The following is a 55,507-nucleotide window of genomic DNA, read 5'->3' as shown; positions in this document are numbered from 1 at the left end:
ACGAGCAGGCCATCGCGGGCCGGGTCGCCGAGGAATTCCCTGACCTGCGGGTCTGCCTCTCGCACGAGGTCGGCGGGCTCGGCCTGGTGGAACGCGAGGCCACCAACGTGGTCAACGCGGCCCTGCTGGACTTCTGCGAGGACCTGGTCGACCGCTGTGAGCGGATCACCGCCACCCTGGACGGCCCGCCGAGCTGCTGGTTCGCCACCGGCGACGGCGGCAGGGTCTCCGCGCGGCGGCTGCGCTCGGTCCCGGCCCGCGGCCTGGCCGCCACCGCCGCGGCCGCACTGCGTGGCGCGGCCCTGCTCTCCGGCCGCACCGACGGCCCCATTGTGTTGACCGGCCCCAGGGAACTGCTCGTCGGCGAGGTCCGCGCCGGGCTGCCGCGGGTCGAGGGCGATCTGCTCGGCGGGCTCGGCGTCCGGCTGGTCGCCCCGCAGGCGGTGCTCAGCACGCGTCCGGCCGCCACCGCCGACGCGGTGGCCGCGCAACTGCGTGAGCAGGAGGGCGCGGGCGCGGTCGGCGTGCTCGACGAGGGCGGCGAGGACCTGGCCGAACACCTGCACCGCAAGACCCGTCCGGTGCTGGCCATGGTGCGCACCCCGGCCGACCTGTGCGCGGTCGGCGCGGCGGTGAGCGAGCCCAGCGCCTGGCTGGACCTGGTGGTCACCGCGGACACCGCCGAGGACCTGCAACGCAGGCAGAGCATGCTGGAACGGCAGGCGTTGTCCCTGGTCGCGGCCAGCGGCGCGCGGCCGGGCCGGGAACGGGTGATCCGCTCGGTGGCCACCTCGCTGGCCTTCCTCGGCCGCGACGCCTACCGGCTCTGGGTCTACGTGGGCAGCCGCCCGGAGCCGGAGCAGCGCACATGACCATCACCCAGATCACCGCCGAGGACATCCCGGTGCTGCTGGCCGGGGCCCAGTTGCTGTGCTCCTCTGCCGGCTCGATCGCACTGGACGGCTACCGCACCGCGATCGAGGAAGTGTTGCGCCGCAACGGTCCGGTGCCGCTGGTGGCGTTGGACGACCTGCCACCGGACGCGCTGTGCGTGTCCATCGGCGCACTCGGCGGCTTCGCCCCGATGATCGAGCTGCCGCCCAACGGCGACGAGGGCGTGCTCGCCGTCCGCGCGCTGGAGGAACGCCTGGGCCGCAAGGTGGACGCGATCGTCTCGCTCAACTCCGCCGGTCCCAACGCGGTCTTCCCGGTCGCCTCGGCCGCCGCGCTCGGCCTGCCGCTGGTGGACTGCGACGGCATGGGCCGGGTGCTGCCGCTGATGATCCAGACCACCTACGCGCTGGCCGGCCTGCCGATCGGTCCGCTGGCCGGGGTCGGGCTGGCCGGGGACGTGCTGGTGCTGGACAGCAGTGAGCACCGCTCGGAGTTGTTGCTGCGCGCGGCGATGAAGGCGGCAGGCGGCTGGCTGCTGTGCGCCAGCTACCCGGCCACGGTCGCCGCACTGCGCCCGGCCGCGCTGCGCGGGGCGACCAGCCGCGCGCTGACCGTGGGCCGGATGCTCACCACCGCCGACGATCGCGAGGCGCTGCTGGCCGGGCTGACCAGGATCATGGGCTCGCGGGTGCTGGGCAGCGGCCGGGTGATCGAACTCGGGCACGCCACCCGCACCGTCGGCCCGCGGATCTACCCGTCCGTGCCGACCAGCATCGTGGTCGGCGAGTACGGCAGCGCGGGCAGGCTGATCCGGCTGGAGGGCCACAGCGAACTGCTGCTCGCGGTGATCGACGGCGCGGTCGCCGCGGCCGTGCCCGATGTGCTGTGCCTGCTGGACCGGCACGAGTTGAAGGTGGTCGGCATGGAGTCGGTTGGCCTCGGCCACCACGTTGACGTGCTGGTGCTGCCGGTATCGCCGATGTGGCACACCCCGGCCGGGCTGGCCATGGCCGGTCCGCGCGCGTTCGGTTTCCCGGTCCGGCACCCGCGTGAGGAGGAGGCATGAGCCGCAGCCGCGTGCCAGAGCCGTTGAGCGTGGCCGAGTTGCTGCACTTCGGCCCGCTGGCCAAGGCCCAGGTCTTCGCCGCGGACGATCTGGACCGTCAGGTCGCCGCGGTCGCGCTGGTCGCCGAACTGGACCAGATCCACCAGTGCGAACCGCATTCCGCGGTGGTCCTGCACGGCGCCGCTGCACTGGGCGCGTGGGCGCTGGAATCCGCGCTGCGGCTGGCCTGGGAACGCAACGCGGCCTGCCTGCTCGCCCCCGCCGAGATCACCGTGACCACCCCGACCGCGCAACTCGCCGAACGCCTGCGGGTGCCGCTGTTCGTGGTCGCCGACCCGGCCAGGAGCGCACTGGAACTGGCCGCCGCGATCTCCGACACCGAGGCGGCCAGGGCCCGGCTGACCGCCCGCTGCGCGGTCCTCTTCGGCGAACGCGCCACCGCCCGCGACATCGTCGGCGTGATCAACACCGAGGTCCCCGGCGTGATCACCGCCCTGGTCACCGACGACGGCCACGTGCTGGCAGGCCGCTCCGCCGCGGACAGATCCCAGGGCAGCCACCGGGTCGAGGTCGCCGTGCCCGGCCCCGACGGCAGGCCATGGGCCACCCTGGTCGCCCAGCTCGCCGCCTGGTCCCCGTCCTGGGTGGAGACCGTCCGCACCATCCTCCGCCTGGCCAGGGCACCCCTGGCCGCCACCGTCGGCCGGGCCTGGCTGACCCCGGTTTTCCAAGCGGCCAAAGAAAAACTCCTGCTGCACACGCTGCTCACCGCCCCCGACGCCACTGTCGAACGCCAGGCCCGCGACGTCGGCTGGCGCCTGGACGGCGAGCACATCGCGGTCTTCCTCAAACCGTCGGAACGCGTGCCAGGCCCCGCCGAGGTCGCCACCCCCGGCGTCGTGGTCGCCTGGCGCGAGTCCTTCGGCGACCTGCCGCTGATCCCGCGCGAGGACGGCTGGCTGAGCTGGTGGACCGCGGTCCCCGGCGGCCCCGCCGAGATCGCCACCAGGGTGCACGACCACCTGGCCGCCGCCGCCCTGCCCATCCCGCTGGTCGCGGGCATCGGCGTGCCCGGCAAGGACCTGCCCGGCCTGACCCGCTCGATCAGCGAGGCCATCCTGGCCGCCGCCGTGGCCAGCCGCCCCGGCGGCAACCCGGTGGAACAGTTCGGCGACCTGGGCCCCCGCGCCGTCCTGGCCTGCCTGCCGGTGGACGACATCGCCGCCGCGGCCCGCGTCGCCCTGGTCGACCTGATCAACGCCCCGGACGCCGAGGTCCTGCTCACCGCCCTCACCGCCCTGCTGGACTGCGCCGGCTCCACCGGCCAGGCGGCCACCCGCCTTGGCGTGCACCGCAACACAGTGCTCGGCCGCCTGGAACGCATCCGTGCCCGCGGCATCGACCTGGACTCCCCCGACCAGCGCCTGGCCCTGCACCTGGCCTGCTACGCCCTGCTCAGCGCCGACACCCCGACATGACGAAGCGCCCCCTGGCGGGAGGCCAAGGGGCGCTGCGGTGGCAACCGAGGGAGTCGAACCCTGTGCGGCTTATGAAGGCGGCACCCATAACCGGCCCAGACCCTTCGGTGGGCGACGGTTGCCTTGCTGTGCTGTCCTGCGGTTCTGCCCTGTACAACGGTGGAGACGCCCCAGGTATTCATCGCTTACGCGGTTTTCCCCGGTGACCTCAGCCACTTCGCGCGAAGAAGCCTACCAACCAGTACGCCCCGCCCCGACACCGGGTCGAACTTCTCGATGGGACCCCCGCATGATCCTCAACCTGGGCCACCGGAACCTCACCGAACTGCCCCCGCTCCCCCCGGCCCTCACCGAGCTGTACCTGCACGACAACGCCCTGCGGACGCTCCCGGACACCCTCGGCGACCACCCCGCCCTGCGCATCCTCGACCTGGGCCACAACCAGCTGGACAGCCTGCCCACCACCCTGGGCAACCTGACAAACCTGGAGTTCCTCTACGCCAGCGACGGCCACCTGACCGAGGCCCCCGACACCCTGGGCAACCTCACCAACCTCCGCTACCTGAACCTGACGCACCAGCAGCTCACCGAGTTCCCACCCACCCTCGGCAACCTGCGAAACCTGGTCGAACTCCGCCTCTACGACAACAAGGCGCGCACCCTGCCCGCCACCTTCACCAACCTGCACGCCCTGCGCGAACTCCACCTGGACGACAACACCCTCACCGAACTCCCACCCCTGCCCGGCCTGACCGCCCTGCACACCCTGTCCCTGCGCAACAACGCCCTGACCACCTTCCCCACCGCCCTGCTGACCCTGCCCCGCCTCCGCCACCTGGACCTGCGCGCCAACGGCATCAAGACCCTCCCCGACACCCTGCACACCCACCCAGCCCTGGAAAAACTCGACCTCCGCTGGAACCCCCTGCAGACCGAACCACCCTGGATCGCCGAGCTGGAGTCCCGCGGCTGCCTGGTCTACCGCTCCGGCGCCGCCGACTGACCCACACGATTGGGTGTCGATTGCCCACAGAAGCGAGCCAGCGCACGGATCCCCTGGCCAGCGAGGGGCTAGAGTGCCGCTTTGGCCCACATCCACCCAGGAGGCAACACCGTGGTTCAGCACACCGGTGGCGAGAACGGCGACGAGTAACCCGCCACCACCAAGACTTCAGCGAGGCCCGCTCCCACCCGAGCGGGCCTTCGCTATTTCTTCAGCTCCAGCCGCACGCCGACCTTGCGGCTGACCGGCATCCGCTGCACCTCCACGGTGACCTGCGTGCGTTCCCCGCTCTCGTCCACCGCCAGCGTCGCCACCCCGTCCCCGGTCCGGAACCCGATCGGCTCCCAGTACACGGTCGCCCCCAGCGGCAGGATCACCTTGTACACCGCCCGCTCCACCGGGTTGCCGAACTTGAAGGTGAAGTCGTCCGGGTTGCGCCGCGAGGTCAGCGGCACGCTCTTGCCCGGCCAGAACCACTCCATCCGCAACCGCACATCGGTGCCCACCGCGGCCGGCGTGGTGAAGTGCGACATCACACTGATCCGCCCATCCGGCATCCAGTCCTTGGTAACCCGGAACCGCGTCCCCGCCCGCCCATCCACCGCCACACTACGAACGTTCACCGACACCTTCCGCTGATACCGCTTCGGCTGCGGCCACCCCGCCCCAAACCGCAACCGCACAAACGGCGCATCCTGCCCCTCAATCACCGCATGAATAACAATAAACTCCCGAGTATCCCCATTAGCCTCGATATAAGCCGTCTGCTCCCAACTCAACACCCGAAAATTCCGCGGATGCTGCTCCCACAAAGCATCCCCATAACTACGAACCAGATGCTTCTGCTCCTCCAACTCCCCCAGCAACCGCCGCCGATCCCCCGTCAACGCCACCATGATCGCCAACACCACCAGCAACGTCCCCACCATCACCCCCGCCCGCACAGCCGCGTCCCCGAACAACACCCCCAACACAGCCCCGAACGACATCAACCCCAACGCACCCCGAACGATCCCCCGAGCCCCCTCCTCAGCAAGGAAGCCGTCCAACCAGTCCACAAACCGAGGAAACAAGACCGCCCCCTCTCCCACCCCACACCCCGAGCGCCCCAGTGTGACGGAAAACCCCCAAAACCCCCACAAAAAACACCTGACCGGCGCAGCTCCCCAACCAAAAACAACCACAAAAAAGCACAACAAAGTAAGCCCAAAAAAACAGAACAGAACCCACAAACAAACCCAAAAGAAAAACTTCCAGCGAACCCAGCCCCGCTGGTTCGGCCACCCACCGCACCGTGGGGGTCCGGGGGCTCGGGCCCCCGGGTCAAAGAACCCAACAAACAGCGAAAGCGCCCCGCCGCTAAGCAGGGCGCTCCCGTTGTTGGGTGGAGCTGAGGGGAATCGAACCCCTGACCTTCTCGATGCGAACGAGACGCGCTACCAACTGCGCTACAGCCCCGTGTTCGTGCTCGCAGAGCATAGCAGTTGATCCGAGGGGGGCTGCGCAGCGGGGGGTCTATTCGCCCGCGGCGCGTCGGTAGGACACCTGACCGGGCGGGTCCAGCTCGTCGAAGGCGGGGTCGCCGTCGTCGATCTCGACCATGACCGTGCCAGGACGGGAGGTGCAGCTGGGCTTCGGGGTGGGCTTCACGCCCGCCGTGGGCTTGGGCGCCACGTACTCGCCCTCGACCTCGGCCTCCTCGGCCTCGTCCGCGTCCTCGGCGACCGCGCGCCTGCCACCGAGCCGGGCCAGGCGGCGTTCGCGCACCTCGGCCTCGATCCGGACCTGCCTGCGCAGGTAGGTGAGATAGCCCACAAGCAGCAGGTCGACGGCTCCGTGACCCCACCACAGCATCGGCCAGAGGAACCCGGCGGCCAGGCCGGTGCCCAGGGCGAGCAGCAGCATGGCGAGCACGACGCGCTGGCGGAAGGCGTATTTGGCCTCGGCGACCAGGGCGGCCTGTTCGGGGTCGAAACCGCCTCTACCTGGGCGGTAGCGGCGTGGCGTGGCCTCTTCGCCGTCGAGTGGGGCGAACTTGGCCCGGCGTGGGCGCTCCGGCGCTGCCTCGACTGGATCGTCGTGGTGGCCGTCTTCGGGTTCTGGCATGGCGAGCACCTCTTCCACCGTGCCCGTCGAACCGCCGCGGCGCACGACTCTGGCGGCGAGCGCCGAGTCCGCGGTGCGGGCCACCGGGCCCCTGCGACGGGCGACCATGGGCACGAGGACGATCAGCCAAGCGGCTGCGAGCGCCGCGAAAATCAGTGAACTTGGCATCCCGCGCCACCTCCCCCGCGGTCCGAGCGGCCATTACCACCCGCCACGCTAGTCACAGCAGTCACATCCGTGTCGGAGGCACGCCGCAATAGTGGCCGTAGTCAAGCTATGTCTGTCCCCCGTTGGGGCTAACGACCGCCGCCGGACAGGCGTGCTCCGGGGTACCAGGCCAGCCGTTCGTGGATGAGCTGGGCGACCAGTCCGCCGGGCGTGTCCTCGGTGGTCAGGGCCAGGCAGAGGTGGTCCCGCCAGGAACCGGCCACGTCCAGGTAGCGGCGGTAGACGCCCTCCTGCCGGAAGCCGAGTTTGCCCAGCACCCGCAGGCTGGCCGCGTTCTCCGGCCGCACGGTGGCCTCGATCCGGTGCAGCCCGGCCGGGCCGAAGGCGTGGTCCACGACCAGCGCGGCGGCCGCGGTGGCGATCCCGCCCCTGGTCAGCGCGCTGTTCACCCAGTACCCGAGCCAGGCCGAGCGCAGTGCGCCGCGGACCACGTTGCCGATGGTGATCTGCCCGGCGAACTGGTCGTTCACCGTGATCACGAACGGCAGCGCCTGCCCACGCCGCCCCAGTGCGCGCAGCGCGTACCACTGGGCCGGCCAGGCGAAGGTGGCGTTGCGGTCGGACCAGTCGCCGAAGCCGCTGGGTTCCCAGTCCTCAAGGTGCGGCCGGTCGCGCAGCCGGATCGAACTCCACGCGCCCGCGTCCCGGAGCCGTGGCGGGCGCAGCGCGACGTGTCCGGCCGGGGTCACGATCGGGCCCAGCCGGGCTGGCCAGCCCGGATGCCTGCCGTACTCGGCCTCCTCGGGCCGGGTCATCGCCGGCTACCCGCGCTGCGCGAGGAAGCTCACCCGCACCGGCTCGCCGATCGGCACGTCCGCGGTGTCCTCGTCGATGACGATCAGGCAGTTCGCCTCGGCCAGCGAGGACAGCAGGTGCGCACCGGCGGTGCCCAGCGGCTGCACCAGGTAGTCGTCGGTGTCGGTGTCGCGCAGCAGGGTGCCGCGCAGGTAGCCGCGGCGGCCCTTGGTGGAGCTGACCGGGGAGACCAGCCGGGCGGTGACGGTGCGCCGGTACGGGTTGTTCTTGCCGAGGGAGGCCCTGATCAGCGGCCGGACCAGCACCTCGAAGACGACCAGCGCGCTGATCGGGTTGCCGGGCAGCAGGAAGGTGGGCACCGCGTCCGGGCCGAGCCTGCCGAAGCCCTGCACCGAGCCGGGGTGCATGGCCACCCTGGAGGTGTCCAGGTCGCCGAGATCGGCCAGGGTCGCGCAGATCTCCGTGCCTGCCGAACCGCCGACCGCGCCCGCGACCACCACGATCTCCGAGAGCAGCAACCTGCCCTCGATCACCTCGCGCAGCCTGCGCAGGTCGCTGGAGACGATGCCGACCCGGCTGACCTCGGCGCCTGCGTCCCTGGCCGCCGCGGCCAGCGCGTAGGAGTTGACGTCGTAGACCTGGCCTGGTCCCGGCGAGCGGTCCACGTCCACCAGCTCGTCGCCGATGGACACGATCGAGACCCGCGGCCGGGGGTGCACCAGCACCTTGTCCTTGCCGACCGCGGCCAGCAGCCCGACCTGGGCGGCGCCGATGGCCGCGCCACGCCGGACCGCGACATCGCCGGTCTGCACGTCCTCGCCGGTGCGCCGCACGTAGGCGGCCGAGGGCACCGGCTGCTGCACGGAGACCCTGGCCTGGTGGCCGTCGGTGTAACCCAGCGGCACCACCGCGTCGGCCAGGGTGGGCAGCGGGGCGCCGGTGGCCACCCGCACCGCCTGACCCGGTTGGAGCCTGCTGGGCTGCCGGGAGCCGGCGGCGATCTCGCCGACCACCGGCAGCACCACCGGTTCGGTGGCCGCGCCCTGGACGTCCACGCTGCGTACCGCGTAGCCGTCCACGGCGGCCTGGTCAAAGCCGGGCAGCGCCCGCTCGGCGACGACCTCCTCGGCGCACAGCAGACCCTGCGCCTCGGAGATGGCCACCCGCACCGGTGAAGGTTGCACCGCGGCGGCGAGGACGCGGGCTAGCTGCTCGTCTACTGACCTCATGGCATTCAGGATGCGCCAACCCGCCCCTGAAGCCACTGCAACAGGCCGGGGCCGTACTCAGGGTGTTCCAGCGCGAAGTCGACCGCGGCGCGCAGGTAGCCGCCGGGGTTGCCCAGGTCGTGCCGACCGCCGCGATGCACCACGACGTGCACCGGGTGGCCTTCGGCGATGAGCAGCGCGATCGCGTCGGTGAGCTGCAACTCGCCGCCGGCGCCCGGGGTGATCCGCTTCAGCGCGTCGAAGATCGCCCGATCGAGGAGGTAGCGACCGGCCGCGGCGAAGGTGGACGGGGCGTCCTCGGCCTTCGGCTTCTCGACCATGCCGCGGACCTGCTTGACGTCGGCGTCGTCGGTGTCGGCCACGTCGAAGACGCCGTAGGCGGAGATCTCCGCGCGTGGGATGTCGAAGGCGCAGAGCACGCTGCCGCCGAAGCGGGCGCGCACGTCGGCCATGGTCTTCAGCACGCCGGTGGGCAGCACCAGGTCGTCCGGCAGCAGCACGGCGACCGCCTCGTCCTGGCCGTCGAGGTTGCCCTCGGCGCAGCCGACCGCGTGCCCGAGGCCCTTGGCCTCCTCCTGGATGGCGGTCTCGACCTTGATCAGCTCATTGGCCCGGCGGACCTTGGCGAGCAGGGCGTCCTTGCCCCGCTTCTCCAGGGTCGCCTCCAGCTCTGGCTGCGGCTCGAAGTGCTTGACCACGGCGTCCTTGCCGGGCGAGGTGACGATCACCAGCCTGGTGGCGCCGGCCTCGGCGGCCTCGGCGGCCACCAGTTCGATGCCAGGGGTGTCCACGACCGGCAACAGTTCCTTGGGAACCGTCTTGGTGGTCGGCAGGAATCGGGTGCCCAGCCCCGCGGCAGGCACGATGGCGGTACGGAAGGCGCTCGACGAGCTCATGGGAAGCGAGCCTAACGGGGGCTGTAAATCACGTTTCGTGACGCCTCGAATACGGGCGTATCCGACGCTAGGGTCAGCGACTGTGAGCGCGTTGACCTCGAAGAACGAGTGGCGGACCCGGCTGACGGCCGCCCGGCGGGCGCTGTCGCCGGAGGTCAGGGCTGCCGAGGCGGCGGCGCTGGCCACGGCCGCGGCGGCGTGGGCGGCCCGGCTGGCCGGACCGGTCGCAGCCTACGTGCCGGTGGGCGCCGAGCCCGGTTCGGCCGCGCTGCTGGACGCGCTGCGCGCGGCGGGCCGCCGGGTGCTGCTGCCGATCGTGGTCGGCGCGGCCCCGCTGGACTGGGCCGAGTACGCGGGGCCGGAGTCGCTGGCCCCGGCTCGCTACGGATTGCTCGAACCGAGTGGGCCGCGCCTTGGCCCGGCGGCCGTGGCCGAGCTGGCCGGGTTGCTGGTGCCCGCGCTGGCGGTGGACCGGTCCGGGGTGCGGCTCGGACGAGGGGCCGGGCACTACGATCGATCGTTGCCGCTGGTCAGGCCAGGTGTGCCAATGCTGGCGGTGGTGCGGGACGAGGAGCTGCTGGACCTGCTGCCCGCCGAGCCGCACGACATTCGGATGACCGGCGCGCTGACGCCGGATGGCGGACTGGTGGAATTCCCCGAACGGGTGTGAGCGACGCCTGTTTGCGTTCGCCCCCTCGGCTGACGCATCATATTTGTTGGCACTCTGTCAGCACGAGTGCCAGTCAGAGCCGTTCGCGGAGGGACTGTCGTGCCGACCTACCAGTACGCATGCACCGAGTGCGAGCACCGTTTCGAGGCGGTGCAGGCCTTCACCGACGCCACCCTCACCGAGTGCCCCAACTGCTCGGGCAAGCTGCGCAAGCTCTTCGGCGCGGTCGGCATCGTGTTCAAGGGCAGCGGTTTCTACCGCACCGACAGCCGGGGCAGCGGTGGCTCGTCCACGGTGTCGGCCGGTTCGTCCAAGTCGGAGTCGAAGGCGGACTCGGGCAGCTCCTCGACCAAGTCCGAGTCGAGCAGCCCGGCATCATCCTCGGCCAGCACCACCTCCACAAGCTCCGCCGCGAGCTGACCCCGGAGTTATCCACAGCCGCCCACTTATCCACAGCCACCCCGGCGGCCAGCCCCACCCCACCCCCAGCGGCCTTAACGTCGAGCCATGCCCCTCGACCCCACCCCCTGGGACCGCCTCCGCACCCTGCTGACCCGCCTGCCCGGCGCCAGGCCACCGGCCCTGCGCCGGCTGGCCGCCGCCCTGTGCACCCTGCTCGCCCTGGCCCTGCTGGCGCACCCAGGCAGCCCAGGCCCACGCACCACCCCGGTCCTGCTCGCCGCCAAGGACCTGTCGCCAGGAACCCAGCTCGCCGCGACCGACCTGCGCCAGTCCCAGCACCCCACTGACGCCGTCCCCGACGGCGCCCTCACCGACCCGGCAGCCGCCACCGGCCGCCTGCTGGCCCGCGCGGCCCGCCGCGGCGAACCCCTCACCGACCTGAGCCTCACCGGCCCAAGGCTGACCGCCCTGACCGCGGGCAAGGACACCACCGCCGTCCCGGTCCGCCTGTCCGACCCGGCCCTGGCCGAGCTGCTGACCCCTGGCGCCCAGGTCGACGTCTTCTCCGCCGACCCACCCGAGCAGTTGGCCGAGGCAGCCACCGTGCTCACCGCGTTAGCCCCCAGGGCCGAGGCGGGCGAGTCCCACCGCCTGGTCCTGATCGCCGTACCCAGGCAGGACGCCGCAAGGGTGGCCACCTCGTCACTCACCCGATCGGTGGCGATTACGCTGCGCTAATGCTCAAGGGTTTCAAGGACTTCCTGATGCGCGGCAACGTGGTCGAACTCGCCGTCGCCGTCGTCATCGGCACCGCGTTCACCGCCATCGTCACCACGGTCACCAAATACCTCATCCAGCCCCTGGTGAACTCCATCGGCGGCTCCGACCCGGCCAAGGGGCTGGGCTTCCACATCATCTCCGGCAAGGACTCCACGTTCATCAACCTCGGCGAGGTGATCAACGCGGCCATCAACTTCGTCATCGTGGCAGCGGTCGTCTACTTCCTGCTGGTCCTGCCCATGCAGAAGCTCCAGGAACGCCGCAAGCGCGGCCAGGAAGCCGGCCCCGCCGAGCCCACCGACGTCGAACTCCTCGGCGAGATCCGAGACCTGCTCCGCAACCAGAACAAGACCCCCTGACCCCACCCCCAGCCAGCCCGGCCGCCCACCCAACCCCACCAACCTCCTGGGCGGCCAGGCTGCTCATCCCCCAACCCCCGGGGCACACCGACGGCCGGACCCGGCCGGCACAACCACACCGCAGCCCCCACCCAACCGGAGCCGCCACCCACCCACGACAACCCCGCCCCGGCCCGCACCAACCACGCCCTGCCGGACCGTCGCAGCCCACCTTGACCTGCCGGGTCTGCCTCAGCCCGCCCGGCTCCGCCTTGTCAGCCGAGTCGGCTGGGACCGCCGGGTCCGCCTCGGTCTGCCGGGCCTACTTCAGCCCGCCCGCGCCCGCTGGGTCCGCCCGGATCCGCCGAGTCGGCCGGGTCCACCGGGTCCGCCTTGGTCTGCCGGGGCCGCCGCAGCCCACCTTGGTCTGCCGAGGCTGCCTCAGCTCGCCAGCGCCCGCCGAATCCGCCCTTGTCCGCCGGTTCCGCTGTGGTCCACCGCGGCCTGCCAGGTCCGCCGCCGACCACCGCCGGTCCCCGGGAACGACGCCCATCCCCTCGACCCGACCACCCCTGAACGCCAAAACCCACCAACCAACGCCAAAATCCGCCGGCCACGACCCCGGGCGCGAAAGATCAGCTGCCTCGAGTGCCCGTGATCGGCGGTGAGTGTGTTCGGTCAGGCCGGTGAGCGCGCAGCGCACAGCCGCGCGTCAGCCAGCCGGGCGGGAACCCCGCCAACCCGCGCCGTCGCCAAACCGTCCCGCCCCGCCCTGCCTCGCCCGGATCGCCCCGGATCAGCGGTCGTGATGCGGGGGCCGGTTCTCCAGGAACCAGTCGTCGTCTCGGCGGTTGGTGGTGCTGGGGTCACGTTCGTCTGAGGTGGTCTCCGGCAGGACCTCGCCGAAGACCTCCTCCACGCGGCGGCGGGGGCGTTCCGCCCCGGCACCGGAGTCGGGGCTGGTCAGCTCTCCTCCAGGCCGCTGATCTGTTCGATGACGAACTGGACCAGCGGGGTGAGGGTGGCCATGCCGTCGCGGACGGCGGAGCGGGAGGCGGCCAGGTTGACCACCAGGGTGCTGCCGGAGACGCCGACCACGCCGCGGGAGATGCCGGCGTCGGTGGCGCCCGCGGCCAGGCCGGAGGCGCGGAGGGCCTCGGCGATGCCGGGGATCGGCCGGTCCAGCAGGCCGAGGGTGGCGTCCGGGGTGACGTCCCTGGGGGAGACGCCGGTGCCGCCGACGGTGACCACCAGGTCGACACCGCCGATGACGGCCGTGTTGAGCGCGTTGCGGATGTCGGTGACCTCACCGGCGACGGCGACCGTGCCGTCGACGATGAACCCTGCCTCTTCGAGGAGTTCGCCCACCAGCGGACCGGTGGTGTCCTCGTGCTCCTTCTGTGCCACCCGGTCGTCCACAAGCACGACCAATGCCCGTCCCAGGCGCTGCGCGGTGCGTTCCATGCCGATCACGTTAGCTGGCTCTCCTCGGCGGGTGTGGGCGGATGCGCGTCCGCGGCGCCGAAGTTCCGCGAGAGGGCTTCGCGAGACTTCGACGCCGCGGCTATCGGCCCGGTCGGGTGGTGGTGACCGGGAGTCGTGGGGTCAGCGGGGGCCGTTGTCGAGGTTCTGGCTGCCCAGGGTCACCTCGACCACGCGGTCGCCGCCCGCGGTGTTGATGGTCAGCTTGACCTTGCTGCCGGGGGCGTAGGAGCGGACCGCGGCGATCAGCGAGTCGGCGTCCTCGATCCGACGGTTGTCGATCTTGGTGATGACGTCGCCGACCTTGATGCCCGCCTGCTCGGCCGCGCCGCCCTGGGTGACCTGGGAGACCGTGGCGCCCTGGGTCTGCTGGTTGCGGGTGGCCGGGGCGAGGCCGACGCCCAGCAGCGAGTGGGTGGCCTTGCCGTTCTTGATCAGCTCTTCGGCGATCCGGCGGACCTGGTCCACCGGGATGGCGAAGCCGAGGCCGATCGAACCGCCCTGCTGCTGACCGCCCGCGCCCCCGCTGGCCGCGGTGCGGATGGCCGAGTTGATGCCGATGACCTTGCCCTGCATGTCCACCAGCGGACCGCCGGAGTTGCCGGGGTTGATCGAGGCGTCGGTCTGCACCGCGTCCATCACGGTGGCCTGGTCCTGGCTCTCGCCGGTGCGCACCGGGCGCTGCACCGCGCTGACGATGCCGCTGGTGACCGTGCTGGACAGGCCGAACGGGGCGCCGATGGCGACGACCTGCTGGCCGACCCGCAGGTCGTCGGAGCGGCCGAGTTCGGCCGGGGTCAGTCCGGAGACCCCGTCGATCTTGACCACGGCCAGGTCGGAGGTGGCGTCCCGGCCGACGATCTTGGCCTTGGCCGTCCGGCCGTCGTTGAGCTGCACCAGGATCTCGCCACCGTTGGCAGCGGCCTCGACCACGTGGTTGTTGGTCAGGATCATGCCGTCACTGCTGAGGATGATGCCCGAGCCGGAACCGGAGCCGGTCTGACCGGTGACCTTGAGCTGCACCACGCTCGGCAGCACCTTCTGCGCCACCTGCTCGATCGAACCCTGCGGCGCCGGGCTGTTGATGTCCTTGGCCGCAGGCTTGGGCTGGTTGAGCGCGTTGCCGGAGGAGGCGCTGTTCGAGGAACCGGCCAGGTTGTAGGCGACCGCGCCGCCGATGCCGCCGCCGATCGCGCCGCCGAGCAGGACCAGCGCGAGGGCGCCTGCCACCAGCTTGCCGCGGCCACCGGTCTTGCGCTGCTGGGGCACGGTCTGCACCGGCACGCCGAGCGGGTTGGTCAGGGGGGCGCCGTAGCCGGGGCCGCCGGGCGGCGGGTAGCCGCCGGAGCCGCCGCTGGAAACATCGGAGGACTGGGCGCCGTGGCTCGACGGCGTGCCGTAGGCGGAGCCGGCGTAGGCGCCGGGGGTGCCGAGACCGGCGGGGTTGCCCGAGGTCGGCTGGCCGTAGCCGGAGCCCGGCTGAGCGGCCGGGGTGCCCGAAGCCGGTGAAGTGGCCGAGGTGCCCTGAGCCGGCAACGCGGCCGGGGTGGCCGGGTGCGTGGGGGCCTCGCCGAAACCGGGTTCGGCGGGGCCGCCCTGCCGCTGCTGCGGGGCGGCGGCCCAGGGTGAGGCCTGGGGCTGCTCCGCGGGGGTGGTGCCCTCGGCTGACTGCTGCGGGCGCTCTGGCTGGGGGCCCGGAGCGCCGGGGGTGTTCTCGGTCATGGGACTCACTCTGCGGCGTGGACCTGAGAACGTGCTGAGATCCAGCTTTGGCTCTCTTGTGTTTCCGCCGTGAGTTGTTCTCAGCTTCCGGCGGCGCGCAGGCGTTCGGCGATCTGCTCCGGGGTGGCGTCGTTGATCCAGACCGCCATGCCGGACTCCGAACCGGCCAGGTACTTCAGCTTGTCCGCGGTCCGCAGCACCGAGAAGACCTGCAGGTGCAGCCAGGACAGTTCCTTCGGCGCGTGCACCGGGCCCTGGTTCCAGGCCGCGATGTAGGGCAGCGGGCGGTCGTAGAGGCGGTCCAGGCGGGCCAGGACGTCCAGGTACAGCAGGGCGAAGTCGTCGCGCTGGGCCGGGGTCAGCTCCGGGATGTCGGCGCACTGGCTGCGCGGGGCCAGGATGACCTCCACCGGCCAGCGGGCGGCGGGCGGCACCAGGGCGACCCAGTGTTCGGTGGTGGCGACCAGGCGGGCGCGCTGGGCGAGTTCGGCCTCGATGACGTCGCCCAGGACGTGGGTGCCGTGCTGGGCCCGGTATTCCTTGGCGGTGGCCAGCATGCGTTCAGTGCGCGGGGTGACGAACGGGTAGGCGTAGATCTGCCCGTGCGGGTGGTGCAGGGTGACGCCGATCTCCTCGCCGCGGTTCTCGAAGCAGAAGACCTGCTCGACCCCTGGCAGCGCGCCGAGTTCGGCACTGCGGTCGGCCCAGGCGTCCACCACGGTGCGCACCCGGCCCGGGGTCAGCGCGGCGAAGGCGGAGTTGTGGTCTGAGGTGAAGCAGACCACCTCGCAGCGGCCGTAGCCCGGACGGCGTTCGGCCATCGGCAGACCATCCACAGTGGACGGAACCGGCGGCACGTGCTGGGACAGCGACGGGAAGCGGTTCTCGAACACCGCGACGTCGTAGCTGGACTCGGGGATCTCGGTCGGCCGCCCCGGCGTGGTGGGGCACAACGGGCACAGGTCGGCCGGTGGCTTGTAGGTGCGGGTCTGCCGGTGCGAGGCCATGGCCACCCACTCACCGGTGAGCGGATCCCGGCGGATCTCCGAACTGGGCTTCTGCTCCGGCAGGTCCCTGGTGTCCACCGCGGTGCGCGCGGGGGCGTCCTCGGTGTCGTCGAAGTAGATGATCTCGCGGCCGTCGGCGAGCTTGGCCGTCGTGCGCCTCACGCCAGCTCCTCGGCACGGGACCGTGCGGACACGGGGGCGAGCACCAGCTCGCCGACCTGCTCGGACAGGACCTGCCGGGCGTCGGAGCCCAGTCCCTCGTCAGTGATCAGCACATCCGCCTCATCGAGGTCGGCGATCGTGGAGATGCCGACCGTGCCCCATTTGGTGTTGTCCGCGAGCACGACCAGCCTGCTGGCCGCGTCGACCAGCGCGCGGTCGGTCTCGCTCTCGTTCAGGTTCGGCGTGGTGAACCCGGCCTGCGGCGCCATCCCGTGCACGCCCAGGTAGACCACGTCCAGGTGCAGCGCGCGCAACGCCTGCACGGCCACCGGGCCGACCAGCGCGTCCGAAGGCGTGCGCACCCCGCCGGTGAGCACCACGGTCCGGTCGGTGCGGCCGCGCTGTTGCAGCACGTCGGCCACCCGGATCGAGTTGGTCACCACGGTCAGGTCCGGCACGTCGTCGAGGTAGCGGGCCATGGTCCAGGTGGTGGTCCCGGCGGACAGGCCGATCGCGGTGCCCGGCCGCACCATGCCCGCGGCCAGCGCGGCGATGGACTCCTTCTCCGGCAGCTGGCGCACCGACTTGGCCTCGAACCCCGGCTCGTCGGTGCTGCGCCCGACCACCGAGGTGGCGCCGCCGTAAACCTTTTCCACCAGTCCCCTGCGGGCCAGCACGTCCAGGTCGCGGCGCACTGTCATGTCCGAGACCGCGAGCCGGGTCACCAGGTCGGAGACCCGGACCGCACCGGTGCGCCGGATCTCCTCCAGGATCACCGCCTGCCGCTGCCGAGCGAGCACCTCTACCCCTCTTCCCGCACCACGGCGACCACGCCGGCCGGCACCGTCAGCGCGACCAGCCACGATACGGGCTCACCGGCGGGCCGAGCGCGCCGACGCACCACCGCGTCCCCGCTCGTGACCTGGATAACGGGTGCGACACCAGGACTTGCGCGGACCGCGCGGGCCGGCCCGGTGTCCACAGTGGACCCGAGCGGCACTCGGCGGAGACGCCAGGCGTCCTCGGTCAGCCAGCTCGACACGGGCTCAAGCCTGACTCACAACAACCGCACACGTCAAACATAGTCGAACATCGGAGGTTGTTGGTCCGTGTTTGACTGGTTCACCTATCTGAACACGCCTAACGAACCGGCATCTTCTTACGCTGTCTGGCCTGACCGGAGCGTTCCCGCCCTTGACACCGGACCGTGGCGGCTACCACATTGTGCGCAACTTTGTTGGAAATAGTTCGATACAACCTGGTAGCCGCGACAGGAGTCACCATGGCCAACACACCGTTACCGCCCAACCCGCTGCTCGGCCGTCGCACCGTGCTCAAGGGCCTGCTCGGCGCCTCCGCGCTGGCCGCCGTGCCCGGCCTGGCCGCCTGTGGTTCCGGCGGATCCGCCGGTGACGGCAAGACGGTGGGCTTCGGCTCCAACTACTCCGACGCGGTGCCGCGCGAGGGCATCGCCGGGGTGCTGGACACCTTCAAGCAGCAGAACGGCCTCGAGGTCAAAATCAACACCAAGGACCACGAGACCTACCAGCAGCAGATCAACAACTACCTGCAGGGCAAGCCGGACGATGTCTGGTCCTGGTTCGCCGGCTACCGGATGCGCTTCTTCGCCAGCAAGGGCCTGGCCGGGGACCTCACCGAGCTGTGGAAGACCATCGGGGACAACTTCACCCCCGCGCAGAAGGAAGCGGCCACCGGCAGCGACGGCAAGCAGTACTTCGTGCCGTTCTACTCCTACCCGTGGGCGGTCTTCTACCGGCCGAGCATCTGGAAGCAGCGCGGCTACACCGTGCCCAAGACCTTCGACGAGCTGATCGCGCTTGGCACCAAGATGCGCTCCGACGGCATCGTGCCGATGGCGGTGGGACAGAAGAACGGCTGGCCGCAGCTGGGCACCTTCGACCAGCTCAACCTGCGCACCAACGGCTACGACTTCCACGTCAGCCTGATGGCCGGCAAGGAGGACTGGCAGGGCAAGAAGGTCCGCGACGTCTTCGACAACTGGAAGCGGATGTTGCCGCTGTACCAGGAGAACCCGCTGGGCCGGGAGTGGCAGGAAGCCGCGCAGACCATCCAGCAGGGCAAGGGCGGCATGATGATCGTCGGGTCCCAGCAGATCGGTCAGCAGATGAAGAACGAGCTGAACGACCTGGACTTCTTCGCCTTCCCCGAGATCAACCCGACCTACGGCACGGACACCGTGGAAGCCCCGATCGACGGCTTCATGCTGGCCAAGAAGCCCGGCAACGAGGACGGCGCGCGCAAGCTGCTGACCTACCTGGCCAGCCCGGCCGCGCAGCTGGCCTACCTCAAGACCGACCCGGTGACCATCGCGGCCAGCGGCAAGGCCGACACCAGCGGCTACAACGAGCTGCAGAAGAAGTGCGTGAAGTTCGTGGCCGAGGCCAAGCACATCACCCAGTTCCTGGACCGCGACACCGACCCGCGCTTCGCCAACGACGCGGCGATCAACGGGATCAACGCCTTCCTGACCAACCCCAACGACGTCAACACGGTGCTCAAGGGCATGGCCGACCAGGCCAAGAACATCTTCACGGGCTGAGGCTGATGACTGTTCTGGAGCAGGCGGGCGCCGCCGCGAGCGCACCGCCACGCAAGCGCAGGCGACGCCGGGCCAGCGCGTTCACCACCGCCGACAAGCTGGTGCTCACGGTGATGCTCGGCGTCCCCTCGCTGCTGCACCTGGGCCTGGTGTGGTTTCCCACGCTGGGCTCGATCCTGTTGTCCTTCACCGAATGGGACGGCATCGGCGGGGTGGAGGACATCGCCTTCGTCGGGGTGCAGAACTACACCGACATCCTCACCACCTACCCGCGGTTCTGGCCCGCGCTGTGGAACAACCTGACCTGGCTGGTGTTCCTGCTGGTGCTGCCGACCATGTTCGGCTTGTTCATGGCGGTGCTGCTGGACCGCAAGCTGCGCATGGGCCGGATCTACCAGAGCGTGCTGTACCTGCCGATGATGTTGTCGCTGGCCCTGATCGGGTTCATCTGGCAGCTCATCTACCAGCCGGACCAGGGGCTGCTGAACAACCTGCTCGGCACCGCCAACGATCATCCGACCAACTGGCTGGGTGATCCGGACATCAACCTGTACGCGGTGCTGGTGGCCGCGGGCTGGCGGCACGCCGGGTACGTGATGCTGCTGTTCCTGGCCGGGCTCAAGGCGGTGGACCCCTCGCTGAAGGAGGCCGCCGCACTGGACGGCGCGACCGGCTGGCAGACCTTCTGGCACGTCACGCTGCCCGCGCTCAAGCCGGTGAACATCGTGGTGCTGGTGATCACGGTGATCGAGTCGCTGCGGGCATTCGACATCGTCTACATCATCAACAAGGGCAGGCAGGGGCTGGAGCTGCTGTCCATCCTGGTCACCGACAACATCATCGGCGAGGCCAGCCGGATCGGCTGGGGCTCGGCGCTGGCCGTGGTGCTGCTGCTGATCTCGATGGGCTTCATCATCACCTACCTGATGCAGACCTTCCGCAAGGAGGAGCGGCCGTGACCGGCACGACGAACACGGCCGGCGGCCGGGCCGGGCGGATCGCGCTGCACACCTTCCTGGTGGCGACCTGCCTGGTGTGGCTGGCCCCGGTGCTGTGGGCGGCCTTCGCCTCACTGCGCACCATCGAGGACACCAACCAGAACGGCTACTTCTCCTGGCCGACCGAGTTGACCCTGGACAACTTCGGCAAGGCCTGGGAGCAGGCGGACCTGCCGCACTACTACCTGAACACGCTGATCATCACCATCCCGGCGCTGCTGATCACGTTGTTCTTCAGCTCGATGGTCGCCTTCGTGGTCTCCCGCTTCAGCTTCCGCTTCAACCTGGCGCTGCTGATGCTGTTCACCGCCGGCAACCTGTTCCCGCAGCAGGTGATCGTCACCCCGCTCTACCGGCTGTACCGGCTGATCGAGGTGCCGGAGTGGATCAGTGACTCGGGTTCGCTGCTGGACTCCCAGCTCGGCGTGATCCTGATCCACGTGGCCTTCCAGACCGGGTTCTGCGTCTTCGTGCTCAGCAACTACATGAAGACCATCCCGATGGAGCTGACCGAGGCGGCCAGGGTGGACGGGGCCGGGGTGTTCCGGCAGTACTGGCAGGTGATCCTGCCGCTGTGCCGTCCGGTGCTGGCCGCGCTGGCCACGCTGGAGTTCACCTGGATCTACAACGACTTCCTGTGGGCGCTGGTGCTGATCCAGACCGGGGACAAGATGCCGATCACCTCGGCGCTGAACAACCTCGGCGGCCAGTTCTTCAAGGACAACAACCTGATCGCGGCAGGCTCCCTGCTGGTCGCGGTGCCCACGCTGGTCGTCTTCTTCACCCTGCAACGCCATTTCGTCGCCGGGCTCACCCTCGGCTCGACGAAGGGCTGACAAGGCTCCCCGCGTCGCCTTCTTCCGGGGGCGACGCGGGGTTCCGGCCTTTTAGTTCTGGTGTTCCGGGAACCCGTCCGAGTGGAAGGTCTCCGACGGATTTCCCGGCAGCCACAACGACATCAGCGCGCCACCCTCATGTGAACGACCCGCGGTGACGGTGCCGCCGTGCCGTTCGGCCACCTGCTTCACGATCGCCAGCCCCAGCCCCGAACCGGGCAGCGTGCGTGCCTCGGTGGAGCGGTAGAAGCGCTCGAAGACGTGCGGCAGGTCGGACTCGGCGATGCCGGGACCGCTGTCGGCCACCTCCAGCACCACCGCCTGTGCCCCGGCCTGGCGCAGCTCCACCCGCACCCTGCCGTCCGGCGGAGACCACTTGACCGCGTTGTCCAGCAGGTTCATCACCGCCCGCTCCAGCGCGTTGGCGTCCCCGACCAGGGTCCACGGCCGCAACCGGATGTCCAGGCTGACCCCCGGCGCCCGGCGGCGGGCCCGGTCCAGCGCCCGCTCCACCACATCGACCAGCTCGACCGACTCGTGCACCACCAGCGGCGCGTCGTCGCGGGCCAGCTCGACCAGGTCGCCGATCAGCGTGGTCAGCTCCTCGATCTGGGCCCGCACATCGGCGTAGATCTCGGCCCGGTCCTCATCGGAGAGCCGGTACCTGGCGTCGGCCTGCTGCGAGGCGACCAGCAGTTCCAGGTTGGTGCGCAAGGAGGTCAGCGGGGTGCGCAGCTCGTGTCCGGCGTCGGCGACGAGTCTGCGCTGACGTTCCTGGGAGTCGGCCAGCGCGCCGAGCATGGCGTTGAAGCTGTTGGTCAGCCTGGCCAGCTCGTCGTCCTCGCTGGTGACCGGGATCGGTTGCAGGTCACCGGTTCTGGCCACGTGCTCGGCGGCCTTGGTGAGCCGCTGCACCGGCCGGATCGCGGTCCGCGCCACGGCCAGTCCACCGGCCGCGGCCAGCACGATGCCCGCGCCACCGACCGCGAACAGCACCCAGGCCAGCCTGCCCAGGGTGTCCCTGGTGGGCTTGAGCGGCTGGGCCACCACGAGTGCGGCGTTGCGGTACACCGGCACCGCGATCACCCGCTGGTCGCTGCGCGCGTCGGTCCGGACCGAGTGGTCCAGCTGCCCGGTGATCACCGAGATCTCCTCCGGCCCGACCGGTACCTGCGGCGAGTTGAGCGGGGAGGTCACCTTGACCCGGCCGTCCGGCAACGTCTCGGCCAGCCCGACCCGCAGGTCGATCGCGGCGAAGATGGCCGCGGACTGCCGCTCCAGCTCGATCCCCTGGCCGAGCGCGCTGTCCGCGATCACGTTGGCCCGGCTGATCAGCTGCTCGTCCAGCTCGCTGTAGAGGCTGCGCAGCACGGTGAAGTAGGCGGCGACGGACACCAGGGCGACCGCGGTGCCCACGCCGATCGCGGCGAAGAGGGTGAGCCGGTTCTGCAGGGTGACCCGCTGCATGCGGGGCTGGTGCGCGTCACGACCGACGCGCACGGTGGGCACCTCGCTCACGGAGGGGTCTCCCTCAGTACATATCCGACCCCGCGCACCGTGTGCAGCAGACGGGGTTCGCCGTTGGCCTCGGTTTTGCGGCGCAGGTAGCCGACGTAGACCTCAAGGGCGTTGCCCGAGGTGGGGAAGTCGTAGCCCCACACCTCCTCGAGGATGCGGCCCCTGGTCAGGACCTGTCTCGGGTGGTGCAGGAGGAGTTCGAGCAGGGAGAACTCGGTGCGGGTCAGGCTGATCGGCCTGCCTGCCCGGTTGACGTCCCTGGTGCCGGGGTCCAGGTCCAGGTCGGCGAACTTGAGGGTGGCCAGCTGGGCGTTGGCGTTGTCCTGTTCCGGGCCGACCCGGCGCAACAGCGCGCGCAGCCGGGCCAGCAGCTCCTCCAGGGCGAAGGGTTTGGGCAGGTAGTCGTCGGCGCCCGCGTCCAGGCCGGCGACCCGGTCGGAGACCGCGTCCCTGGCGGTGAGCACCAGGATGGGCAGGTCGTCGCCGGTGCCGCGGAGCCGCCTGCACACCTCGAGGCCGTCCACCCTGGGCATCATGACGTCCAGCACCATCGCGTCCGGCCGGTTGTGCCCCAGCACCTCCAGGGCCTGCTGACCGTCATTGGCCAGCTCCACCTGGTAGCCGTTGAACTGGAGGGACCGCCGCAACGACTCCCGAACGGCTCGGTCGTCGTCCACAACGAGGATGCGCATATCGGTAGTCTGACCGGTTTCCCTAAGAGTCGCCTGAGAGCACGCTGAACCTGGACCAGCAAAAACTATCGTTCGCGTGGCCTTGGCGCGTCCCAGCGCCGCCAGAGCGCGAGCAGCCGGAGCCCGCAGATCAGCGCGGCGGCCACCACCGCGGTCGGTCCGGCGGGCAGGCTGAGCCGGTGGCCGATGGCGACCACGATGGCGCCGGTGAGCGCGGCCACCGCGTAGATCTCCTGGCGCAGCACGGTGGGGATCTCGCGCAGCAGCAGGTCGCGCAGGGCGCCGCCGCCGATGCCGGTGGTCATGCCGATCAGGCAGGCGGTGTAGACCGGGACGCCAGCGGCCAGCGCGGTGGTGGTGCCGCCGGTGGTGAACAGGCCGAGGCCCACCGCGTCGGCCAGCAGCACGGCCCGGCGCAGTTTGGCCACCTGCGGGTGGAAGACGAACACCAGCAGGCCGGTGGCCGCGGAGACCAGCAGGTAGGGCCAGGTGCGCAGGGCGGTGGGCGGGTGGATGCCGAGCAGCACGTCCCGGATGATCCCGCCGCCGAGCGCGGTGGTCATGCCGAGCACGACCACCCCGAACACGTCGAGCCGGGCCCGCACCGCGGCCAGCGCCCCGGAGGCGGCGAAGACCGCGATGCCGACGAGTTCCAGGACGGTCAGCAGCACCAGCGGATCTTAGGCATCCTGGTCAGAAATAGTCGGCCATCCTGGCCGTGCCCGGTGCGCCTACCAGCAGGTCCAGCAGTGCGGTGTGTTCGGGATCGCCCCGCAGCAGGCCCGCCCGGCGGAGTCCGGCGGTACTGGCCGAGCCGGAGTACCAGGCGCCGAGGCCGCGGGCGGTGATCCGGACCTCGCCGGTGCCGCCGGGTTCCACCGCGACCTCGCCGTTCTTGACGATCAGCCGCTGCCGCCCGGCCTGCCAGGGCGCGTGCCGGTCCTCGATCTCCAGGTCCACGGTCCGGTCGTCGAGGTAGGGCGCGGTTGGCCAGCCGCGGGCGGCCACCGCGGCGGCCAGGTCGACCACCCGGAGCAGCCAGGGCTGGGTGCGCTTCCTGCCGTCCAGGCCGGACCACTCCAGCACGCCGAGCAGGGTCTCGTCGGCGATGTGCAACTTCACCCGGTCGAGCAGCCCGGTCCAGGAGCCGATCGAGTCGAGCAGGCCGAGGGCGACCTCGGGGGTGTCCGCGACCAGCTCCCGGACCTCCAGGACCCGCTGCTTGCGGTCGGGCTGGGCGAGCAGGTAGCCGCCGTCGGTGACCAGCGAGGCGTCGGCTTCGAGCAGTTCGACGGTGCGGAAGGACCTGGTGCGGCGGTCCAGCATGCCGTCCACGGACTGGGCCATCCGGTAGTAGCAGTCCTGCATGGCCGGGATGTCCGCCTCGGTGGCCGCGCGCAGCTCGATGTTCGAGCGGCGGCCCTGGAAGGCGTGCACGGGCAGGTCGATGGACTCCAGCACGCCGCCGCGTTCCCAGCCGCGGCCGCGGTAGAGCGCGGGCACGGTCGGGTACAGCGCGCTGATCGGCTGCCCGTCGGCGCGCATCGCGGCCAGCATGGTGTCCAGCAGCGCGCTGCCCACGCCCTTGCCACGGGCCTGCGGGGCGACCGCGACGCTGGCGATGCCGCCCATCGGCACCGCCTGGCCGCCGAAGAACTGGCGGTAGGGCCGGACCATGGCGAAGCCGGTGCGCTCGCCGCCGCTCTCGGCAACGAACCCGCGCCAGGTGGTCTGCCCACGCCACAGCTCGGGGGTTTCCTTGGGCCCGCCGAAGGGCACCTCGCGCAGCCGCCAGGCCGCGTCCGCGTCGCTGGACCGGTAGTCCCGGACTGTCACGTCTCCCATGGGGAGAGCCTAAGCATCGGGCCAATCGAAAAAGCCCTTGCCGGACTTGCGGCCCAGCTCACCGCGGGCGACCTTGTCCCGCAGCAGCCTCGGCGGCTCGAACCGGGGGCCGAGCTGGGCGGCCAGGTGCTCGGCGATGGCCAGCCGGACGTCCAGGCCGACCAGGTCGGTGAGCTTGAGCGGGCCCATCGGCCAGCGGTAGCCCAGGGTCATGCCGGTGTCGATGTCCTCGGCACTGGCCACGCCCTCCTCGACCATCCGGATGGCCTCCAGGCCGACCGCGACGCCGAGGCGGGAGGTGGCGAAGCCGGGCGAGTCGTTGACCACGATCACCGTCTTGCCCAGCGCTTCGGCCCAGTCCTTCGCCCTGGTCAGGTTGGCCTCGGCCAGTTCGGCGTGGGTGACCAGCTCGACCAGCTTCTGCGCGGGCACCGGGTTGAAGAAGTGCATGCCCAGGGTGCGATCGGCGGCAGGTCCGGCGGCGATCTGGGAGATCGACAGCGAGGAGGTGTTCGAGGCGAGCACGGCGTTCGGGCAGGCGGTCGCGGCGGCGGCGAACACCTGCCGTTTGAGGTCGACCCGCTCGGGCACGGCCTCGACGATCAGTTCGGTATCCGGGCTCAGCCGGGCCAGGTCGTCGGCGGTGCTCAGCAGCCCGGCGCAGGACTCCGCGGTCACGCCTTCGGGCAGTTTGCCGCGCTCCTGCGCCTTACGCAGGGAGGCGGTCACGGTCTGGCGGGCGGTGGCGCACCGGTCGGCGTCGGCCTCGACCACGGTCACCTGGGCACCCGCCACGAGCAGCACGTGCGCGATGCCCGCGCCCATGGTGCCGCCGCCGACGACCACGGCCCGCTTCGGCGCGGTCATGCCCGGAACCCGGCAATGCACTCGATCATGTGACACTCCCGTCCACTATTCCGATCGGACTGTAACAGCGAGCATCCGTTGGAGTGCGGGCCGATCGGGTGCTTGACCACCTCGAAGGGCCCGGTTTCCTGATGTTCGACCGGTTGGAGTAGTGGAAACCAGGCACGATGGTGTTGTGCGGATCATTCTGTTGCGGCACGGCGAGAGCCTCGGCAACGTCGACGAGATGGCGTACTGCCGGGTGCCCGACCATGCCCTCCCGCTGACCAAGCGCGGTCAGGAACAGGCAAGGGCCGCGCGGACCGCGGTGCGGGCCGCGCTGGGCCCCGGCCCGGTCGCGGTCTACGTCAGCCCGTACCTGCGCACCCAGCAGACCCTGCGCGGGCTCGACCTGGGCGAGGTGTTCGAGCGGGTGGTGCACGAGCCGCGGCTGCGCGAGCAGGACTGGGGCAACCTGCAGGACCCGATCGAGCAGGAGCGGCAGAAGCAGGCGCGGCACGCCTTCGGGCACTTCTTCTTCCGGCTGGCCCACGGCGAGTCCGGCGCGGACGTGGACGACCGGGTGGCCGGGTTCATGTCGGACCTGGAACGCCGGATGGAGACCGAGCCCTCGCACCCGCGCACGGTGCTGATCGTCTCGCACGGCCTGACCCTGCGCCTGCTGGTGCGGCGGCTGTGCATGTGGAGCATCGAGCTGTTCGAGTCGCTGTCCAACCCCCGGCACTGCGAGCAGCGGATCCTGCACAAGGGCCCGGACGGCCGGTGGAGCCTGGACCGCCCGTTCGAGCAGTGGCGGGACTCCCCCGACGGCGCGGTGCAGGTCGACGGCAACGGCGAGGTCGCCCGCCCGGCGTAGGAGGCCCTGGGCCCGTCCCGGTTCAGGCCGGGACGGGCTGCTCGGTCAGGCCTGGCTGTGCGCCCAGCGGATCAGCCGCCGGGGCACCAGCATCTTCTTGCCCTTGACCACCACCGGCACCAGGTCAGGGGCCTCGGCCTTCCACTGGGCCCGGCGGCTGCGGGTGTTGCTGCGGGACATCCGGCGCTTGGGGACGGCCATCTCAGTTGGTTCCCTTCCGGTCGGCGCGGTCGCCGTAGCGGCGGCGGAACTTCTCCACCCGGCCCTGGGTGTCCATCACCCTGGCGGCGCCGGTCCAGAACGGGTGCGAGTCCGCGGTGACGTCGACCAGCAGCAGCGGGTAGGTGTTGCCGTCGGTCCACTCGATGGTCCGGTTCGAGGTGGCCGTGGACCTGGTCAGGAAGGTCATCCCGGTGGAGGAGTCCTGGAAGACCACCGGGTGGTAGTCGGGGTGGATGCCCTTTTTCACTGTTCTTCCTTCTGGTTGCTGATGATCACGTCCGCCGGTGCGCGGTCGTCGTCGCAGGGGTCCTCGTGCCAGGAGCCGAACGGGTCGGCGTAGGCCAGCCAGGCGTCCTGTCCTTCGGCCAGTTCCTCGTCGGTGAGCAGCGCGGATTCCAGCGCCTCGGCGATCTCGGCCGGCACCGCGGTGTGCGAGAGCACCACGATGTCCTGGGCGCGGTCGCCGTAGTACGGGTCCCAGTTCAGGTCGGCCATGGCGCGGCGGTCCGGGTCAACACCGGACCAGTCATCCAGTGCGGCCAGCCATGGTCCGGCGTGGCCGATCCGCAGGCCGCCGCCCGCGGTTTCCAGCCACAGCGCGACATCGGGCTGGCTGGCCACCCACACCCGGCCCCTGGCCCTGACCACGCCGTCGAGCAGGAAGTCCAGTGCCTCGTGCAGCCGGTCCGGGTGGAACGGCCTGCGCTGGCTGAACACGGTGACCTGCACGCCCGATTCGGCCTCCAGCGGCGGCTGGCCGCGCAGCAGCGGGGAGTGCGCGTCGTCGATCTCGCCGCGCCGGGAGCCGGCCGGCACCAGGTCGAGTGCGCTCAGCGGGTCCAGGTCGGCCAGCCGGATCCGGGGCGACAGCGGGGCCAGCCGGTCCAGCACCGCGTCGGTGCGGGCCGCGGTCCAGGCGTCCGGGGCGCTGCCCGCGATGACCACCAGGTCGGCGAACTCGACCTGGCCGACCGCGACCTGGGCGATGGTGCGCTCGTCGTCGGCGCTGGCGCCAAGACCGCGTTCGCTCAGCTCGATGTCGCCGGTGGCGTCGGCGAACCAGGTTTCCGCGTCGACCACGGTGAGGACCGCGTCGAGGTAGACGACCTCGTCCACGGTGCGGCCGTCGATCAGCACGTGCTGGAGCGCCCAGCAGACCGCCTCGGGTTCCAGCGCGCGGTCGCAGTGCAGCACGATCCGGCGCACGTCGGGGGCCTGGGCCAGCCGGAGCACCAGTGGCAGCAGGTCCTCGCGCAGCGTGCAGGACACGCAGCCGTGCGCCAGTTCCAGGGTCTCGGTGGCGTCCAGGGTGCCGTGCCGCAGCCGCCGGACCACCACGCCGTGGGTCACCTCGCGCAGGTCGTGGTGCACCACCACGGTGCCCGGATCAGCCGCGAAGCGGTCGGCCACGGCGCTGGCATGTCCGGCCGCCAGGCCCGCGACCAGCACCAACGAGGTGCGGGGTGGCGTCACGTTGTCCTCCAGTTGGGAACGATTTCCATCACCGACAAGCGCAGGCTACCCTCGGAGCGAGCTAAACGAAAATGGATGTCGTTCGCAACAAGATCGTGAAGGAGCCGCGCATGTCCGCCCGCTGCCAGGTGACCGGCCGAGAGCCGGGCTACGGCAAACAGGTCTCGCACTCGCATGTGCGGACCTCGCGCCGGTGGCTGCCCAACATCCAGCGCCGCCGCTACTGGCTGGCCAGCGAGGACCGGTGGATCAACCTCCGGGTCTCGGTCAAGGGCATCAAGACCATCGACAAGCGCGGCATCGAATCCGTGGTGGCCGAACTGCGCCGCCGAGGGGAGAAGTTCTGATGGCCCGCAACGAACTCCGCCCGATCATCAAGCTCCGGTCCACCGCTGGCACCGGCTACACCTACGTGACCCGCAAGAACCGCCGCAACGACCCGGACCGGCTGGTGATCCGCAAGTTCGACCCGGTGCTGCGCAAGCACGTCGAGTTCAAGGAAGAGCGCTGATGGCCAAGAAGTCCAAGATCGCCCGCGACCTGCAGCGGCGCGAGATCGTCAGCCGGTACGCGGAGAAAAGGGCCGAGCTGAAGGAGATCATCCGATCGCCGAAGTCCAGCGTCGAGCAGCAGTCCGCCGCGCTGGCCGCGCTGCAGAAGCTGCCCAGGAACGCCAGCCCGACCCGGCTGCGCAACCGGGACGTGGCCGACGGCCGCCCACGCGGGTTCTTCCGCGCCTTCGGCATCTCCCGGCTGCGGCTGCGCGAGATGGCCCACCGCGGCGAACTGCCCGGCGTCCGCAAGTCGAGCTGGTGAGGGGGAGACCATGGCCAAGTTCGAGCGCCGACCCGGCCTCAAGCGCAAGCCGAACCTGTTGCTGCGCGAGGGAATCTTCCACGTGGACTGGAAGGACGTCGGCCTGCTGCGCAAGTTCCTCTCCGACCGCGGCAAGATCCGCTCCCGCCGGGTGACCGGGCTGACCCCGTCCCAGCAGCGCGAGGTGGCGACCGCGATCAAGAACGCGCGGGAGATGGCCCTGCTGCCCTACCCCGGACCGGCGAAGCCCGCGCGCTGAGCGAGGGGGCGGTGCGCACGCTTCTGGCCACCGCCCCCAGCACGCTCGCCAGCACCGCCACCACGACCAGCAGCGCGCCGGTCCGCTGGGCGTGCTCGTCGAAACTGAGTTCGCCGAAGTGCCCGGCGACGAAACCGACGTGCAGCCCCCAGGACTGGGCCGCGACCAGCAACGCGCCCGGCACCGTGGTCAGCACGGAGACCAGGGCGACCCCGGCGACCGCGATGACCAGGGCGAGCACCGGCCGGGCCGCGGCGAGCACCACGACCCCGGTGAGTGTGAACCCGACACCGAATCCGAGCCCGGAGCCCTGCGGACAGGCCAGCCGGGGCAGCCGTGCGGTGTCCGGGGCGACCGGAACGAACAGCACGCCCCAGTGCACCCCGCCGCCGATCCGGCCGCGACCGCCGTAAACGCGATCTTGACGCTCAGTACCCGCACCTTTACGCGGTGTTGACCACCGGACCGCCGGGGTCAGGCCAACCGCGGTCAGGCAGGATCGGCCGGATGGACTCCCCCTTGGACACCCCTTTCTACGAGGTGCTGCACCGGCGGCGCGATGTGCGCGCCGAGTTCACCGGCGCACCGGTGGCGGAGCCGACCCTGCGCCGCATCCTCACCGCCGCGCACGCCGCGCCCAGCGTCGGGCTGAGTCAGCCGTGGGACTTCGTCGTGGTGCGCGATCGGGCACTGCGCCGGGCCTTCCAGGAGCACGTGCAGGCCGAACGCAGTGTCTTCGCGGCCGACCTCTCGGGCGAGCGGGCCGAGACCTTCGCCCGGATCAAGGTGGAGGGCGTGCTGGAGTCCAGCCTCGGCGTGGTGGTCACCTACGACCCGGAACGCGGCGGGCCCACCGTGCTCGGCAGGCACGCGATCGCCGACGCCGGCCTGTACTCGGTGTGCCTGGCCATCCAGAACCTGTGGCTGGCGGCCACCGCCGAGAACTGGGGCGTCGGCTGGGTCAGCTTCTACCGGGAGGACTTCCTGCGCAGGCTGCTGAGCATCCCCGGCGGGGTCCGGCCGGTGGCCTGGCTCTGCCTCGGACCGGTGCGCGGACTCGCCCAAACGCCGGATCTGGAGCGGCACGGCTGGCGGAAGAGACTGCCGCTTGATGACGTTGTGCACCATGAGCGGTACGGGCAGCGACGGTGACGGTAGCCTGTCGGGCAGGTCGTACCAGGTGGTGGAGGCCGAGGGCACGGTGAGGCAGGACGATCCGGTGACGGGGGTCGATCTCCCGAGGCAGGAAGGCGACATCCCGCGGCAGGACCGCGAGGTGCGGATCCTGCTGGACTCAGGCCGGGTCGTGGAGGCCAACACCCTCTTCGACGACGTGGTGGTGCGCTCCCCCGCGGCCGAGGACGGCGATCGCTGGCGGCGGGCCACGGTGCTGGTCTACCGGGCCGTGGTGGCCTGGCGGCTGGGCAGGTTGCCGCTGGCCCTTGAGCTGGCCGCGGACGGCTGGACCGAGCTGGAGACCGATCAGCCAAAGGGCCCGGCCGCGGCGCAGACCATCGGCATGCTGGCCTACCTGCTCGAGGGCATCGGGCACCGGCGGGCCGGGCTGGACATGATGCGGCTCTCCGTCCAGGTGGCCAGGGACGCCGACGACCCGCACACCCTGGCGCACTGCCTGCAACGACTGGGCGCGGCACTGAACTTCCGCGCGGTGGACGCCCCGCCGGAGGCCTCCGGCCGGATCTTCGCCGAGGCCAGCGAACTGCTCAGGGAGGGCCTGCAGCTGGTCGACACCGGTTACGTGCACCGGGCGCTGCTGGGCTCCTACGCCCGCGCGCTGGCCGGGATCAACGAGCTGGCCGCGGCCGAGCGCACCGCCCGCGCGGCCGAACGGCTGGCCACCGCGCACGAGGACCGCTGGGGCCTGGCCATGTGCCACTGGGTGCTGGCCACCGTCCGGCACACCCAGAACCGGCTCACCGACGCGCGCACCATGGCCAGCCGCGCGGTGGCCGAGGCGGAGAAGATCAACGACACCACGCTGCTGCTGCGGTTCTCCTTGGACCTGGCCAACATCTGCGCCGAACTGGGCGACTACGTCGGCGAGTCCGAGGCGTTGCGGCGCAGTGTGGCCTCCGGGCGCAAGGCGGTGGAGACCCTGCAGGAGGGGCTCGGCCAGGCCCTGGAGCAGCGGCGGCTGGCGGTGCAGGCGCAGCGGCTGGCGATGGCCGCGCAGGAAGCCGCCGCCCGGGATCCGCTGACCGGCCTGTCCAACCGGCTCGGCCTGGAACGGGCCGCGCCGCTGCTGCTGGAGAGCACCGCGGCCAAGGGCAGGGTGCCCTGGCTGGTGCTGGTCGATGTGGACTGGTTCAAGGGCCTCAACGACGACGCCGGGCACGCCGCGGGCGATGTGGCCCTGCGCGAGATCGCCCAGCTGCTGCGCGCGGAGTGCCGGGCCGACGACGTGGTCGCCCGCTGGGCCGGGGACGAGTTCGTGGTGCTGCTGGTGGACGCCACCGACGAATGGCAGGACGCCGGGCCCGCGGTGGCCGAGCGGATCCGGTCCGCGGTGGACTGCCACGACTGGTCGCTGGTGCTGGGCAGCACCAGGCGACCCACCGTGAGCATTGGCGTGGCGGCCGGACCGGCCAACCTGGACGACCTCTTCGACGCCGCGGACGAGGCCCTGTACCGGGCCAAGCGGCACGGGCGGAACCGGGTGGAGGTCCACCCGCCGCTGCTGCCGTCGAAGTAAGCAGGGCGCCGAAGTGAGGGTGGCGGCGCACCGCCACCCGGCACCTCAGGCGATCAGGCCACCGCGGTAGGCGACCAGCGCCGCCTGCACCCGGTTCACCGCGCCGATCTTGCCGAGCACCGAGGACACGTAGCCCTTCACGGTGGCCTCGGACAGATGCAGCGCGCTGCCGATCTCGGCGTTGGACATGCCCTGGCCGATCAGCGCGAGCACCTCGCGCTCGCGTTCGGACAGGTTGCCGAGCAGGCTGCGAGCCGGTTCGGCGGCCCGTTCGCCGTGCGCGACCGCGGCCAGCACCCTGGCAGCCACGCCAGGATCCAGCACCGCGCCGCCACGGGCGACATCGCGCACCGCCTTGACCAGCTGGGTCGGCTCGGTGTCCTTGAGCAGGAATCCGCTGGCGCCCAGCCGGAGCGCCTCGCTGACGTACTCGTCCATGTCGAACGTGGTCAGCATGGCCACCTTGGGCGGCTCGGGCAGCGAACGTAACCTGCGCAGCGCGGACAGGCCGTCGGTTGTGCGCATGCGGATGTCGAGCAGCACGACGTGCGGCCGCAGTTGGCGGACCCGATCGACGACGAGAGAACCGTCGTCGCATTCGCCGACGACCTCAATGTCGCCTGCGCGGGACAGGATCATGCGAAGTCCGGAGCGCACCAGGTCTTCATCGTCGACCAGTAGCACCTTGATCACGGACGCCTCCCCGATTGGGCGTGACGTGGTCACGAGTAAGCGTGGGCGTGCAGTATTGCCTATCTATGTCACTTTGCGGTTATCCCATCACGTTCGAGACGTTTGCGCAGCATCCACTTAGGGAACCGGATCTCCACGCAGAGTTACCGAACGTGTGAGTAGAGCGCTCTCGCCAGCATTTTCGGATCATCCGAACGCACGAACGTGAACCTCTTTCACGAGAAGCTACTCGCCCGTAACGTGCGTCACAACCCACGAGGAGTGATGGCGATGCGACGAAGCCTGGCCCTGCTGCTCACCTCCGCGACCGCCATCGCCCTCCTAGGGGCCCCGCCCGCGGCCGCACAGCCCACCGGCACCCGAGCCGCCGCGCCACCACCTGACTACTGCATCAGTCAGTGCGACGACATCCTGCCGCCCGGCCAGAACGGCAACGCCACCTTCGCCGAGCTGCTGCTGTTCAAGGCCCTGGGCATCCGGCCACCGCACTCCAGCGACCAGAAGTCCCGCTACGAGAAGCTGGTCTGGGGTTACAGCGGCCTGACCGACGAGCAGCTCAACACTTACTTCAACGACGCCTCCTTCGGCGTGCCAGCCGACCAGGTGGCCAGCACCAGCTCGCCGCGCCCGGACGTGACCATCGTGCGGGACAAGGCCACCGGCACCCCGCACATCACCGGCACCACCCGCTCCGGCGGCATGTTCGGCTCCGGCTTCGCCTCCGCGCAGGACCGGCTGTTCCTGATGGACGTGCTCCGGCACGTCGGCCGCGGCGAGGTCTCCTCCTTCGCGGGCGGCGCCGTGGGCAACCGCGAGTTCGAGCAGCAGCAGTGGTCCATCGCGCCCTACACCGAGGCCGACCTGCAGGCCCAGTTCGACCGGCTGGACCAGCTCGGCGCGCGCGGCAAGCAGATGAAGCAGGACGTGCTGGACTACGTGGCCGGCATCAACCTCTACATCTCGCAGAGCAAGGCAGGCCGGTACTTCCCCGGTGAGTACGTGGCCATCGGCAAGGCCAACGCGATCACCAACGAGGGCGGCCCGGAACCCTGGAAGCCCACCGACATCGGCGCGATCGCCTCGCTGGTCGGCGGCATCTTCGGCGCGGGCGGCGGCCAGGAGGTCATCTCCGCGGTGGCCCTGGTCGAGGCACGGGCCCGCTACGGCAAGGCCCAGGGCGACGCGGTCTGGTCGGCCTTCCGGGCGCAGAACGACCCGGAAGCCCCGGTGACCGTGCACAACGGCACCTCCTTCCCCTACGGCTCCAGCGATCCGGACGCCGCGGGCGTGGTGCTGCCCGACCGCGGTTCGGTGGTGCAGCAGCCGATCGTGCGCGATCCCACCGGCCCGGCCAGCAAGGACTCACTGGCCCCTGCTCCGCCGGCCCAGCGCGGCATGTCCAACGCGCTGCTGGTCTCCGGCGCGCACACCGAGAGCGGTCACCCGGTGGCCGTGTTCGGCCCGCAGACCGGCTACTTCGCCCCGCAGCTGCTGACCATCCAGGAGATCCAGGCCCCCGGCATCAGCTCGCGCGGCGCCTCCTTCGCCGGACTCGGCCTGTACGTGCTGCTCGGCCGCGGCCAGGACTACGCGTGGAGCGCGACCACCGCCTCCCAGGACATCACCGACAGCTACGCGGTCGAGCTGTGCGAGCCCGGCGGCGGCGCGCCCACCCTGCAGTCGGCGCACTACCGCTTCCGCGGCGAGTGCCTGGCCATCGAGGAGCTGACCAAGAAGAACGCCTGGAAGCCCAGCCTGGCCGATGCCACCCCGGCCGGGTCGTACACGCTGGTCACCCAGCGCACCAAGCTCGGCCTGATCTCCCACCGCGGCACCGTGGCAGGCAAGCCGATGGCCTTCACCAAGCTGCGCTCGACCTACCTGCGCGAGGTCGAGTCCACCCTGGGCTTCCAGCTGTTCAACGACCCGGACGCGATCCGCTCGGCCGCGGACTTCCAGCGTGCGGCCAACCAGATCGGCTACGGCTTCAACTGGTTCTACGCCGACAGCAAGGACATCGCCTACTTCAACTCCGGCTTCAACCCGGTGCGCAAGCCCGGCCACGACCCGAACCTGCCGGTGCGCGGGGACACCGCGTATGAGTGGCAGGACTGGCGGCCCGCGGACAACCAGGCCAGGTACACCCCGTTCGAGCAGCATCCGCAGGTGATCAACCAGGACTACCTGACCAGCTGGAACAACAAGCAGGCGCCCGGTTTCTCGGCCGCGGACGGCAACTTCAGCTTCGGCCCGGTGCACCGCTCGCAGCCGCTGGACGACCGGATCAAGCCGCTGCTGGACCGCGGCGAGAAGTTCACCAGGGCCAAGCTGACCAAGGCGATGGCTGACGCGTCCACAGTGGACCTGCGCGCGGACAAGGTGCTGCCGCTGCTGCTGCGGGTGCTCGACCAGGCCCCGGTCACCGACCCGGCGCTGGCCACCGCGGTGGAGCAGCTCCGCCTCTGGCAGCGAGCGGGCGGGCACCGCACCACCGACGGCGATCCGACCGCCTCCGGCAAGTACGTCTACCTGCACAGCGAGGCGATCCGGGTGCTGGACGCCTGGTTCCCGCTGCTGGCCAAGGCGATCTTCGAGCCCGGCCTGGAACCCGCACTGCACAAGGCTTTGCTGGCCGCGATGCGGGTGGACGAGCAGCCTGGGCACACCGGTTCGGCCTTCCAGTACGGCTGGTACGGCTACGTGCACAAGGACCTGCGCAAGGTGCTCGGCGACCCGGTGCAGGCGTGGACGCCGAACGCCTTCTGCGGCAACGGGAACGCCGCCGCCTGCCGCACCGCGCTGCTGGACTCGCTGCGCGCGGCGGTGAACACCCCGGCCACCACCACCTACCCAGGGGACGCCGACTGCAAGCCGGGCGACCAGTTCTGCCGGGACCAGATCATCCACCGGCCAACCGGCGGCATCACCCAGGACAAGACCCAGTGGCAGAACCGGCCCACCTACCAGCAGGTGGTCGAGTTCCCGGCCCGCCGCGGCGAGCAGATCGGCAACCTGGCCCAGGCCAAGGCGATCAGCGCGTCCAGCCACGAGACCGGCATGTACCCCTCCCCGCCCGGCAAGGCGGTGGACGGCGACCGCGGCACCCGCTGGGCCAGTGACTGGTCGGACAACCAGTCGATCACCGTGGACCTCGGTTCGGTGCAGCAGGTGGCCAGGGCGGTGCTGCGCTGGGAGGCCGCCTACGGCAAGGCCTACCGGATCGAGGTCTCCGCCGACGGGCAGCAGTGGCGGCCGGTGGCCACGGTGGCCGAGGGTGACGGCGGCGAGGACAACATCCCGTTCGCGGCCACCCAGGCCCGATTCGTGCGGATGACCGGGATCAGCCGGGCCACCCGCTACGGCTACTCATTATTCGAAATTGAAGTTTACGCGCACTGAAAACCGAAATGTTCTGGAAAGCCGTTGTCTGCCACCATCACCGGTGTGCGGAAATCGGAGATGGCGTCGAGCGGACTGCATGAGGCCCTGCGCACCGGTCCGTTCGAGCACGCATTACGGCTGGCGATCCAGGCCAGTGGGCTGACCCTGGCCCGGATCAGGTCCCGGATGGCCGAGCGCGGCATGCCGGTCGGTCTGGCCACGTTGAGCTACTGGCAGCGGGGCCGGAGCAGACCGCGCTCGGCCGCGCTGGTGCGGACGCTGGAGGAGGTCGTCGGGGTGCCCCAGGGCGCCCTGCAGACCCTGCTCAGCCCGGCCAGGCAGCAGCAGCCTGCCCCGGAACGGCCCTGGTACGCGGTGACGCCCCGGCAGGTGTGCGCGAACGCCGAGACGGTGCAGCGGCTGCTGGTGGAGCTGGCCAACCCCTTCGACGGGCAGCTCATCGCGCTGAGCGTGCACGAGCACCTGGCACTGGCCCCTGGACGCGGCATCGACGAGCTGGACTTGCAGATACTGCGCCAGGCCAGGATCGACGGGGTGGACCGGGACGCGGTGATCGCGGCCTGCGAGCCGGGCGAGCTGCCGGTGCGCTGGCGCAGCGACCGGACCAGGCTGGGCCGGGTGGCCACCGATCACCAGGCCGGGGTGATGGTGGTGGAGGCCCGCTTCCCGCACCCGCTGCACCGCGGGGAGAACCTGCTGGTGGACACGGTCTTCGAGTTCACCGGCCGCGGCTCGGCCTGCACCGCATGGGGCGGCGGGTTCCGGGCGGGCGCGCAGACCTACTGCCTGACCGTGCGGTTCCCGGCCGGTGATCCACCGGCCAGGGTGTGGCGGGTGTTCCGGCCGGACAACAGCTCGCCGACGGTGGATGTCGGGGACATTCAGGTTGATGGCAACCTTGTTGCCCATTTCATCGACTTCGACCTGCCGCCCGGCTATTACGGCATGCGCTGGTGCTGGAACTGACCATCGGTCAACTGAAAACAGACTGAAACTGAAAATATTGTGAAATCCCTACACCCATGGTGGGGTGCTGTTCTCGACACCAGTTTTCAACAATGGCGCACATCAAGCAGGCGGCGGATGGGGGAAACCATGACAGCGGCGACGGTGCCAGAGGAACTGACCGCGGCGCTGCGCGGCGGCCCGTTCCATCACGCCCTGTACCTGGCCATCCAGCTCAGCGGCCTGACCCTGCAACGGATCCAGGTCCGGCTGGCCGATCGCGGGCACCGGGTGAGCCTGGCCAGCCTGAGCTACTGGCAACGCGGGCAGAGCCGTCCGCACCGGCACGCCTCGCTGCGCGTGGTGCGTGAGCTGGAGGAGGTGCTGGAGCTGCCGCCGAGGGCCCTGCTGGCCCTGCTGGACCGCCCGGCGCCGGAACCCCCGGTGGCACCGGCGCACCCGCTGGTGCTGCGTGGCCGCCGCGGCGCGCCGATCTCCGGCCGCAGGCTGCCGCACCCGGCCGATGCCATCGTGCCGCTGAGCGTGCACGAGCACTGGACGGTCGGGCCGGACCGGGCGGTGCGCGCGATGCGGGTGCGGGCGGTGCTGCAGGCCATGGTCGACGGCGTGGACCGGCACCTGGTGCGGCTGGCCGCACCGGCGGGCGCGCTGCCCAATCGCTGGCAGAGCGACACCTGCCGGCTGGGCCGGATCCACACCGACCCGGACGGCGGCGGCGTGCTCGCCGAACTGCGCTTCGACCGGCCGCTGCGGCAGACCGAGACCTGCCTGGCCGACTACGAGCTGGGCTACCGGCCGGAGGAGGCGCTGGTGACCAGTTGCGAGCGCCGGTTCCTGCTGGGCTGCCGGGAGTACCGGCTGACCGTGGCCTTCGATCCACGGGCCACCCCGGCCAAGGTGTGGCGGGTGCACCGCGCCGCCGCGCACCCGGCGGGCCGGGACGGCCAGCGGGAGGCGACCGAGCTGCGCCTGGGCGCGCGCAACGAGGCGCAGCTCGTCGGTTTCGACCTCGGGCCCGGCGGGCACGGCATCAGCTGGCTGTGGCGCTGACCAGTTCGCCGACCGGGGTGACCACCAGGAACCCTTGTCCCGCAGCGGGTTTCCAGCTCAGCTCGCGCCGGTAGAAGCGTTCGAGGAAGGCCACCCGCTGGTGGTAGACGAACACCGAGGCGCGGCGGCCGACGATGCCGGTGGTGTCGGCGAACAGCGGCAGCTCGGCGAGGAAGTAACGCACCGCCTTGGCGAGTTGTTCGGGGCTGGGCCGCTGGCCGTCGGGCAGCTTGCGGTCGAGCACCCAGTGGCTGGCCCGCAGGCAGGCCGCGCGGAACTCCTCGTCCACCCGGTAGAGCTGCTCGCCGTGGGCTAAGAGCCGTTGGTAGTCCGGGTTGTGCTCCAGCGCGGCCGAGTCCAGGATCAGCGCGCCCGGGTCCGGCACCCCCAGCTCGGACAGGGCTTTGTGGATCTTGTTGTAGACGTAGCAACCCTGCCGGCGGGCCTTGGACCGCGCCTTGCTCGGGGAATAGCCGAGGGCTTCCAGGGTGTGCACCGATGGCCCGTCGGGCACGAAGAAGTGGCAACTCGGGAACGTCCGAACCGCCCAGGCGGCGAGTTCGTTGATTCGCTCCGGAGTGAAATATCCATTAAACGGGCTGATACCGACACAGGCATGTTCGGCCTCGATCACCGAAGCCGGACAGCTTTCCACCAGCGGACTCACAACATACATCGCGCGCTCCGTTCGTCGCTGTTTCCAGTACGTGCTGACCACTTCGTACGTCGGAGCAAACCCGCACGTCAACGCGTTGTGAACGCCTGAAATTCAGTTCAAGGCACCTCGAAAAGCACCCCCCAGAAGTAGGGTGCAATCGAATGCCGAAATGCACAGACTTTTGGCCATGAGCGGAACAGCGAACGCGGTGGGCCGCGACGACTACTCGCTGACCCGGGTACCGGAGTCAGCCCGCCGGCCGTGGTTTTCCATCGCCGTGCAGCGATTTGGGCAGATTGCCTCTTTCCACCAGTTCCTGCTGGGCGCGGTGCTCGGATTCGGAATGACGTTCTGGAACGCGGTGCTGGCCATCACGCTGGGCGCGGCGATCATGGAGGTGATCACCGTCCTGCTCGGCGTGGCCGGGATGCGGGAGGGGCTGTCCACCTCGGTGCTGACCCGCTGGTCCGGCTTCGGGCACCGCGGTTCGGCGCTGGTCGGGCTGCTGATGACGATCAGCCTGGCCGGCTGGTTCGGCGTGCAGAACGGCGCGTTCGCCCAGGGCCTGCGCAACCTGCTCGGCGGGCCGCCGCTGTGGGCCTGGTCGCTGATCGGCGGGCTGCTGGTGACCGCGATCGTGGTCTTCGGCATCCACGGCATGGCCTGGACCGCCTACCTGACCGTGCCGGCCTTCCTGCTGCTCAGCGGCTACGCGATCTGGGACGGCCTGCGGATGCACTCGCTGAGCGAGCTGATGAGCGCGGCCCCGCCGGGTCCGGCGCTGTCCCTGGCCGCGGGCACCACGCTGGTCTCCGGCGCGTTCATCATGGGCGCGATCATGACCCCGGACCTGACCAGGTTCAACCGCAGCACTTCCGACGTGGTCAAGCAGACCGTGCTCAGCGTGACCCTCGGCGAATTCGTGATCGGGCTGATCGGGGTGCTGCTGGCGCACGCGGCCAAGACCTCCGACGTGGTGCACATCATCACCTCGTCCTCGGGCTTCCTCGGCACGCTGATCCTGGTCGCGGCCATCCTCAAGGTCAACGACTGGAACCTGTACTGCGCCTCGCTCGGCCTGGTGAACACCATCGACGTGCTGCTGGGCAGGCGCACCAACCGGATCGCCGCCACGGTCGGGCTCGGCCTGCTCGGCTCGGTGCTGTCCGCGCTCGGGATCCTCGAGCAGTTCCAGGGGTTCCTGACCTGGATCGGGGTGATCAGCCCGCCGATCGCCGGGATCGTGATCGCCGAGTACTTCCTGGTTCGCACCTGGCGCCGGGACCTGGAGGAGTCCAGGGGCCGGGGCGAGTTGCCCGCCACCGCGCCGGACTGGGTGCCCGCGGCCGCTGCCTGCTGGGTGCTCGGCGCGGTGGCGGGCGCGTTGCTGCCCTTCGGGATCCCCACTCTCACCTCGGTGCTGGCGGCCTTCTTCGGCTACCTGCTGCTGGGCCGCCTCGGCCTGACCCGCGGGCTCGGCAGCGTGCCGACCACGCGCACCGAACCGTCCACAAAGGAGGAAGCACCGTGTTGCCCCTGATCAGTCGCGCCGAGCTGGAAACCGAACTGGCGCAAGGCAAAGTCGTCGTGGTCGACACCATGCCGGTGGCCTACTACGAGCGGGAGCACCTGCCCGGCGCGGTGAACATCCCCGGCTTCCCGTACGAGCAGGCCGCGGACTTCACCGACGAGTACGCGCCGAAGGTGTTGCCGGACAAGGCCGTCGCGGTCGTCGTGTACTGCGCGAACGTGCCCTGCCGCAACAGCGAGTTCGTCGGCCAGCGGCTGGTGCAGCTCGGCTACGCCAACGTGCGCAAGTACCGCGAGGGCATCGAGGACTGGGCGGGCGCCGGCCTGTCCACCGAGCGGGCGGTGGCCTGATGCGCAAGGTCAGCCTGGTGCTGGGCGCCCTGGTCAGCACACTCGCCCTCGGTGCCGGCACGGCACTGGCCGCCGCCGAACCGGGCAAGGACGGCGTCGGTGACCCCTACTACCCCACCGACGGCAACGGCGGCTACGACGTCAGCGCCTACGACGTGAAACTGTCCTACGACCCGGCCACCCGCGGCCTGGACGCCATCGCCAAGATCACCGCGAAGACCACCCAGGAGCTGAGCCGGTTCAACCTGGACCTGCGCGGCCTGAAGGTCAGCTCGGTCAAGGTCAACGGCCAGCCCGCCAAGTTCACCCGAGCGGGCGAGCACGAGCTGGTGATCACCCCGGCCGGCCCGCTGGCCAAGGATGCCGAGATCGTCGTCGAGGTCGCCTACTGCGGCCAGCCGCAACCGATCCGGCACCCGGTCACCGGCCTCGGCGGCTGGCGCGGCACCCCCTCGGGCGGCGTGATCGCCGCCGGCGCCCCGCATTCGGCCAGCACCTGGTTCCCGGTCAACGACACCCCGATGGACAAGGCCACCTTCACCGTCACCACCACCACGCCGCAGGGCTGGCACAGCGTCTCCAACGGCACCAGGAACAAACCCAGCACCAGCAACGGGAAAACCACCACCACCTGGACCGCCACCGACCCGGTGGCACCGCACCTGATCATGCTGGGCATCGACAAGTGGACCTTCCAGGAGTCCACAGTGGACAGCACATCGGTGCTCTCCGCGTTCGCGCCGGGCAGCAACGGGAAGGCGTTGGCGGACAAGCTGCCCGAGGTGCTGAAGTTCCTCAACGGCAAGCTCGGCGACTACCACTTCGGCACCGTCGGCAGCGTGCACCTGGCCGACAACCTGCCCTACCAGGTGGGTAGTCAGACCCGCCCGGTGCTGGGCCGCAACGCCGATCTCAACGCGCTGATCCGCACCCTGGCCGCGCAGTGGTGGGGCGGGTCGATGTCGGTGGAGAACTGGGCCGACACCTGCACGCACGAGTGCTTCGCGAACTACCTGAGCTGGATGTGGGCCGAGGCCAAGGAGAACAAGGACCTGGACGCCCACTACCGCAAGCTCGTCGAGTCGGTCAGGAACAACGCCGACTTCTGGTCCCGCAAACTCGCCGATCCCGGCCGCGGCAAGGAGTTCAGCGCGATCTACGACAAGGGCGCGCTGTTCGTGCACGCGCTGCGCCGCAAGATCGGCGAACGCGCGTTCAACACGGTCCTGTCCAACTTCCCGACCATAAACCAGGGCTGGAACCAGGGCTGGCACGACCTGGAGCTGTACCTGGAGGCCGAGGCGCAGATGGACCTCAAGGAGTTCCTGGACGCCTGGTCGCACGGCACCGCCATCCCGGCGGACAAACACCTCTTCCCCGCCTGATGTCCCACCATTGATCGAAAGGAACCACCATGCGCAAGACCCGTTTCGCCGCCGCGCTGGCCGCGGCCGCCCTGGCCACGGCCGCTCTCGCCGGCACCGCCGCCGCCGCGCCCAGCAGCGTGGAGACCTCGGGCGTCCGCGCCGAGGAGAACATCGTCCACGTGACCAGCGCCAACTACGACCAGGTGATGGAAAGCTCCAAGCAGAAGCTGGTCATCATGGACTTCGGCGCCACCTGGTGTCCTCCGTGCCAGAAGATGAAGCCGGTCATCGAGAAGATGGCCAAGGAGAACGGCGGCAAGTGGGTGCTCGCCGAGGTCGACGCGGACGAGTCCAAGGCGATCCTGGACAAGCACAACATCAAGTACCTGCCGACCCTGCAGGGCATCCGCAACGCCAAGGACCTGCCCGACTCCCGCCGCATCGGCTACGGCGGCGCCAACGCCGAGCGCGACCTGAAGAACTGGATCAACGCCCAGCTCGCCAAGGGCTGAGTGCCGGGCGCCCGGAGGGGCTGTGGGTGCGATCTCCGCCACCCCTCCGGGCTCAGCCCGATCCACCGAGGACAAGCCGCCGCCCACCCGCTAGGCTGGCGGTGCTTGTCCCGGCCTCGTAGCTCAGGGGATAGAGCACCGCTCTCCTAAAGCGGGTGTCGCAGGTTCGAATCCTGCCGGGGCCACCACCACTGAACAGCAAAGATCGGCCCGCTACCTGCACAAACAGGGTAGCGGGCCGATCTTGTCTTGTCCGGACATGTCCAGCTGGGTCCGGGCCGTTGCGGGTGTCCACGCCAAACACGCGCGCAGATCCAGCACGGCACGTCAGCATCGCCGCCATCGATGATCTTGGCGTGGTGCTCCACGATCACCGCGCCACATCCGGGTCAAGAATGTTTGACACGGTGTCGGGTCTGCTTTACATTCGGTCGTGTCAAGTTTCCTTTACATAGGAGCCCGGCGTGGCGATCGATGAGAAGCGTGCGTGGATCTTGATGGTGGTGGCGATCCTTGGCTACACCACCTACCTGATCCTCGTGCTGGGGCGGTCCGGACCCGGGCCGCTGGCGGAAACCCCCTATGTCGCAACGATGTTGTGGACCATCGGCGGTGGCATCGTGGCCGGGATCGTGTTGCACATCCTGGCCTCCATCGGCACCTCCGCCGCGGCCAACCGGACCGATCAGCGGGACCGGGAGATCAACCAGTTCGGTGAGCACGTCGGCGGGTCCTTCATCGTGATCGGCGCGATGTCCGCGCTGGTCATGACCATGGCCGAGGCGCCGCACTTCTGGATCGCCAACACGATCTACCTGGGCTTCGTGCTCTCCGCGGTGCTCGGCTCGGCGGCCAAACTGAGCGCCTACCGCCAGGGGTTCCAGCCGTGGTGAAGCCGACCAAGGTGACCAACTCGATCCGCGCGCTGCGGTTCGGGCAGGACCAGATGACCCAGGCCGAGCTGGCCGATCTGATCGGAGTGACCCGGCAGACGGTGATCGCCATCGAGGGCGGCCGGTACTCGCCGTCGCTGGAGATGGCCTTCCAGATCGCGCGGGTGTTCAACGTGGGGCTCGACGACGTTTTCCAGTATCCGGGCGATGCAGGGGAGAGATCATGAAGGCGATCGCGCAGGACCGCTACGGCTCGACGGATGTGCTGGCGTTCCAGGACATCCCGGTGCCGACGCCCAAGGACGGCGAGGTGTTGCTGCGGGTGCGGGCGGCCGGGGTGGACCCCGGGGTGTGGCACCTGATGACCGGGCAGCCCTACCTGCTCCGGCTGATGGGCTTCGGCCTGCGCAGGCCGAAGGTCGCGGTGCGCGGCCGGGATGTGGCCGGCGTGGTCGAGGCGGTCGGGCCCGGTGTGACCGGGTTCCAGCCCGGTGATGCGGTGTTCGGGACCGCGGAGGGCTCCTTCGCCGAGTATGTGTGCGCCAGGGCGGACCGGCTCGCGGCCAAACCGGCGAACCTGACCTTCGAGCAGGCGGCGGCCATGCCCATCTCCGCGGGCAGCGCGTTGCAGGGCCTGCGGGACGCCGGCCGGATCCGGGCCGGGCAGCACGTGCTGATCACCGGCGCGGGCGGCGGGGTCGGCAGCTTCGCGGTGCAGCTGGCCAAGGAGTTCTGCGCCCAGGTGACCGCGGTGTGCGGGCCGGAGCGGGTCGAGCTGGTCCGTTCGCTCGGCGCGGACCGGGTGATCGACCGCAGCCGGCAGGATTTCGTCGACGGCACCCGCTACGACCTGATCCTGGACAACTCGGGGCTCTGCGCACTCGCCCACCTGCGCCGGGCACTGACCCCGACGGGCACCCTGGTCATCGTCGGCGGCGAGGGCTCCGGGCGCTGGTTCGGCGGCATCGACCGGGTGCTGCGCGCCGCGCTGTGGTCACCGTTGCTCAAGCAGAACCTGCGTGGGCTGTTCACCACCGAACGGGCCACGGACTTCGCGCTGCTGGGCGAACTCGCCGAGGAGGGCAAGCTCACACCCGCGCTGGATCGGACGTTCCCGCTGGCTGAGACCGCGGCCGCGATCCGGTACCTGCACGAGGGCAAGGCAAGGGGCAAGGTCGTTATTTCGGTCTGACCTGGCCCGGCTGGGCTACACTGGAGACGCGGCCCGCTCAGTTCTGCCTCGGGCTGCCCTTCTGGTCGATCCACCATTGCGCTGCGGACGATCCGCGCCGGGCAGGACGACACCTCATACGTTCGGAGACTTCATGGCGGCCCGCCGCCCTCACACGACTCTTTCGCCTGCTCAGCCCGCCGCCACCTTCACCGGTCTCGGCGTTCCCGCGGCGCTGGCCGCGGTGCTCGCGGAGCGGGGCATCGACACCCCGTTCCCGATCCAGACCGCGACCCTGCCGGACTCCCTGGCCGGTCGCGACGTGCTCGGCCGCGGCCGCACCGGCTCCGGCAAGACCTACGCGTTCCTGCTGCCGATGCTGGCCCGGCTGGCCGCGAGCAACACCCCCCGGCGGCCGGGCAGGCCGCGCGCGCTCATCCTCGCGCCGACCCGTGAACTGGTCGGCCAGATCACCGAATCCCTTGCCCCGCTTGCCAAGGCGCTGAACCTGCGGACGCTGAACGTCTTCGGCGGGGTCGCTCCCCGGCCGCAGATCAACGGTCTGCGTGCCGGTGTGGACATCCTGGTGGCCTGCCCCGGCAGGCTCGCCGACCACATGGGCGAGGGCCACGCCAACCTCGATGCGGTGGAGATCACCGTGCTGGACGAGGCCGACCACATGGCCGACCTCGGCTTCCTGCCGGTGGTGCGCAGGCTGCTGGACACCACGCCCAAGGGCGGGCAGCGGCTGCTGTTCTCCGCCACCCTGGACAGCGGGGTGGACACCCTGGTGCGCCGCTACCTCAGCAACCCGGTGACGCACAGCGTGGACTCGGCCCAGTCGCCGGTCACCGCGATGACCCACCACGTGCTGCAGGTGCGCGCCGAGCACCGGCTGCCGGTGCTGGCCGACCTGGCCGCCGCGCCGGGCCGGACCGTGGTGTTCACCCGCACCAAGCGCGGGGCCACCAAGCTGACCAAGCAGCTCATCGCCTCGGGCGTGCCCGCGGTGGAACTGCACGGCAACCTCGGCCAGTCCGCGCGGACCCGGAACCTTGGCGCCTTCGCCGAGGGCCGGATCAGCACCCTGGTGGCCACCGACATCGCCGCCCGCGGCATCCACGTGGACGACGTCACGCTGGTCGTGCACGCCGATCCGCCGATGGAGCACAAGGCGTACCTGCACCGCTCGGGCCGCACGGCACGGGCGGGCGCGGCAGGCACGGTGGTCACGCTGATGACCGCCGACCAGGCCGCCGACGTCCGGGACCTGACCCGCAAGGCGGGCATCTCCCCGCAGCTGACCAAGGTCACGCCGGAGCACCCGCTGCTGGCACAGCTCGCGGTCGGCGAACGCTCCTACGTCACCCCGCCGCCCACCCCGGCGCCGTCGGAGCGCCAGCCGGCGCGCCGCGCCGCAGCCGGTGGCGGTGGCCGTGGTGGTGCGGGCGCCCGCCGGGGCTCGGGCGGTCGCGCAGGCGCCGCGCCGCGCAACGGCGCCGCTCCCGACGAGGGCTCCGGCTCCCGCGAGGGCGCGGGCCAGCGCGGTGGTTCCGGCCAGCGCACCGGCTCCGGCCGGGGTGGATCCGGTCGTGGCGGCTCGGGCCGGGGCGATTCCGGCTGGGGCGGCTCCGGCCGCGGCGATTCCAGCCGGGGCGGCTCTGACCAGCGCTCCGGTTCCGGCCAGCGCGGCGGTCCGCGGGCGGCCAAGGACGCCGACACCAGCACCGGCGCCCGGCGCGGTGGATCCGGCGCACGCCGGGCTCCCGCCTCGCCCGTCGCCGCGGCCACCCCGGCCGGCAGCGCGGCGAGCTTCTCCGCGAAGAGCAGGGCGGGCGCTCGCCGCAGCGGGCGCTGAGTCAGACCCGCTTGAGCACGTCGAGGATGCCCTCGACGACCTCCTCGGGCTGGTCCATGTGCAGCCAGCTGTGGCTGCCATGGGCCAGCACCCGGTGCTCGCCCCGCGGCGCGGCGGCGGCGAGTGCCCGGTACATCGCCAGTTTGCGCTCGCCCTGCACCCGCAGCAGTTCCTCGGACAGGAACAGCCGCTGGCTCGGGTCGATGCCGTTGGCGGTGTAGAGCAGGTACGGCACATCCGGGATCGGCCCGCCACGGCGTAGTTCGGCGAACACCGTCGCCAGGTTGGACCGCTCCAGGGCGCCGATCCGCATCCACTCCAGGTCGAGCTGCCGCTCGATCAGCAGCTCGCGGATCTCCGCAGGCCAGTCGGCCAGCTTCGCGGTGATCAGCTCGCGGAACCGCTGGATGATCTCGGTGGATGGTTCGGGCATCGGCGCGTCCGCCGCCCCGTGCTGGATCCGCAGCTCCGGCGGCATGTAGTCGTCCCAGTCCTCGTGCGCGCCCTCCAGTGACACCAGCCCGGCCACCTGGTCCGGGTAGCGCTGGGCGAAGCGGCGGGCGTAGACCCCGCCGAGGGAGTGCGCCACCAGCAGGTACGGGCCGCTGATCCCGCTGACCCGCAACAGTTCGCGCAGTTCGTCGGCGACCTCGGCCGCGGTGCGCGGCAACGGGATCCGCTCGCTGAAGCCGGTGCCCGCCCGGTCGTAGAGCACGCAGGTGGTGTGCTCGGCGATCCGGTTGTGCAGGTTGAGGTAGTGCAGGCCGACCATGCTCGCCCCTGGCAGGAACACCACCGGCGGCCCGCCCCGGCCGGATCGGTGCGTGAACAAGCTCCGCCCGGCCACCCGCACGTGCTCGCCCAGCGGTAACGCGGCTGCCTGGGTCATCTCGTGGTCCCCCTCGGTTCCGGTGTGGTCGGTGGCGTCGCCGACTATACGTATACTCCTACGTACACGCAACCAGCCAAACAGCTCGATATAGAAATCCCGAATGCGCTATTCGCGGGCAATGATCTGGCCGACAACGGCCGCGACCTGGCCCGGAGAAGGTCTTTCGACGTAGAACAACCTCGTCACGGCACTGGCAGCAACGTGACATCCGACCCGAGGTGGTTCATGTCCGGAAATGAGAAGTCCCTACTCGGCCGCCGCGTGCAGGCAATGCGGGAACGCGCCTTCATCGGCCGGGAAGCCCAGCTCAGCGCCTTCACCGAGGCACTGGCCGGGACCGGTCAGGCCGCGTCCGTGTTGTTCGCGCACGGTCCGGGCGGCATTGGCAAGTCGACCCTGCTTCGACGATTCGGGCAGGTTGCCCGTTCGGCCGGCCGCACCGTTGTGGAGATCGACGGACGTATTACCGGGACCGATCCAGGGCAATTCGCGAATAGCGCTCAGGTTGCCCTCGCCGATGAGCGCGCGGTGCTACTGGTGGACGACTTCGACGCCTGCGCGGGCCTGGCGGACTGGCTACGCGAGGACTTCCTGACCCGGCTGCCCATCGGCGTGGTCACCGTGCTGGCCGGCCGCCGCCCACCGGGCAGCCGGTGGCTGGTCGACCCGGGCTGGGCCGGACTGTTCCGCCCGCTGCCCGTGCGCGACCTGGCCCCGCCCGAGGCGGCGACCTTCCTGGGTGACCGGGGCGTGCCGGCGAAGGCGATCGACGCGCTGCTGTCCTTCACCGGCGGCAACCCACTCGCCCTGGCCCTGGCCGCCGCCCTCGCCCAGCACGAGTCGGCACCGCCGGCCGACTGGACGCCGGGGCACGGCGTGCTGGAGGCACTGCTGCCGCAGTTGATCGGCGAACTGCCCTCGGCACTGCACCGGCGGGCGCTGGAGGTGTGCGCGCACGCGCGGGTCACCACCGAGGGCCTGCTGCGCGCGGTACTCGGCGAGGCCGCCGCGGAGTTGTTCGGCTGGCTGCGCGGACTGCCGTTCGTCGCGGTCACCGAACGCGGGCTGTACCCGAGCCCGGTGGTGCGCGCGGCCCTGGAGGCGGACCTGCGCTGGCGTGACCCGGACGCCCACCAGACCATGCACGGCCAGATCCGGGAACACCTGCGCGCCGCCGTACAGACGGCCACCAACTCCGCCGCCCACCCAGCCGCCCGCGTCACCACCCACGCCGCCGCCCGCGCCGAGGCCCTGCCACTCATCGACGCCCTGCTCTACCTGCGCCGCGACCCTGCGGTGCGGGCCACGCACACCTTCCGCGACGCGGGCTCGGTACGCGAACTGCCGTACACCCCGGCCGAACACGCCACCGTGCTCGCACTGACCGAGGCCGCCGAAGGCCCCGACGCCGCCGACCTGGCCCGCTACTGGCTGGCCCGCCAGCCCGAGGCGTTCCGCCTCTACCAGTGCACCCGCACCAGCCGGGTGATCGCCTTCGCCGCCTGGCTGCGCCTGGCCGACCAGGAGGGCACCGACACCGACCCGGTGGTCGCCGCCGCCTGGGCACACGCCCGCGCCACCGCGCCACTACGCGAAGGCGAAACCCTCGCGGTGGCCCGCTTCGCGGTACACCCGGAGTCCTACCAGCGTCCCTCCCCTGTGCTCGACCTGATGCGCTGCGGCGCCATCGCGGAAACCCTGCGCCCACACCGCATTGCCTGGACATACACCGTGCTGCGGGACCCGGAGTTCTGGACCCCGCACCTGACCCACTGGGGCAACCACCCCGTGCCGGACCGGCCGACCGTCGGCGAATACAGCTACACCCTGTTCGCCCGCGACTGGCGCAGCCACAGCACACCGCCCCGCCTGACCTCGCTGCGCGGCACCGCGGCACAACGGCCCGGCCCACGCGGCCTGATCGTGCTGACCCGCCCGGAGTTCGACAGCGCGGTCCGCGACGCCCTGCGCTGCCTGCGCGACGCCGAAGCCCACACCGCCAACCCACTGACCCACAGCCGCCTGGTCGCCGAGACCAGAACACCCCTCAACGACCTGCTGCTGCGCGCCATCCAGTCCCTGCGCGAGGACCGCGGCGGCGAGAAGTACCACCGCGCGGTCACCGCCACCTACACCCGCGGCGCCCCCACCCAGGAGGCCGCCGCGTCCCGCCTCGGCCTGCCGTTCAGCACCTATCGACGGCACCTGCAGACCGGCCTCAGCAGACTGTGCGATGTGTTGTGGGACAAGGAGATCCACGGCGAGGAGCAGCCGGTCGGCAAGGTCAGCTGACCAGCCGGGCCCGGTGTGCCCGGCCGCCCCGGCCGGTGGGTCCCGCCAGGCCCGCCCGGCCGGCCGGGCGAACCTGGTGTTCTGCTTCTGTCACATCCCGCGGTTCTGCTCCGTCAGAGCCAGTGACGGACCCCGGCGAAGGAATGTGACCGATGGACGAACACGATGTGCTCGCGGCGCGATTCGAGGAGAACCGCAACCACCTCCTGGCGGTGGCCTTCCGCGTGCTGGGCTCCCGCACCGAGGCCGAGGACGCGGTGCAGGAAGCCTGGTTCCGGCTGAGCCGGACCGATACGGACCAGGTGGACAACCTCGCGGGCTGGCTGACCACCGTGGTGGGGCGGGTGTGCCTGGACATGTTGCGGGCCAAGCGTTCCCGGCGGGAGGAACTGCCGGGGGAACAGCTCCCCGAGCAGGTCGCCGAGGCGGACGGCCCGGAGCAGGCGGCCCTGCTCGCTGATTCAGTCGGTGTTGCCCTCCTTGTCGTGTTGGAGACGTTGGCGCCCGCGGAACGGCTCGCCTTCGTGCTGCACGATCTCTTCGCGGTGCCCTTCGACGAGATCGCGCCGATCGTGGGCCGCTCGCCCGAGGCGACCCGTCAACTCGCCAGCCGGGCGCGCCGGCGGGTGCAGGGCGCACCCGCCGAGCCGGAACCCGACCAGAACCGGCAACGCGCCGTGGTGGAGGCGTTCCTGGCCGCCTCCCGCGGTGGTGATCTCCAGGCCCTGCTCGCGGTGCTCGACCCCGACGTCGTGCTCCGCGCCGACCAGGTGGCGGTCACCACCGCCAAGACCTACGCGAAGCAGGGCGCACCACTGCTGACTGCCGAACTGCGGGGCGCCGAGGCTGTCGCGAAGACCTTCTCCGGCCGGGCTCGGGCGGCCCAGCCGGCCTTGCTCGACGGCGTGGTGGGCGCGGTGGTCGTCACGGGCAGTCGGACCCGGGTCGCCTTCGCGCTCACCGTTGTCGACGATCGGATCGTCGGCATCGACGTCGTTGCCGACCCGGAGCGACTCGGGCGGCTGTCGATGACGCTACTCGGCTGACGGGGCCGCTAACCAGGGACTCTGAGTCCCAGGGACGGGGAGTCCCTGGGACTCGGAGTCCCCTGGTGCGAGGTGGCGGATGTGGGCAGGGTGGAGGCATGGAACGCGGAATTCGCAGCGAAGCGCCCGGGAGCGGGCGAGGTGTCACGGTGCCGGCCACGAGGGCGGACGGAGCGGCCCGGCCGAGGCCGGGGCATGGGCTGGAGCATGGGCGCGGCTTGGGCTGGTGGCTGGGCCGGGAATGCGGGCAGCGGCGGCGACTGGGCTCCGGGTGGAGCCGGGCGCCGGACCGGACGGAGTGCCGGACGGCGGACCCGGCGGGATGCTGAGCGCGCCGGGGCGCCGGGCCTGACAGGTTGCCGGGCACGGCCGGATGCGCGGCCCGGCGGGTGCAGGACCTGGCGGGTTGCCCAGCATGGCCCGATGCCGGGCGCGGCCGGTGCAGCATCTGGCAGGTTGCCCAGCGCGGCCGGACGCCGGGCGCGGCCGGTCCAGGACCTCGCGGGATGCCGGGCGCGGCGGAAAGCTGGGCGCGGCCGGATGCGCAGCGCGCTGGGCGCGGCGTGTGTCGGGCGCGGCCGGAAGTGTGGCGCGGTGTGCTGGGCGCGGCGTGTGTCGGGCGCGGCTGGATGGGCGCTGGGCGGGCTGACCGGCTTCCGGGGCTCGGGGCCGAGGAATGCCGGAAGCCGGTCGCGCGCGTTCCGGGCATCCCTCTGCTGAGGGTTCCGGGTGCCCGGGGCAGCGGGACCAACGCTAACCGCGGCGCCAATACCGCCGCTAAACACCGACTCAGGTCGGCTACCTGCGACAACGACTGGAGGTGAATGCCAACCGGCAATGCCGCGCCGCGGTCTCCACCGGGGTGGCGGCCAGGATGTCCGCCGGGGCCCGGATCGGTGCCCTTGCTTGACAGCGAATAGGTCTAGACCAGATGCTCGGTGGGCTCGCCGCCGCCACCGCACGAGCTGCTGGAGGACTGCCGGTGTCCCATCCGCGTTCCCGCCCGAGTACCCGTCTGCTGGCCCTGTTGTCCGGAGGACTGCTCGCGTTGTCCGGGCTCCTGATACCGCCCTCGGCGAGTGCGGCAGCGCAGCTGTCCGCGAGCTTCGCCACCACCGGGACCTGGGATTCCGGGTTCGGGGCGCAGTACACCATCCGCAACACCGGTGACTCGCCCGCGAGCGGGTGGACGCTGGTGTTCGACCTGCCGGACAACGTCCGGGTGACCAGCCTGTGGAACGGGCAGCACTCGGTGTCCGGCAACCGCAACACCGTGCAGGCGCTGTCCTGGAACGGCACGATCGGCGCGGGCCAGAGTGTGACCGTCGGCTTCAACGGCAGCTTCACCGGCGCCCTCGCCGGGCCGACCGGCTGCACGGTCAACGGAGCGCCTTGTGTCGGCGGGCCCGTCGACACCCTGGCGCCGAGTGTGCCTGGCGCGGTGCGGGTCAGTGGGAGCACGGCGAGCAGCCTGACGCTGGCCTGGACCGCGGCCACGGACAACGTGGGTGTGGCCGGGTACCGGGTGTACGAGGGCTCGGTGCTGGTCGGCACCAGCGCGGGTGCGGAGGTGACCGTGTCCGGGCTGGCGCCGGAGAGCACGCACACCTACGTGGTGACCGCGGTGGACGCGGCCGGCAACGAGTCCGGGCGCAGCCAGGCTGTCACCGGCAGCACGCCTGCGGACACCAGTGCGCCCAGGGGCGGGATCGTCGGGGCCTACTACGCGGGCTGGACCGGGTTCCCGGTCGCGCAGATCCCGGCGCAGAAGCTGACCCACCTGTACTACGCCTTCGGGTCGGTGCAGGGTGGTCGGTGCCAGGCGCCCAGTGCCGCGGCGCTGAACCACTTCGCCGAGCTGCGCACGCTGCAGCAGCGGCACCCGCACCTCAACGTGATCATCTCGTTGGGGGGCTGGGGTGCGGACGGGTTCTCCGACGGGGCGCTGACCCCGGCCGCGCGTAGCGCGTTCGCCAGCTCGTGCGTTGACCTGTACCTCAAGCAGCACCGGGATGTCTTCGACGGGATCGACATCGACTGGGAGTTCCCGGTCTCCGGCGGCATCATCACCAAGCGGCCGGAGGACAAGCGCAACGCCACCCTGCTGTTCCAGGAGCTGCGGCGGCAGATCGACGCGGTCGGTGTCGCGCAGGGCCGCAGGCTGCAGCTCATCGCGGCCACGCCGGTCGGGCGGTTCCAGGACGACGGCCCGTACGACGTGACGCAGAGCTTCGAGCTGGCCGAGGTGGCCAAGACGCTCGACTTCTACAACGTGATGACCTACGACATGGGCACCGGCTACTCGCCGATCTCGATGTTCAACGCGCCGATGCGGGCCGCCGCCGAGGACCCGACCGGGCAGCCGATGAAGGGCGGCAACAACGTGATCGGCGGGATCGAGCACTACCTGGCCAACGGGGTGCCGAAGAACAAGATGGTGCTGGGCACGCCGTTCTACTCGCGGGGTTTCACCATCAACAGCCCGCAGGCGGACGCGCGGAAGGGGCTGTTCCTGCCCTACTCCGGCACCATCAACGCGCCGCAGTGGAAGACGATCAAGGCGCAGTACCTGAACAACCCGGCCTGGCAACAGCTCCGGCACGGCGCCGCCCAGGTGCCGTACCTGTACAACGCCTCGAGCAAGACCTTCATCAGCTACGAGGACCCGACCTCGATCGCGGTGAAGGCGGCCTACGCCAAGCAGACCGGGTTGCGCGGCACGTTCATGTGGGAGTTGTCCGATGACGACGCCCAGCACAGCCTGCTCAACGCGATGGCCGGGCCGTTCCTCGGCTAGCGGGGACCGATCACGGCTGGTCGAGTACGCGGTAGTGGTACCGGCTGACGGTGCTGAATCCGGCGCTGGCGTACAACCGCTGCGCGACCGTGTTCTGCTCCATCACCTGGAGGAACGCGTGGGTCGCTCCCCGGTCCGCTGCCCAGTGCAGCAGGCCGGCGAGCACCGCGCGGGCCAGGCCCTGGCCGCGGGCCGCGGGGTCCACCCACATGCCGAAGATGCCGACCCAGTCCCGCACCAGGGCGCCCCTGGCCAGGGCCTGGTCGTTCAGGTTGGCGTAGCCGGCCGGGACCGCGGTCAGGATCTGGTGGGTGATGAACCTGCCTGCCGGGTCGGTGCGGCCGCTTTCCGCCCAATGCAGGTCCAGCCAGGTCTCGGTGGGGTGATCGGTGACCACGGGGTGCCGGGTCTGCTCGCCGAGGGCCGCCAGGGCCGTGGGGATGGGGGCGGTCTGGCCGTGGACCGGGGTGACGATGCGGTAGCCGCGGGCGGCGAGGACCTCGTCCAGGTTTGTTGGTCTGCTGTCCGGGCCTACCTGGAAGACGCTGGGCTGGCCGAGGCGGGCGTAGTGCCGTTCGACCTCGGTCAGTGCGGCCTCCAGGTCAGTGGGGGACTGTTCGGCCAGGACCGAGTTGGCCCGGTTGGTCACCCCGCCGGCGGTGCGCACCAGCCAGCCGTCCACCTCGCGGGTGTGCAGGCCCGGCCATGCCTCGGAGGCGAGCCTCCCGAACGAGATCGACTGAGTATGCATGGTCACGTATTTTCATTCATTGCGAACTCGGGTGCAACCGTCTTTCGCCGGGCTTCCGTCCTTGCGGTTGGGACGAGGAGAAGAGGAGTTCGGATGGGTTCGCTCTGCCGGGTCGGTGCTGGGGTGTTCGCGGTCACGGCCGCCCTCGCGCTCGGCTCATGCGGCGCGCGGCCCCAGGCCGGTTCCCCGCCCTCGGCCACGTCCAGTGGTTCGCCCAGTACGCAGGTCAGTAGCGAGTCGCCAGTGCGCAAGCTTGATGAGGCGAAACGCCAGCAGGTGGCCAAGGCCCGTCAGGAGGGCCGGAAGACCATGCTGCTCATGGTGTTCACCGAACCCGGTGCGACCGAGAAGGTCACCACGGGGCTACGCGAACTCGGGGCGACTGTGGAGGTCAGTGACGGTGCGGTCGGTTATCTGCGGGTCGAAGTGCCCCTCGACGCCGTGGAACGAGCCGCCGCGCTGCCCTCTGTCACATCAGTGGAACTGGATCGGCTGATCCCGCGAGACGACCCCACACCGGGAGTGCAGCCCGGTGTGGGGCCGTCGTGATCGGCCGGTTCAGCCGCTGGTGGCGCGGACCTCGACCCCGCTGATGGCGGCCACGCCCTCGGCGGTGGTGCGGACCTGGAGTTCACCGCGCAACGCCCGGCCCGGCGCCAGACCGCTGCGCGCGGTCACCGTGCCCGGCACCGTCCACGTACTCCCACTCGGCCTCGCCTGATCGGTGTCGCTGACCTCGACCGCGCCGAGTGAGGGCGCGGCGTAGAGGTCCAGGTAGTCATAGGCCGTACTGCCGGTGGGCACCGCGTAGCCGTCGATCTCGATCCGCCAGCGCCCGGCCTTCGGGTTGCTGATGGTCACCTTCTCCGTCGCGGTGGGTCCGCCGCTGGACCCGGCCTGCGCGCAGGTGCCACTTGAGCAGTCGAAGACCAGCAGGTCCAGGTCGGCGCCGGGGTCGGCCGGGTTGCCGGTGCGCACGGTGAGCGTGGAGGTGCCCTCGGGCAGGGTCACCTCGTAACTCAGCTGAGTACCCGCGGCGATGGTGGGCCGCAACGTGCGCGCACTGCCCAGTGGGCCGCCCGCCAGCCGTCCGGTGAACGCGGCCATGGTGCTGTGCAGCGCGTACTCCCTGGACACCGGCCGGCCGAGCGGCGCGGTGGCCACCACGTCCGGATCCGGTTGGACCTTGATCGCCAGCGCGGCCACGGTCACGGTGAACGGGGCGGCCAGCGCGTCGGAGGTACGCCGGGCGTCGGCGACGATCTCCCACACCCCCGGCTGCGGCGCGAGCACCGTGCGACTGCTCGGTGAGCCGGTGGGACAACCACCGCCGCCGTCGGGCAGGTAGCAGAACCGGGACCCGGTCTCCTCGTACGGCTGGCC

General features: G+C 70.8%; 56 protein-coding genes and 2 tRNA genes (2 of these 58 only partly in view). 34 read left to right on the top strand and 24 right to left on the bottom strand.

What is annotated here, in order from left to right:
• The 4 genes from HNR67_RS08830 to HNR67_RS08815 form a co-directional block, all read left to right on the top strand.
• Positions 1–872: the 3' portion of a hypothetical protein gene (locus tag HNR67_RS08830; RefSeq protein WP_185001582.1), read on the top strand. Its footprint begins 460 nt before the window's first position; only the last 872 of its 1,332 coding nucleotides appear in the window; its start codon lies off the left edge, out of view; the stop codon is at positions 870–872.
• Complete coding sequence (locus HNR67_RS08825; RefSeq protein ID WP_185001581.1) at positions 869–1,960, top strand: DUF917 domain-containing protein; 1,092 nt, start codon at positions 869–871, stop codon at positions 1,958–1,960. Before HNR67_RS08830 ends, HNR67_RS08825 begins: the two co-directional genes overlap by 4 nt.
• The gene (locus HNR67_RS08820; RefSeq protein ID WP_185001580.1) at positions 1,957–3,438 is read left to right on the top strand and encodes a PucR family transcriptional regulator; all 1,482 of its coding nucleotides are present in this window, start codon (positions 1,957–1,959) and stop codon (positions 3,436–3,438) included. Before HNR67_RS08825 ends, HNR67_RS08820 begins: the two co-directional genes overlap by 4 nt.
• Positions 3,439–3,727: 289 nt before the next feature.
• Positions 3,728–4,441: a leucine-rich repeat domain-containing protein gene (locus tag HNR67_RS08815; protein ID WP_185001579.1), complete on the top strand. Its 714-nt coding sequence runs from the start codon at positions 3,728–3,730 to the stop codon at positions 4,439–4,441.
• Between the two features lie 203 nt (positions 4,442–4,644).
• Here HNR67_RS08815 and HNR67_RS08810 read toward each other — a convergent pair whose 3' ends face one another.
• From HNR67_RS08810 to HNR67_RS08785, 6 genes are all read right to left on the bottom strand, one after another.
• Positions 4,645–5,358, bottom strand: coding sequence for a hypothetical protein (locus HNR67_RS08810; protein ID WP_185001578.1), 714 nt, complete (start codon positions 5,356–5,358; stop codon positions 4,645–4,647).
• 468 nt (positions 5,359–5,826) lie between these two features.
• Positions 5,827–5,899, bottom strand: a tRNA-Ala gene (locus tag HNR67_RS08805).
• A 57-nt stretch (positions 5,900–5,956) separates the two neighbouring features.
• Positions 5,957–6,715, bottom strand: a complete 759-nt coding sequence (gene sepX, locus HNR67_RS08800; RefSeq protein WP_185001577.1) for a divisome protein SepX/GlpR — start codon at positions 6,713–6,715, stop codon at positions 5,957–5,959.
• Between the two features lie 128 nt (positions 6,716–6,843).
• On the bottom strand, positions 6,844–7,530 hold the full coding sequence (locus HNR67_RS08795) for a GNAT family N-acetyltransferase (RefSeq protein ID WP_185001576.1): 687 nt from the start codon (positions 7,528–7,530) through the stop codon (positions 6,844–6,846).
• 6 nt (positions 7,531–7,536) lie between these two features.
• Positions 7,537–8,760 (bottom strand): molybdotransferase-like divisome protein Glp, encoded by a 1,224-nt coding sequence (gene glp / locus HNR67_RS08790; protein ID WP_185001575.1) that lies wholly within the window; start codon positions 8,758–8,760, stop codon positions 7,537–7,539.
• Positions 8,761–8,765: 5 nt separating this feature from the next.
• Positions 8,766–9,656, bottom strand: a complete 891-nt coding sequence (locus HNR67_RS08785; RefSeq protein ID WP_185001574.1) for a UTP--glucose-1-phosphate uridylyltransferase — start codon at positions 9,654–9,656, stop codon at positions 8,766–8,768.
• Between the two features lie 82 nt (positions 9,657–9,738).
• On the opposite strand from HNR67_RS08785, the gene HNR67_RS08780 reads away from it, so the two are divergent.
• From HNR67_RS08780 to mscL, 4 genes are all read left to right on the top strand, one after another.
• Entirely contained in the window at positions 9,739–10,326 is a 588-nt protein-coding gene (locus HNR67_RS08780) for a 5-formyltetrahydrofolate cyclo-ligase (RefSeq protein ID WP_312986805.1), read from the top strand.
• 99 nt (positions 10,327–10,425) lie between these two features.
• Positions 10,426–10,746, top strand: a complete 321-nt coding sequence (locus HNR67_RS08775; RefSeq protein WP_185001573.1) for an FmdB family zinc ribbon protein — start codon at positions 10,426–10,428, stop codon at positions 10,744–10,746.
• Positions 10,747–10,833: 87 nt separating this feature from the next.
• On the top strand, positions 10,834–11,466 hold the full coding sequence (locus HNR67_RS08770; RefSeq protein WP_185001572.1) for an SAF domain-containing protein: 633 nt from the start codon (positions 10,834–10,836) through the stop codon (positions 11,464–11,466).
• The gene (mscL, locus tag HNR67_RS08765) at positions 11,466–11,867 is read left to right on the top strand and encodes a large-conductance mechanosensitive channel protein MscL (RefSeq protein ID WP_185001571.1); all 402 of its coding nucleotides are present in this window, start codon (positions 11,466–11,468) and stop codon (positions 11,865–11,867) included. The genes HNR67_RS08770 and mscL overlap by 1 nt, the downstream gene beginning before the upstream one ends.
• A 942-nt stretch (positions 11,868–12,809) precedes the next feature.
• On the opposite strand, the gene HNR67_RS08760 is transcribed toward mscL, so the two are convergent.
• From HNR67_RS08760 to HNR67_RS08745, 4 genes are all read right to left on the bottom strand, one after another.
• On the bottom strand, positions 12,810–13,310 hold the full coding sequence (locus tag HNR67_RS08760; RefSeq protein ID WP_185001570.1) for a MogA/MoaB family molybdenum cofactor biosynthesis protein: 501 nt from the start codon (positions 13,308–13,310) through the stop codon (positions 12,810–12,812).
• Positions 13,311–13,451: 141 nt separating this feature from the next.
• Complete coding sequence (locus tag HNR67_RS08755; protein WP_185001569.1) at positions 13,452–15,050, bottom strand: S1C family serine protease; 1,599 nt, start codon at positions 15,048–15,050, stop codon at positions 13,452–13,454.
• Between the two features lie 80 nt (positions 15,051–15,130).
• On the bottom strand, positions 15,131–16,219 hold the full coding sequence (gene galT / locus HNR67_RS08750; protein WP_185001568.1) for a galactose-1-phosphate uridylyltransferase: 1,089 nt from the start codon (positions 16,217–16,219) through the stop codon (positions 15,131–15,133).
• Entirely contained in the window at positions 16,216–17,019 is an 804-nt protein-coding gene (locus HNR67_RS08745) for a DeoR/GlpR family DNA-binding transcription regulator (RefSeq protein ID WP_185001567.1), read from the bottom strand. Before HNR67_RS08745 ends, galT begins: the two co-directional genes overlap by 4 nt.
• Positions 17,020–17,501: 482 nt before the next feature.
• Between HNR67_RS08745 and HNR67_RS08740 the strand changes: the two genes are divergently transcribed.
• Genes HNR67_RS08740 through HNR67_RS08730 form a run of 3 tightly spaced genes read left to right on the top strand, consistent with a single transcriptional unit; the run spans position 17,502 to position 20,634 of the window.
• Positions 17,502–18,800 (top strand): ABC transporter substrate-binding protein, encoded by a 1,299-nt coding sequence (locus HNR67_RS08740; RefSeq protein WP_185001566.1) that lies wholly within the window; start codon positions 17,502–17,504, stop codon positions 18,798–18,800.
• A gap of 5 nt (positions 18,801–18,805) precedes the next feature.
• Positions 18,806–19,759, top strand: a complete 954-nt coding sequence (locus HNR67_RS08735; RefSeq protein ID WP_185001565.1) for a carbohydrate ABC transporter permease — start codon at positions 18,806–18,808, stop codon at positions 19,757–19,759.
• A complete protein-coding gene (locus tag HNR67_RS08730; RefSeq protein WP_185001564.1) occupies positions 19,756–20,634 on the top strand; it encodes a carbohydrate ABC transporter permease in 879 nt (292 codons plus the stop codon). The genes HNR67_RS08735 and HNR67_RS08730 overlap by 4 nt, the downstream gene beginning before the upstream one ends.
• 51 nt (positions 20,635–20,685) lie before the next feature.
• Here HNR67_RS08730 and HNR67_RS08725 read toward each other — a convergent pair whose 3' ends face one another.
• From HNR67_RS08725 to HNR67_RS08705, 5 genes are all read right to left on the bottom strand, one after another.
• Positions 20,686–22,101 carry a sensor histidine kinase gene (locus HNR67_RS08725; protein WP_185010356.1) on the bottom strand — a complete coding sequence of 472 codons (1,416 nt, stop codon included), beginning with the start codon at positions 22,099–22,101 and terminating at the stop codon, positions 20,686–20,688.
• A gap of 47 nt (positions 22,102–22,148) precedes the next feature.
• Positions 22,149–22,844, bottom strand: a complete 696-nt coding sequence (locus HNR67_RS08720; RefSeq protein WP_185001563.1) for a response regulator transcription factor — start codon at positions 22,842–22,844, stop codon at positions 22,149–22,151.
• A 65-nt stretch (positions 22,845–22,909) separates the two neighbouring features.
• Positions 22,910–23,515 (bottom strand): trimeric intracellular cation channel family protein, encoded by a 606-nt coding sequence (locus HNR67_RS08715; RefSeq protein ID WP_185001562.1) that lies wholly within the window; start codon positions 23,513–23,515, stop codon positions 22,910–22,912.
• Positions 23,516–23,537: 22 nt separating this feature from the next.
• Positions 23,538–24,689 carry a GNAT family N-acetyltransferase gene (locus HNR67_RS08710; protein ID WP_185001561.1) on the bottom strand — a complete coding sequence of 384 codons (1,152 nt, stop codon included), beginning with the start codon at positions 24,687–24,689 and terminating at the stop codon, positions 23,538–23,540.
• Between the two features lie 9 nt (positions 24,690–24,698).
• The gene (locus HNR67_RS08705; RefSeq protein WP_185001560.1) at positions 24,699–25,556 is read right to left on the bottom strand and encodes a 3-hydroxyacyl-CoA dehydrogenase family protein; all 858 of its coding nucleotides are present in this window, start codon (positions 25,554–25,556) and stop codon (positions 24,699–24,701) included.
• A gap of 175 nt (positions 25,557–25,731) precedes the next feature.
• Here HNR67_RS08705 and HNR67_RS08700 point away from each other — a divergent pair, with 175 nt between their 5' ends.
• Positions 25,732–26,412 (top strand): phosphoglycerate mutase family protein, encoded by a 681-nt coding sequence (locus tag HNR67_RS08700; protein ID WP_185001559.1) that lies wholly within the window; start codon positions 25,732–25,734, stop codon positions 26,410–26,412.
• Between the two features lie 45 nt (positions 26,413–26,457).
• Here the strand turns inward: HNR67_RS08700 and rpmF are convergent, their stop codons facing one another.
• From rpmF to mrf, 3 genes are read right to left on the bottom strand one after another with little or no spacing between them, the layout of a single operon-like run.
• Positions 26,458–26,613, bottom strand: a complete 156-nt coding sequence (gene rpmF, locus HNR67_RS08695) for a 50S ribosomal protein L32 (RefSeq protein WP_185001558.1) — start codon at positions 26,611–26,613, stop codon at positions 26,458–26,460.
• A 1-nt stretch (position 26,614) separates the two neighbouring features.
• The gene (locus HNR67_RS44190) at positions 26,615–26,881 is read right to left on the bottom strand and encodes a type B 50S ribosomal protein L31 (RefSeq protein WP_185001557.1); all 267 of its coding nucleotides are present in this window, start codon (positions 26,879–26,881) and stop codon (positions 26,615–26,617) included.
• A complete protein-coding gene (gene mrf, locus HNR67_RS08685) occupies positions 26,878–28,107 on the bottom strand; it encodes a ribosome hibernation factor-recruiting GTPase MRF (protein ID WP_312986799.1) in 1,230 nt (409 codons plus the stop codon). Before mrf ends, HNR67_RS44190 begins: the two co-directional genes overlap by 4 nt.
• A 110-nt stretch (positions 28,108–28,217) precedes the next feature.
• Between mrf and rpmB the strand changes: the two genes are divergently transcribed.
• Genes rpmB through rpsR form a run of 4 tightly spaced genes read left to right on the top strand, consistent with a single transcriptional unit; the run spans position 28,218 to position 29,182 of the window.
• Positions 28,218–28,454 carry a 50S ribosomal protein L28 gene (gene rpmB, locus HNR67_RS08680; RefSeq protein ID WP_185001556.1) on the top strand — a complete coding sequence of 79 codons (237 nt, stop codon included), beginning with the start codon at positions 28,218–28,220 and terminating at the stop codon, positions 28,452–28,454.
• On the top strand, positions 28,454–28,618 hold the full coding sequence (gene rpmG, locus HNR67_RS08675) for a 50S ribosomal protein L33 (protein WP_185001555.1): 165 nt from the start codon (positions 28,454–28,456) through the stop codon (positions 28,616–28,618). Before rpmB ends, rpmG begins: the two co-directional genes overlap by 1 nt.
• On the top strand, positions 28,618–28,923 hold the full coding sequence (rpsN, locus tag HNR67_RS08670) for a 30S ribosomal protein S14 (RefSeq protein WP_185001554.1): 306 nt from the start codon (positions 28,618–28,620) through the stop codon (positions 28,921–28,923). Before rpmG ends, rpsN begins: the two co-directional genes overlap by 1 nt.
• A 10-nt stretch (positions 28,924–28,933) precedes the next feature.
• Positions 28,934–29,182, top strand: coding sequence for a 30S ribosomal protein S18 (rpsR, locus tag HNR67_RS08665; RefSeq protein ID WP_185001553.1), 249 nt, complete (start codon positions 28,934–28,936; stop codon positions 29,180–29,182).
• On the opposite strand, the gene HNR67_RS08660 is transcribed toward rpsR, so the two are convergent.
• The gene (locus tag HNR67_RS08660; protein WP_185001552.1) at positions 29,121–29,552 is read right to left on the bottom strand and encodes a hypothetical protein; all 432 of its coding nucleotides are present in this window, start codon (positions 29,550–29,552) and stop codon (positions 29,121–29,123) included. The genes rpsR and HNR67_RS08660 overlap by 62 nt on opposite strands.
• Positions 29,553–29,689: 137 nt before the next feature.
• Here HNR67_RS08660 and bluB point away from each other — a divergent pair, with 137 nt between their 5' ends.
• Complete coding sequence (gene bluB, locus HNR67_RS08655; RefSeq protein WP_185001551.1) at positions 29,690–30,334, top strand: 5,6-dimethylbenzimidazole synthase; 645 nt, start codon at positions 29,690–29,692, stop codon at positions 30,332–30,334.
• A 67-nt stretch (positions 30,335–30,401) separates the two neighbouring features.
• Positions 30,402–31,895 carry a GGDEF domain-containing protein gene (locus HNR67_RS08650; protein ID WP_312986797.1) on the top strand — a complete coding sequence of 498 codons (1,494 nt, stop codon included), beginning with the start codon at positions 30,402–30,404 and terminating at the stop codon, positions 31,893–31,895.
• 45 nt (positions 31,896–31,940) lie between these two features.
• Here HNR67_RS08650 and HNR67_RS08645 read toward each other — a convergent pair whose 3' ends face one another.
• A complete protein-coding gene (locus HNR67_RS08645) occupies positions 31,941–32,588 on the bottom strand; it encodes a response regulator (RefSeq protein ID WP_086780697.1) in 648 nt (215 codons plus the stop codon).
• Positions 32,589–32,858: 270 nt separating this feature from the next.
• On the opposite strand from HNR67_RS08645, the gene HNR67_RS08640 reads away from it, so the two are divergent.
• The 3 genes from HNR67_RS08640 (at position 32,859) to HNR67_RS08630 (ending at position 38,006) form a co-directional block, all read left to right on the top strand.
• The gene (locus HNR67_RS08640; RefSeq protein ID WP_185001549.1) at positions 32,859–35,987 is read left to right on the top strand and encodes a penicillin acylase family protein; all 3,129 of its coding nucleotides are present in this window, start codon (positions 32,859–32,861) and stop codon (positions 35,985–35,987) included.
• A 45-nt stretch (positions 35,988–36,032) separates the two neighbouring features.
• Positions 36,033–36,956, top strand: a complete 924-nt coding sequence (locus HNR67_RS08635) for a hypothetical protein (RefSeq protein ID WP_185001548.1) — start codon at positions 36,033–36,035, stop codon at positions 36,954–36,956.
• Between the two features lie 129 nt (positions 36,957–37,085).
• On the top strand, positions 37,086–38,006 hold the full coding sequence (locus HNR67_RS08630) for a hypothetical protein (RefSeq protein ID WP_185001547.1): 921 nt from the start codon (positions 37,086–37,088) through the stop codon (positions 38,004–38,006).
• Here HNR67_RS08630 and HNR67_RS08625 read toward each other — a convergent pair.
• Positions 37,987–38,682: a tRNA-dependent cyclodipeptide synthase gene (locus tag HNR67_RS08625; protein ID WP_185001546.1), complete on the bottom strand. Its 696-nt coding sequence runs from the start codon at positions 38,680–38,682 to the stop codon at positions 37,987–37,989. The two genes, HNR67_RS08630 and HNR67_RS08625, sit on opposite strands and share 20 nt — an antisense overlap.
• Positions 38,683–38,851: 169 nt before the next feature.
• Here HNR67_RS08625 and HNR67_RS08620 point away from each other — a divergent pair, with 169 nt between their 5' ends.
• From HNR67_RS08620 to HNR67_RS08580, 9 genes are all read left to right on the top strand, one after another.
• Positions 38,852–40,204: a purine-cytosine permease family protein gene (locus HNR67_RS08620; RefSeq protein WP_185001545.1), complete on the top strand. Its 1,353-nt coding sequence runs from the start codon at positions 38,852–38,854 to the stop codon at positions 40,202–40,204.
• Positions 40,192–40,545 (top strand): rhodanese-like domain-containing protein, encoded by a 354-nt coding sequence (locus tag HNR67_RS08615; RefSeq protein ID WP_185001544.1) that lies wholly within the window; start codon positions 40,192–40,194, stop codon positions 40,543–40,545. Before HNR67_RS08620 ends, HNR67_RS08615 begins: the two co-directional genes overlap by 13 nt.
• Entirely contained in the window at positions 40,545–41,930 is a 1,386-nt protein-coding gene (locus HNR67_RS08610) for a M1 family metallopeptidase (protein ID WP_185001543.1), read from the top strand. Before HNR67_RS08615 ends, HNR67_RS08610 begins: the two co-directional genes overlap by 1 nt.
• Positions 41,931–41,959: 29 nt before the next feature.
• Complete coding sequence (locus HNR67_RS08605) at positions 41,960–42,424, top strand: thioredoxin family protein (RefSeq protein WP_185001542.1); 465 nt, start codon at positions 41,960–41,962, stop codon at positions 42,422–42,424.
• Between the two features lie 112 nt (positions 42,425–42,536).
• Positions 42,537–42,612, top strand: a tRNA-Arg gene (locus tag HNR67_RS08600).
• Positions 42,613–42,888: 276 nt separating this feature from the next.
• Positions 42,889–43,317, top strand: coding sequence for a hypothetical protein (locus tag HNR67_RS08595; protein WP_185001541.1), 429 nt, complete (start codon positions 42,889–42,891; stop codon positions 43,315–43,317).
• The gene (locus HNR67_RS08590; RefSeq protein ID WP_185010352.1) at positions 43,218–43,544 is read left to right on the top strand and encodes a helix-turn-helix transcriptional regulator; all 327 of its coding nucleotides are present in this window, start codon (positions 43,218–43,220) and stop codon (positions 43,542–43,544) included. Before HNR67_RS08595 ends, HNR67_RS08590 begins: the two co-directional genes overlap by 100 nt.
• Positions 43,541–44,509 (top strand): NAD(P)-dependent alcohol dehydrogenase, encoded by a 969-nt coding sequence (locus HNR67_RS08585; RefSeq protein ID WP_185001540.1) that lies wholly within the window; start codon positions 43,541–43,543, stop codon positions 44,507–44,509. Before HNR67_RS08590 ends, HNR67_RS08585 begins: the two co-directional genes overlap by 4 nt.
• Before the next feature lie 133 nt (positions 44,510–44,642).
• Positions 44,643–46,346, top strand: coding sequence for a DEAD/DEAH box helicase (locus HNR67_RS08580; protein WP_185001539.1), 1,704 nt, complete (start codon positions 44,643–44,645; stop codon positions 46,344–46,346).
• Between the two features lies 1 nt (position 46,347).
• Here the strand turns inward: HNR67_RS08580 and HNR67_RS08575 are convergent, their stop codons facing one another.
• Positions 46,348–47,235, bottom strand: a complete 888-nt coding sequence (locus HNR67_RS08575; protein WP_185001538.1) for an alpha/beta fold hydrolase — start codon at positions 47,233–47,235, stop codon at positions 46,348–46,350.
• A 228-nt stretch (positions 47,236–47,463) separates the two neighbouring features.
• On the opposite strand from HNR67_RS08575, the gene HNR67_RS08570 reads away from it, so the two are divergent.
• The 3 genes from HNR67_RS08570 (at position 47,464) to HNR67_RS08560 (ending at position 53,373) form a co-directional block, all read left to right on the top strand.
• On the top strand, positions 47,464–49,530 hold the full coding sequence (locus tag HNR67_RS08570) for an ATP-binding protein (protein ID WP_185001537.1): 2,067 nt from the start codon (positions 47,464–47,466) through the stop codon (positions 49,528–49,530).
• Positions 49,531–49,682: 152 nt separating this feature from the next.
• Entirely contained in the window at positions 49,683–50,576 is an 894-nt protein-coding gene (locus tag HNR67_RS08565; protein WP_185001536.1) for a sigma-70 family RNA polymerase sigma factor, read from the top strand.
• A 982-nt stretch (positions 50,577–51,558) separates the two neighbouring features.
• Positions 51,559–53,373 (top strand): glycosyl hydrolase family 18 protein, encoded by a 1,815-nt coding sequence (locus tag HNR67_RS08560; RefSeq protein WP_185001535.1) that lies wholly within the window; start codon positions 51,559–51,561, stop codon positions 53,371–53,373.
• A 10-nt stretch (positions 53,374–53,383) separates the two neighbouring features.
• On the opposite strand, the gene HNR67_RS08555 is transcribed toward HNR67_RS08560, so the two are convergent.
• Positions 53,384–54,124 carry a GNAT family N-acetyltransferase gene (locus HNR67_RS08555; protein WP_185001534.1) on the bottom strand — a complete coding sequence of 247 codons (741 nt, stop codon included), beginning with the start codon at positions 54,122–54,124 and terminating at the stop codon, positions 53,384–53,386.
• Positions 54,125–54,367: 243 nt separating this feature from the next.
• Between HNR67_RS08555 and HNR67_RS08550 the strand changes: the two genes are divergently transcribed.
• A complete protein-coding gene (locus tag HNR67_RS08550; RefSeq protein WP_185001533.1) occupies positions 54,368–54,673 on the top strand; it encodes a hypothetical protein in 306 nt (101 codons plus the stop codon).
• Positions 54,674–54,682: 9 nt separating this feature from the next.
• On the opposite strand, the gene HNR67_RS08545 is transcribed toward HNR67_RS08550, so the two are convergent.
• Positions 54,683–55,507 carry the 3' portion of a S8 family serine peptidase gene (locus HNR67_RS08545; protein WP_185010350.1) on the bottom strand. The gene runs 2,322 nt beyond the window's last position, so only the last 825 of its 3,147 coding nucleotides appear in the window; its start codon lies off the right edge, out of view — the gene reads right to left on this strand; the stop codon is at positions 54,683–54,685.

This window comes from Crossiella cryophila, assembly GCF_014204915.1.
In the GTDB taxonomy this organism is placed as follows: domain Bacteria; phylum Actinomycetota; class Actinomycetes; order Mycobacteriales; family Pseudonocardiaceae; genus Crossiella; species Crossiella cryophila.
Note: the sequence above shows the minus strand (reverse complement) of the source record. Positions and strands in the feature narration are given on the sequence as shown.

What these genes read in the sequence shown, in the direction of transcription:
- HNR67_RS08555 (WP_185001534.1), bottom strand. Translation starts at nt 54,124, where the DNA reads ATGCATACTCAGTCGATCTCGTTCGGGAGGCTCGCCTCCGAGGCATGG.
- HNR67_RS08570 (WP_185001537.1), top strand. Translation starts at nt 47,464, where the DNA reads ATGTCCGGAAATGAGAAGTCCCTACTCGGCCGCCGCGTGCAGGCAATG.
- bluB (WP_185001551.1), top strand. Translation starts at nt 29,690, where the DNA reads ATGGACTCCCCCTTGGACACCCCTTTCTACGAGGTGCTGCACCGGCGG.
- HNR67_RS08625 (WP_185001546.1), bottom strand. Translation starts at nt 38,682, where the DNA reads ATGTATGTTGTGAGTCCGCTGGTGGAAAGCTGTCCGGCTTCGGTGATC.
- HNR67_RS08620 (WP_185001545.1), top strand. Translation starts at nt 38,852, where the DNA reads ATGAGCGGAACAGCGAACGCGGTGGGCCGCGACGACTACTCGCTGACC.
- rpmB (WP_185001556.1), top strand. Translation starts at nt 28,218, where the DNA reads ATGTCCGCCCGCTGCCAGGTGACCGGCCGAGAGCCGGGCTACGGCAAA.
- HNR67_RS08735 (WP_185001565.1), top strand. Translation starts at nt 18,806, where the DNA reads ATGACTGTTCTGGAGCAGGCGGGCGCCGCCGCGAGCGCACCGCCACGC.
- HNR67_RS08575 (WP_185001538.1), bottom strand. Translation starts at nt 47,235, where the DNA reads ATGACCCAGGCAGCCGCGTTACCGCTGGGCGAGCACGTGCGGGTGGCC.
- HNR67_RS08580 (WP_185001539.1), top strand. Translation starts at nt 44,643, where the DNA reads ATGGCGGCCCGCCGCCCTCACACGACTCTTTCGCCTGCTCAGCCCGCC.
- HNR67_RS08630 (WP_185001547.1), top strand. Translation starts at nt 37,086, where the DNA reads ATGACAGCGGCGACGGTGCCAGAGGAACTGACCGCGGCGCTGCGCGGC.
- HNR67_RS08815 (WP_185001579.1), top strand. Translation starts at nt 3,728, where the DNA reads ATGATCCTCAACCTGGGCCACCGGAACCTCACCGAACTGCCCCCGCTC.
- HNR67_RS08720 (WP_185001563.1), bottom strand. Translation starts at nt 22,844, where the DNA reads ATGCGCATCCTCGTTGTGGACGACGACCGAGCCGTTCGGGAGTCGTTG.
- HNR67_RS08585 (WP_185001540.1), top strand. Translation starts at nt 43,541, where the DNA reads ATGAAGGCGATCGCGCAGGACCGCTACGGCTCGACGGATGTGCTGGCG.
- HNR67_RS08795 (WP_185001576.1), bottom strand. Translation starts at nt 7,530, where the DNA reads ATGACCCGGCCCGAGGAGGCCGAGTACGGCAGGCATCCGGGCTGGCCA.
- HNR67_RS08770 (WP_185001572.1), top strand. Translation starts at nt 10,834, where the DNA reads ATGCCCCTCGACCCCACCCCCTGGGACCGCCTCCGCACCCTGCTGACC.
- HNR67_RS08605 (WP_185001542.1), top strand. Translation starts at nt 41,960, where the DNA reads ATGCGCAAGACCCGTTTCGCCGCCGCGCTGGCCGCGGCCGCCCTGGCC.
- rpmG (WP_185001555.1), top strand. Translation starts at nt 28,454, where the DNA reads ATGGCCCGCAACGAACTCCGCCCGATCATCAAGCTCCGGTCCACCGCT.
- HNR67_RS08565 (WP_185001536.1), top strand. Translation starts at nt 49,683, where the DNA reads ATGGACGAACACGATGTGCTCGCGGCGCGATTCGAGGAGAACCGCAAC.
- mscL (WP_185001571.1), top strand. Translation starts at nt 11,466, where the DNA reads ATGCTCAAGGGTTTCAAGGACTTCCTGATGCGCGGCAACGTGGTCGAA.
- HNR67_RS08820 (WP_185001580.1), top strand. Translation starts at nt 1,957, where the DNA reads ATGAGCCGCAGCCGCGTGCCAGAGCCGTTGAGCGTGGCCGAGTTGCTG.
- HNR67_RS08705 (WP_185001560.1), bottom strand. Translation starts at nt 25,556, where the DNA reads ATGACCGCGCCGAAGCGGGCCGTGGTCGTCGGCGGCGGCACCATGGGC.
- HNR67_RS08785 (WP_185001574.1), bottom strand. Translation starts at nt 9,656, where the DNA reads ATGAGCTCGTCGAGCGCCTTCCGTACCGCCATCGTGCCTGCCGCGGGG.
- sepX (WP_185001577.1), bottom strand. Translation starts at nt 6,715, where the DNA reads ATGCCAAGTTCACTGATTTTCGCGGCGCTCGCAGCCGCTTGGCTGATC.
- HNR67_RS08710 (WP_185001561.1), bottom strand. Translation starts at nt 24,689, where the DNA reads ATGGGAGACGTGACAGTCCGGGACTACCGGTCCAGCGACGCGGACGCG.
- HNR67_RS08725 (WP_185010356.1), bottom strand. Translation starts at nt 22,101, where the DNA reads ATGCAGCGGGTCACCCTGCAGAACCGGCTCACCCTCTTCGCCGCGATC.
- rpmF (WP_185001558.1), bottom strand. Translation starts at nt 26,613, where the DNA reads ATGGCCGTCCCCAAGCGCCGGATGTCCCGCAGCAACACCCGCAGCCGC.
- rpsR (WP_185001553.1), top strand. Translation starts at nt 28,934, where the DNA reads ATGGCCAAGTTCGAGCGCCGACCCGGCCTCAAGCGCAAGCCGAACCTG.
- HNR67_RS08740 (WP_185001566.1), top strand. Translation starts at nt 17,502, where the DNA reads ATGGCCAACACACCGTTACCGCCCAACCCGCTGCTCGGCCGTCGCACC.
- HNR67_RS08825 (WP_185001581.1), top strand. Translation starts at nt 869, where the DNA reads ATGACCATCACCCAGATCACCGCCGAGGACATCCCGGTGCTGCTGGCC.
- rpsN (WP_185001554.1), top strand. Translation starts at nt 28,618, where the DNA reads ATGGCCAAGAAGTCCAAGATCGCCCGCGACCTGCAGCGGCGCGAGATC.
- glp (WP_185001575.1), bottom strand. Translation starts at nt 8,760, where the DNA reads ATGAGGTCAGTAGACGAGCAGCTAGCCCGCGTCCTCGCCGCCGCGGTG.
- HNR67_RS08760 (WP_185001570.1), bottom strand. Translation starts at nt 13,310, where the DNA reads ATGGAACGCACCGCGCAGCGCCTGGGACGGGCATTGGTCGTGCTTGTG.
- HNR67_RS08640 (WP_185001549.1), top strand. Translation starts at nt 32,859, where the DNA reads ATGCGACGAAGCCTGGCCCTGCTGCTCACCTCCGCGACCGCCATCGCC.
- HNR67_RS08755 (WP_185001569.1), bottom strand. Translation starts at nt 15,050, where the DNA reads ATGACCGAGAACACCCCCGGCGCTCCGGGCCCCCAGCCAGAGCGCCCG.
- HNR67_RS08610 (WP_185001543.1), top strand. Translation starts at nt 40,545, where the DNA reads ATGCGCAAGGTCAGCCTGGTGCTGGGCGCCCTGGTCAGCACACTCGCC.